Here is a 57,671-nt window from a genome sequence, read left to right as displayed (position 1 = left end):
GTCGGAAAACAGCTGTTCAAACTGCCTGTTCGGCATGAACAATCTGGTCACGATCTGTCTTCTTCCAAGCGACTCCAGCGCTTTCCTCAGCTCCGGCTGAAAGATGACCATCGCCGCCATGATCACAAGTCCCAGCCCCTGGTTAATGATATAGATCAGTGTCGTCATCTGAAAGATGTAGATCAGAGCGACAAAAACCCCGATCACGACAAGTCCCTTCATCAGCGACCAGGCATGGGATGTCTTGATCCATGCAAGAATCTTATAGATAATCCAGGCAAGAATCAGAATCTGAATGATGTCGATCGGTGTAATCGTGATCGACGGCAGACGCATCCAGTAAAAATGTGCAGATATCCATTGAAGCGCAGCCTTCATTCTGCTCCTCTTTTCCGGCAGTACCAAAATCCATTGTGTTAGAAACTGTTGTACCATACATTATACGTAGAAAATGGAAGGAATACCACCGACTTTCTTAAGAATTATTAATCTGTCTGTTTACTCCGCTCCTCTTCCTGTACAGAGCGTCAGGAAATAAATCTGTGTGACACCGGCTTTTCTCAGCGCGGCAGCCGCGTGATCCATCGTCATCCCCGTCGTATAGATATCATCCACCAGGAGAACAGACTGCGGCAGCGATTCATGCCTCGCGACAGTGAATGCCCCTCTGAGATTCGCAATCCTGTGTTCCCGTCCGAGTTTCCGGGAGGCTTTTGTGTAGCGCGTCCGGATCAGCACATCCTCCAGGACCGGGATTCTGCAGAGCTCTGACAGCGCTCTTGCCAGAAGAACAGCCTGGTCAAATCCCCGCTCCGCCCGTTTCTTCGGATGCATGGGCACCGGAATAATGCAGGCAGCATTCCACTTCTGAAGATGTTCTCTGTGCGCTGCATACATGCAAGCGGCGTAGAAGGGCAGATACTCCCGATGATTGTAGAATTTCATCCGATTAACAGACAGTCGTATGCCCTTCTCATACAGCAGAGCGGCACGTCCTTCCGTGAATGCATGGTCTGTCCTCTCGCAGTCCGCGCAGAGCGCCTTTTCCAGGCTGGCGATCGGTTTTCCACACTGGACGCAGACAGGCTCCTTCACCCAGGGCAGCTCCGCCCTGCAGCGCCTGCAGACCAGTGACTCCTTCTTTGCCAGGATTCTCCCGCAGACGGGACACCGTCCCGGGTAGAAAAAATCAAGGAACTGTCTGATATGGAAAACCGGCTTCTCTCTTTTCATCCGTTCATCCGGCACTCTCCAGAGGAAAATGTCCTCTGATGGAGCCTCTTCCCCGTGCTCCCACCCCTTATCTTCCTTTACAGCCCGTCATCAGCCTCCGGCTCATCCATCCATGCAAAGGGATTCTCATCCTCCTCCTGCTGATGCTTCTGTTCCTCACACTCCTGAAGCCTCAGGTCAAGCGTCGTATAACGCTTTTCCTGCATCGTATTATCAATCATGTCGTCCAGGACAGCCGGGTCTCCAATCAGAACCACACACTTTCTGGCCCTTGTGATCGCTGTATAGATCAGATTCCGGTTCATCAGCATCCTCGGCCCCCTCAGCATCGGGATGATGACAGCCGGGTACTCGCTTCCCTGTGCCTTGTGAATGGTAACTGCATAGGAAAGCTCGAGCTGGTCGAGCTCCGATTTTTCATAGTCGACACACCTGTGCTCATCAAATTCGACGGTCATCAGGTCCGTCAGCGGGTCGATTGACCGGATGACCCCCATGTCGCCATTGTAAATACCGGCTCCGGTGTCAATGACAGCTCCGTACCGTCCCCGGATGGTCCACTCCTTCTGGTAGTTGTTCCGGACCTGCATGACACGGTCTCCCTCGCGGAATACAACATCGCTCCTTGTCCACTCCCGTTTCCGCGGCATCGCCGGATTGAGCGCCTGCTGCATGACCGAATTGAGCCGGATGGTCCCGACAAGCCCCTTTTTCATCGGCGTCATCACCTGGATGTCTGCCGTATCTGCCTGCACATATTTCGGAAGGCTGTCGCGAACCAGATGGATCGCCTGTCCGATGATATCCTCCGCCCGCTGCCTTCTCAGGAAGAAGAAATCCCTGCTCTTATTATCAATGACCGGATGTTCACCCTTGTTGATCCGGTGGGCATTCATCACGATGTCACTTTCCTGCGCCTGCCTGAAAACCGTTGTGAGCGTCACCGTCGGCAGAATCTTCGAATGGATCATGTCCCGCAGCACACTTCCGGGACCCACAGAGGGAAGCTGACTGGCATCTCCCACCAGAACAAGATGTGTGCCGACCGGTACCGCCTTCAGCAGGCTTGCCATCAGATAGATGTCCACCATCGACATTTCATCGATGATCACAACATCCTGCTCCAGCGGCTCCTCATCATTTTTCCCGAATGCGACCGTCCCTTTTTCCGGATCTCCGGAGACTTCAAGCAGCCGGTGTACGGTGCTGGCATCGTGTCCGGTGGCTTCTGTCATCCGCTTCGCCGCTCTTCCGGTCGGTGCGGCAAGAGCGATTTTCAGCCCCTCCGCCTCAAACATCGCAATCATCGTGTTGATCGTCGTTGTCTTCCCGGTTCCGGGGCCGCCGGTCAAAATCAGGACGCCGCAGGAATCCGCCCGTATGACCGCTTCCAACTGTCTTTCATCCAGCTCCGTCTTCGTCTTCCTAGCCGCTGCGAGCGCTCTCCTTCTGGAGTCTGCCTCCGTCCCCTTGTAGGTAATGTTGAGGTCGTGCAGCATCTTCGCCGTCCTGAGCTCTGTGTAGTAGGCCCTCGGCTCAAAAATCCGCTCCTCGCCCTCTTCCTTCTTGATAATCACCTTTCTGTCGGCGGAGAGATTCCGGAGGCAATCCTCCAGGAGTTCCAGGTGCTCCTCCTCTTCCCTGATCTCGTCACTGCCCGGCACACTCTCCGGATACAGACCGGCGAAAAAGTCCTCATCAGACAGACTGTCCGGGATGCCGGCATCCTGTTCCCTTTCCCAGGCTGCCCCCGCACCGTTGGTAACAGCCTGGCAGGCTGCTCCCGCGCCGCTGGTGACCGGCGGGCAGGCTGCCCCCGGCTGTATGCCCTCCTCAAGGCACCCCTGCTGCATCGAAGCCTGCGATATTTCTGGCTGTAGGGGCGTCTCTGTGATCTGGCTTGGAATCGGCATGGATAACAGACGGGATGCCCGCTGAAGCAGCACAGCCTTCGGCAGGTAAAGACTTCCTTCTCCGGCAGCAAGCTGAAGCGTATAGAGGATGCCGCTTCCGACACGGAACCGGGAATCGACGGCCATCCCTGCCTTTCTGGCAATCTCATCTGCCATGTGAAACCCGACGCCCCGCAGCTCGTCCGCAAGGCGGTACGGATTCTCGCGGATAATCCGATACACCTCACTCCCGTATGCCTTCCAGATACGCAGCGCCAGGGTGTTGGAAATTCCGTACCGGGACAAAAACAGTACCCCGTCCCTCTGGTCCTTCTTCTCACATACCTGCAGATAGATCTCTCTGGCCTTCTTCTCTGAGATCCCGTTCACCTCCGCGAGACGGTCCGGTTCTTTTTCAATGATGTCAAATGTCTCAGTGCCGAACCGCTTAACAATCCGGTGCGCCAGCGCTTTCCCGATCCCCTTGATCAGCCCGGAGGACAGATAGCGCTCCATCGACGCCTCGTCCTCCGGCACAGACAAAGAAAACTCCCGGATCCGGAACTGCCTGCCGTAAGTGGCATGCACCTGGAAAGATCCCTCGCACTGGATGGTCTCCCCCTCTCCGATCTCCGGGAGCACGCCGACAGCGGTCACTTCCTCTCCATCCGCACAGAGCGTCAGAACCGTATAGCCTGTCTCCTCACTTCTGTATGTGATATGTTCTACGAAGCCTTTGATTGTTGTATCCGACATGAAATCCCCTGTCAAAAAAGCCGGGCACACCTTACAGGTCCAGCAGCTCCCCGGCGCGTCCGGTCCCGATCGCAACCGCACAGAGCGGGTCGTCACAGGTCACGACGTTCACCCCTGTCCGGGCTTCCAGAAGATCCTCCAGTCCGTCAATCAGGCTTCCGCCGCCTGTCAGAACGATTCCGCGCTGGGCAACATCCTCCGCAAGCTCCGGCGGGGTTTTCTCCAGCACGCTGTGTACAACCTCCACAATTCGGCCGGTCAGCTCACGGAACGCCATCCGGCAGTCCTGCGAGCTAATGCGGACCGTCTTCGGAAGCCCTGTCTCAATATCCCGGCCGATGAACTCCATCAGTCGTTCCTCGGGCCGCTCGTAAACCGTGCCGACCTGCATCTTAATCTCCTCCGCAGCCTGCTGCCCGACGGTCACGCCGAACTGCGAACGGATGTACCGCATGAGAGCCGCGTCAAAATCATTGCCTCCGACCTTGAGCCCCATCGACACGACAATCCCGTTGACAGACAGAATCGCCGCATTCGTCGTTCCGCCTCCGATATCGACGACCATGTTGCCGCTTGGCTTTGAAAAATCGATGCCGGCACCGATTGCGGCTGCGATCGGCTCCTCCACCATCGCCACATCCCGGGCTCCCGCCTGGTACCCGGCATCCTCGACAGCATGCCGCTCAACCTCCGTCAGGTCAGCCGGGATGCAGATGCAGATCTTCGGCTTGCGGAAGGACAGCCTTCCCACCGCTTTCTGGATAAAATAGCGGAGCATCTGCTCCGTCACCATATAATCGGCAATGATGCCGTTCTCAAGAGGGTGAATCTCCTTGAGCGTTCCCGGAGACCGGCTCAGGAGCATGCGGGCATCCTCTCCGATTGCCCGGATCCGGTCATCCGAGCGGTCAAGCGCTGCGACGCTCGGTTCCTTGAGGACAACACCCCTTCCGCGCACATAGACAAGCACACTCGTTGTGCCAAGATCGATTCCGATATCGGTTCCTGCCATAGCAATTCCTCACTGCCTGTTTTCTGTTCCAGCTTTTTTATCTTTGTTCTGCCTGTCCTTGCCGGATTCTCCGGTTGCCCGGCAGACATCCGTTTTTTCTCATCACGATTTTCTGCCCCGGCTGCTCTTTTCCCTCCTGGAGAGCACCATCAGGCTGACGCCTGAGACGATCACCAGGATGCAGGCCAAAAGCTGCGAAACAGCAATGGATGTGTGCGCAAACCGAAGCTGATCTGTCCGAAGTCCCTCGATCCATGCGCGTCCCGCGCTGTAAAGCAGCAGGTACAGCAGAAAAATTTCTCCATGAAACCGTTTCTTCCCGGAGAACGTAACCAGAAGAAGAACCGTGAGGACTCCGACATTCCAGAGCGATTCATATAGAAAGGTCGGATGAACCTGAATGTAAGCCACCCCATTGACCGTATACGCATGCTGCTTCATCAGCTCTGTAATCTCATCTGCCCGGACGGCATCCACGGGAAGACGCATTGCAAAAAGGCCGTCCGAATACTGGCCAAATGCTTCCCTGTTAAAAAAATTCCCCCATCTTCCGATGATCTGTCCCAGTACCATACCGGTACTTGCCGTATCCAGCATGAGCGGAAGACTGAACTTCCGCACTCTTGCATAGATGATAATCGTCAGCACACCCGCAATCACGGAGCCGTACAGCGCAAGTCCTCCGCCCCTGAAGTTCAAAATTTCCAGCGGGTGCCTGCTGTAATAATCCCAGGTAAAGATGACATAGTAAATCCGGGCTCCCAGGAGGGCTGTCACGATTCCGATCAGCGCAAAGTTCAGATATTCGTCAGGGTTTTGTCCCGTCTTCTTCGCCACCCGCATGGCAAGACAGAGCCCTGCCAGCATGCTGAGCGCCATCGTAATCCCGTACATCGCAACTGTAAAGCCGCCCGGAAGCGTGATCGTCTTGATCACATGATTCAGATAGATTCCAAGATGGGGAAATGCAATATCATCATGCATCATATCTTATACATTGAACCTGAACAGGATGACATCGCCGTCCTGAACGACATAGTCCTTCCCTTCCATACGGACAATCCCCTTCTCTCTGGCCGCTGTAAGAGAGCCGCAGTCCAGAAGGTCCTTGTAGTTCACAACCTCCGCCTTGATAAAGCCTCGCTCAAAGTCGGTGTGAATCTTTCCGGCTGCCTGCGGAGCCTTTGTTCCTTTTTTGATCGTCCAGGCACGGACTTCCTTTTCACCCGCTGTAAGGAAACTCATGAGCCCCAGCAGGCTGTAGCTGGCTGCAATCAGCTTGTCAAGACCGGACTCCTTCAGACCAAGATCCTCCAGAAAAGCCTGCTTCTCGTCATCTTCCAGCTCAGAGATCTCCTCCTCGATCTTCGCGCAGACGACAAAGACCTCAGAGCCGGACTTCTTCGCATACTCACGGACAGCGGCGACATACGGATTCTGTGCCCCGTCATCCGGCGCGTCATCCTCCGCGACATTCGCTGCAAAGATCACCGGTTTCGCCGTCAGAAGGTCATACTCGGAAATCCATTCCTGCTCCTTCTCGTCCGAGGTTGCAAAGGAGATCGCAGGTTTTCCGTCCTCCAGATGGGCCTTCAGACGCTTCAGCAGCTCAAACTCAGACGCCTGGTCCTTGTCATTTCTCGCTGCACGGCCAACCTTGTTCATCCGCTTCTCCAGAACTTCCAGATCTGCGAAAATGAGTTCCAGATTGATGGTCTCAATATCCCGGACCGGGTCTACGCTGCCGTCCACATGGATGACATTCGGGTCTTCAAAGCAGCGCACGACATGGACAATCGCATCGCACTCGCGGATGTTTGCAAGGAACTGGTTGCCGAGTCCCTCACCCTTCGACGCGCCCTTGACGAGTCCTGCAATGTCGACGAACTCAATGACCGCCGGTGTGATCTTCTGTGTATGATACAGATCGCCAAGCAGCTTCAGCCGCTTATCCGGCACCGCCACAACCCCGACGTTCGGGTCGATTGTGCAGAACGGATAGTTTGCAGCCTCTGCCCCGGCTTTCGTCAGGGAATTAAACAGGGTACTCTTTCCAACATTCGGAAGTCCGACGATTCCTAATTTCATGGCTTTTTGATCTCTCCTTCTGATAAAGGCCAGAGCCAGACTCCGGAAAGCCCTGAGGCACGGCCCTTTACTACTGCATTCGTCTTATAATGCGGTTTTTCATTATAGCAGACAGCCCCCATTTCCTCAACCAACCCGCTGAAGCGAAATCAATTGTAAAATAGGAGCATTGACTTTCCTGCAGGTTATTTTGCACCTCCATGTGATGGAGCAGCCATTGGATTCGCATTACCTGCCATGCTTCAGGTAAAAGATTGCCAGCTGTGTCCGGTCCCTCAGATTCAGCTTTTCCAGGATCTGCGACAGATAGTTCCGTACTGTTCCCTCCGACAGGAACAATCTGTCAGCAATTTCTCTGTTGGAATCACCCTCGGAAACAAGCTGAATCAGAGCATATTCCCTGTCCGTGATTCCTCTTGACCTGTAGTCAAACGGATTCCGTTCCTCCCTCATAAGCACCGGCAGTCTGTCCACCACGGCTCCTCCGAAAACAGACTGCCCATTCAATGCTGCCCTAAGAGACTGTGTCAGGGACCGGTAATCCTGCTTGAGCAGATAGCCTTTCACGCCAAGCTGCAGCGCTTTCACAATATACTCGTCATCTGAGAAGGTCGTGAGAAAAAGAATGACAGCTTTTGGATCACGTGACAGGATCTTTTCCGCCGCGTCCAGTCCTGACATGTCAGGCATACGGATATCAGATAACAGGATATCCGGAGAGTGTTCTTCATACATACAGACAGCGTCCGCACCGCAGCGTCCTTTTCCGACAACCTCAAATTCCGGGTCTGCTGAAAGAATCAGCTCAAGAGACATGGTAATCAGGTCATCGTCATCAATTATCAGGACCTTTTTCTTTTCTTCCATCATTCAAACATCCCCATCTTGTTCATCCTCCTGATGAATGCACCTATTCTGCTGCCATATTTGCTGCGTCTGCTTCCCCTCTTACCGGGAGCCTAGCGTACACTGTAAACCCATCATCCGTATAGAAGTAAGCATCCCCGCCGCAGCTCCTTGCCCGTTCCCGTATATTGGAGAGACCGATGCCGTCCGTCAGCCCGCCCCGGACTCTCTGTCTGGTCTCTTCAGATACTGAGCCGTTATCCGAAATGGAAAGGATGCAGAAATCACGGTTTTCATGCAAGATGACCTGCACCCGGGTTCCGCTGGAATGTCTGACGATATTGGTTACAGCCTCTTCTGTGATCCCCAGAATCGCCAGCTTGCATTCACGCGGAACGTCACGATCCAGATCCAGATCCCGTTCGACAGAAAAATTCCTGAGCTCCGACAGAATATGTTCCAGATTCCCTCCCAGATCGATGGACTCGTCGTGCAGATCATGGACGGACTGCCGCATCTTCTGCATCGCTTCATCGAGCGTATCCGACAGGATGGAAAGTTGCCTGTCCATCATCTCATCCTTGTTGACGGTTCTGACAGCGCCCAGGTAAAGAATCGCACGTGAAAGAAGATGCCCTACTTTATCATGAATCTCCCGGGCGATTCGGTTTCGTTCCGACATTGTCGCCAGACGGATCTGGGCATCCTGTTCATGAATCAGATACCGGTTCTGGGTTCTGAGGAGTCTTTCCAGCTCCTTTCCGTCATCACAGGTCTGATGCAGGCGTTCCTGCAGTGCCGACACCTTCCTGCTCAAAAAGATGAGAAAAACGGTCGAATACAGAACTGCAGCAAACATGACCAGGCCGATTCCCTGCAATCCTGCCACCAGGATGGCGGAAAACGTCACCGCAAACGGAACTGCCAGGAATAAATCAGACAGCCATCTTTTCTTCCGCTCCGCGAGGGCACTGAACTCTGCGAACAGAAAAACGCAAAGAGAGACCGCCACACTCCGTGCAGTGATCTCCTCTGCGTTGATCAGGATCATCAATTCCACAGCCGCAAAGCTTCTGATTGCAGCATCAGCCATTATACCGTTCCCTCATCTTTGAGATCATCAGTCCCCCGGCAAAGAAGACTGCCGAAAAAGCAAGCTGTATCACCAGTTGCATGATGAACGCTTCTCCCACCGTTCCGTCAGCAGAATGCTCCGCTATCGTTTCCACTCCTGTATTATACCAGTAGAGCGGCATGAAGTGGGCGGCTTTTACGACAGCCGGGGACAGAAAACGGATATCCACAAAGACCCCGCAGATGAAACACATGGAGAGGACCACCATATTGGCCAGCAGGTTGACGGCCCCGTCATTCTGGGCAATCGAGCTGATCAGGTATCCAAGACCCAGGCCGACACACATCAGAGCCAGTGTATTGAGGATGTAGAGCGGTAAACCTGGAACGTCATGCTGCCCGTGGAGGATGGCATCCAGAAGAACCACAGCGATCACCAGGAAGGCTGTCAGAATACCAATGGCTGTGATCGCTCCGAAAAACCCGCCGTTGCGCTTCCAGAAAGAAAGCCCGGAGACACGGATTCTTGACGCCAGATCCTTCTGTCTGAACTTCAGCGCCAGACAGCCGACGAAGATACACAACATCATGCTCAGCGAGTATCCGTTGAAACAGAAGAGAATGGAAGCCCTGGTCAGCCTGACTTCCTGCCGTTCCAGAACCACACGGCTTTCGTCCGCCAACGTAAGATCCTCCGCGGTATCCTTCAGGGCATCCTCCATCTTATATCCGCTTTGCAGATAGACAGCAAGATGATTCAGATACTGATCGATTCTGGTCGTCATCAGCTGTCCTGCTGCGCTGGTTCCTCCCTGCATGAAACGTGGCCGAATATCCGTATGTCCCTCCTCCGCCGCCTGTCCAAGACCGTCCGGAAGAATCAGAACATAATCCCTGATCCCGAAATTCACATCATCCTTCAGTCTGCGGATCTCGTTTTCAGATACATATCCCCGGATCCGGGTGACCTGCTGTGTCTTCCCCAGTTCATCAGCCAGGCTTCTGCTGAGCAGGGAATCATCCTGGTCAATGACTGTCACAGCCAGCTTCTCTTCCTGGAAAACCTTCTTATTGCGTTCTGCCAGACTCTCTGCCTGCATCGGTGCGAAGGACACAAACACCAGAGAATAGATCAGGAATGTCATCCAGTAGGCTTTCACCGATTTCAAAACAGCTTTAAATACTGGCATATTGTCTTCTCCTCAGAATCACTGCGCTGATCGACAGGGTCACGATCACCATTCCCGCCATAGACAGGACATCCAGCCAGTACTGCCGGTTTTTTCCGTAGCTTGCCAGTACGTAAAGACTGTCCGTGAAGACCGCCGCCGGATTGATCCGGTTCAGAACCGGAACTGCATTCTCGACCAGCTGCTTCATCTGTCCCATCATCAGGCCGGACAAGAAGGAACTGACCATGGAAAAGGCCAGCGGAATGGCGACCCTGAGTGCTTCTCTTTGAAACAGCGTCCCGAACAGAATCCCGAATCCGATTCCCACAGCGCTCCCCAGCCCCATGATCATCATGATTTCAGGAAAAGGTGCCTGGAAGCTGATACGGAGAACATACTCGATGTACAAGACCGTGATGGCATTGCTGACGGTCTGAAAGATTGTGCCCGCGAGCGCTCCGGCCAGAATGGAAGGGAACTTTCCCGCTCCCGAGCTCTCAAACCGTTTCCCGCACTCTGACAGATTCGCACACATCGACTCCATCATCGTGGTCGCAATCCAGGACGCATACATAGAGGACATCGCCAGGAGTGCAAAGAAAAACTGCAGATACGGCGAGATCTGCCTGCCGGGAGTATATTCTTCCAGATACTCCCGGTTTACGGAAAGGCCTGCGATCGTCTGCAGCAGCCTGGAGGGATGGTTCTCTGCAATCCGCTTCTCCATGGTACACGCGGAGCGGTATTGTTTCAGGATCTGCGACAGAATGGTGCTGTTCACTCCTTCCTCCCTGATGTGGAGGGAGAGTTCTCCGCCTTCATTCAGATAGTACCCCTCGATTTGGCCGTCAAGCAGCGCCTCCCGTGCTTCCTTCTCTGAGTCATACCGGGTCAGGCCGATCAAATTTTGTCCGCCTTCTGTCTGAAGCTGTCCCAGAACCTTCAGGAAGATCTCTGCATTCCCGCTGCCTGTCCCTTCTTCCGGAGTACCGGACACAGGCTGAACTTCGGCATACCCCGCTGTAATCGTCTGAAAGGAGTTCGGATCTTCGGTCACCATATGGCCGAAGCCAATGTAGAATGCCGTCGCCAGCACCAGTGGAAAGAGCAGATTCCAGCCAATGATGTACTTTTTCCGGGAGAAATTCTTCAGCTGATAGCAGAATACGTGAAAAAACATCATTCCCTCAGCTCCTTTCCAGTGATTTCCAGGAAGACATCGTTCAGGGTCGGAAGCTCTGTCGTGACTCTTCCGAAGACGGCCTTCTTCTCCTCCAGAACATTCAGGATATGAACAAGATTGTGCTCGCCGCCGTCACACCGGATCACGATATCTTCATCCTCAGCCTGCACATGGTAAACATGATTCACCTCACGGATCGCACGCAGCACTTCTTCCTGCCGCACCGGCATATGGATTCTGATCGTTTCCCTGTTTCGCAGTCCTGCCTTGAGCGATGCAGCAGTGCCCTCTGCCACTCCTTTCCCATGATCCATAATCACAATCCTTGTGCAGAGTTCCTCAACCTCCTCCATATAGTGTGAAGTATAGACGATGGTAGAGCCATTCTGATTCATCTTCCGGATTCCCTCCAGGATGGCATTCCGACTCTGCGGATCGACCGCGACCGTCGGCTCATCAAAAAAAATCAGTTCCGGCTTGTGTGCGATGCCGCATGCAATGTTCAGTCTCCGGAGAAGACCGCCTGACAGTTTCTTCGGTTTCTGTTTTCGGTAGTCGGTAAGCCCTGTGAATGCCAGCGCATCCCTGACACAGGCTCTGCGGCTACTGCGGTTCTTCACATAAAGTCCGCAGAAGAAATCAATGTTCTCCTCCACAGTCAGGCTGTCCATCACTGCCACATTCTGCGGAACAACCCCGATTCGCCGTTTAATGTCATATCGCTCAGGAGTCATATTTTCACCGAAGATGGTGATACTGCCTCTGTCATAACTCAGAAGGGCAAGAATACAGTTGATGGTCGTCGTCTTGCCGCTTCCGTTCGGCCCGAGAAGTCCCAGAATTTCCCCCTTCCCGACATTCAGTGAAAAATGATCCACCGCTACAAACTCACCATAGCGTTTCACCAGTGAATTGACTTGTACACAAGTCTCCCGCATCGCCTGTCCCACCTTTCCTGTCCGGCTTTCCCTGCAGCTGTTTCACATTCATGATAGATCCGTGTTCCCACCCGTTCTTCACGCTCTTTTCACAAGCCGGACTCTGACTTTAACCCTGCTTCGATCATAATCCGCTATCAAAGGGCTTTCCAGTGAAGTCTGTCACCAGGAATATGTGACATATGTAACAAAAAAGCCGCCGCCTTCATGAGATTCATCATGAAAGCGGCAGCTCCTTTTGCCAGCAGTCAGTACATTATAAGCGGCCTGCCGGCGTATCCCTGGACTCGATCACCAGCAGTTTCCCCTTTCTGAAGGAGATGGTGCCTTCGCACGCATCAATCTCGTTGGAAACCGCCCTGCTTCCAACGGAGGAAAGCCGGAAATTCTTCACATTATAATGAAAGCCGGTGAGCGTCAGCCCTTCAACATCCCCTCCAAAGGCGAACAGGGAGACATACTTCCCCCACTGTTCTTTCTTCCGGATCGAAAGCCGCCCGCCCCGCGCTCCTCCATGAAGCGTAATCCGGTTGCAGGGGTCAACGATCTCCCCCCGGACACCTGTCTCCAGCAGATAGGCCAGAACTTGCAGGTTGCCGAGGACATGGTCAAGACGGCTTCCGGTTGCCCCGATCATCACGACCCGGCCGCAGCCGGCATCCACTGCCGCCCGCACGCCAATCTCGGAATCCGTAAAATCCTTCTCCGGATTGTACGTGCGGATCTCTGCATTCGGGTGTCTGCTTCGATAATCGTCGATAAATCCTGAGGGAGAGGAGTCGAAGTCTCCGACTACAAGGTCAGGTTCCACGCCGTGGCCATCGAGCCACACCAGTCCTCTGTCTGCCGCGATGACATATGGTTTTCTCGCAGAATCCCCTTTCCCCCGGGAAATATGTTGCAAAACCAGCGGAAGGAGCACATCCGATATATCCCCTCCGCAGAAGACGTACCCGGTTCGGGACATCTTCTTTTCGATCCTGTCATTGCTTCCCGCCGTCTCCGGCTCTTCAGCAAACCGGCCTCTCTCCGTCTCCTCAGGCATATCGATCCTCTTCCCCGTTCTTTCAGGCTTCTTCGTCATCTCCGAGATTTCAGTTTCAGCTGCCGGCGCTCATCCAACACCTTCGCTTTCCTGTCTTTTCTCATAGTCCCTGAGCACCCCATTCAGCACCCTGACATTCTGCCCGATATCACCCCTGAATACGGCTGATCCGGCCACACAGACATTTGTTCCTGCCTCCAGAAGCGGGACGATGGTATCACGGTTCACACCCCCATCCACCTCAATGTCCGTCTCAAGGTGCAGCTCGTCCAGCCTCTGCCGCAGCGTGCGGATTTTTCCGAACATCTCAGGGATCAGCTTCTGGCCGCCAAACCCCGGGTTGACCGTCATGATCAGCACCATGTCTGTCTTCTGGTACACATAGTCCAGCACAGACAGCGGCGTCGCCGGATTCAGGGCGACACCCGCCCGGCACCCGGCTTCGTGAATCTGTGACAGCACCCTGTCGAGATGCCGGCAGGCTTCCGCATGGACAGTGATCCCGTCCGCGCCGGCCTTCGCGAAGTCCCCGATATACCGTTCCGGGTCCTGCACCATCAGATGCACATCAAAAAACTGCCGGCTGCCCTGCCGGATGGATGTGACAAGGGGCTGCCCGAAGGAAATGGACGGCACAAACCACCCGTCCATCACATCGATGTGCAGATATTCCGCTCCTGCCTCCTCAGTTTTACGAATCTCCTCTCCAAGTTTTGTAAAATCAGCCGCCAGAATCGACGGTGAAAGTCTGTACCTCATCTTTTTCGCCCTTCCTTCAGCTCCTCATACAGCTTCCTGTAGCTGTCATACCGCTCTCTGCTGATCTTCCCCGACCGGACGGCCTCCTTGACGCCGCAGTCCGGCTCCGCCAGGTGAAGACAGCCTGTGAACCGGCAGGACGGCTCATAAGTTTCAAATTCCGGAAAATACATCTTCAAATCCTGTGGTCTGATCTCGTCCAGATACAGGCTGGAGAAGCCCGGCGTATCAAAAAAGAACGAATCTTTTCCGCAGGGGAACAGCTCAGCGTGCCGGGTGGTCTGCTTCCCGCGCCGGTTCTGGCGGCTGACCTCCCCGACCTCCATCCCGGCGTCCGGGCAGAGCAGATTCGTCAGCGAAGATTTCCCGACCCCGCTCGGGCCGGCTAGCACCGTCGTCTTATTGTCAAACAGATGCCGGACCCTCTCCACGCCTTCTCCCGTCCGGATACTCATCGAAAACACCTGACAGCCACAGTCTCTGTAGACACGGGCAATGCCATCAAACGTATCCTTCTCATCCAGGTCATCCTTGTTGAACACGATGACAGCGGGAATGTTCTGTCGCTTCATCAGCACCAGAAAACGGTCCAGCAAAGACAGGTTCGGCTCCGGGTCTTTGAGTGCAAACACAATCAGCGCCTGGTCGACATTCGCAACCGGAGGCCGGATCAGGCTGTTCTTTCTTGGCAGAATCTCATCGACCGTCCCTTCCGTATCCTCGGTGTGTGTCAGGTCAAAGAGCACCTCATCTCCGACAAGAGGCTTGCTTCCATCTTTCCGGAAAATGCCCCTTGCCCTGCACTGGTGCGTCCGTCCATCCTCATAATCGAAGACATAGTAGTATCCCGCGACCGCGCGGATAATCTTTCCCTTCATCCTGTTACCTGCGTAAAATCGATCCCGTCATATTCCGTTGTCGAGGTCACATTGCCACTGTCATCCAGTGTATAGACATAAGCCGTCCCGGTCGACACGCCATCCTCTCCCTGGACATTCAGAATATACGGAAATGATCCAGCTCCTTCATATATGGTTTTCTCTGCGCCTGTCTGCTTCAGCGTGATCCGGACGTTCCCGCCGGAATAATTCGGAGGCGCGTTGAGCTGCGCGTTGCACATCCATTTTGTCCGGGAGGCCGAGGCGCTGTTCTGTCCAGGTCCCACGACGATATCACTCTGGCCGGAAGGCCCGCTTGAGACTGTGATCGTAATCGACGAGCCTGACTGTACGCTGGATCCGGCCTTCAGATCCTGACTGATCACAAGCCCTTCTCCGACGGTATCGGACGGCTGGCTGGTCACATAGACATACAAGCCGTAATTTGTAAGCATCGTGACAGCATCGTCCTTGTACTTTCCCGTCACATCCGGAACCGTAATACTCTGTGTATCCTTCCCCTGGCTGATATAGAGTGTCACCGTGTCCCCCGCATGAACCGCGGAGCCGGCACCCGGGTTTGTCGTGATGACCCGCCCCTCCGCAATCGAATCACTGTACCGTGTATTGTCCACCGAGACATTCAGCCCCATGGATGCCAGCGCACTCTCCGCCTCCTTCTGCGTCTTTTTTGCCAGATCCGGAACGGTCAGGGAATCCGCCGGCCCCGTTGACAGCTTATAGCCGATTGTCGAGTTGGCCTGCACCTTCGTCCCCGGCTCACTGCTCTGGCTCATGACCGTTCCGGATGCATAGTCGGACGACGACTCTTCTCCCAGATACCGGTATCCCAGCTTGAGCTTCTTGAGCCTTGCCTGTGCCTCACTCTCGGACAGCCCTCTGAGGTCAGGGACCGTGACCGGCTCGGACGTCAGATCCAGCACCAGCGGTGTCTCGCTCTGTCCGTCTTGGGTCTTATGCCCGCCCGAAATCAGGCCGTAGGTATGCAGGACGAGATACAGGATCGTCAGCCCCACCACAAGAGCTGCCAGCGCGGAGAGGGCTGCCACAAGCTTCTCATGACCATGCCTTTCTCCGGCGCTTCTCTGTTTCTTCCGGCTTCCGCGGAGCACCTCTTTCTCATCCGGGAAGTCCTCCTCCCCGGACCCGTAAAAGTCCCCGGTCTCCTCGTCCTCCGGCGGATAGTTCATCCGCTCGTCATAGTCCCCGTCAAACAGCCCCGGAAAAGGTGCCTTACCGGATTCACCATTTTCAAATGAGGCTCTCCTGTTGATCTCTTCCAGATCTTCCCTCGAGTACTTCTGCGTCAGGCCATCCGCCGGCAGACCGCCCGGTCTGACAAAATCTCCATTCGGACTGACCAGCGATTCCTTCAGGTCGTGGATCAGTTCCGTCATATTCTGGTACCGCCGGTCCGGGCTCTTCTCCGTGCACTTGAGTATGATCTGCTCCACCGTCACAGGCAGATCCGGTACATATTTTCTCGGGGACTCGATGTCCTCCTGCAGATGCTTCAGGGCAACCTCAACGGTCGAATCCCCGTCAAACGGTACCTTCCCCGTCAGCATCTCATACATCGTGATTCCAAGCGAATAGATGTCGCTTCTGGCATCGGAGTACCCGCCACGCGCCTGCTCCGGCGCGCTGTAGTGCACAGACCCCATCGCGCTTGGATGAATCGTATCGGAACTCGCCGCCCGCGCAATCCCGAAATCCGCAACCTTCGCCGTCCCGTCCGTGGATATAATGATATTCTGAGGTTTGATGTCCCGATGGATGATGCCGCTCTTGTGCGCGGCCTCCAGCCCGGCGGCGATCTGAAGTGAGATGCCGGTCATCTCCCGAACAGACAGACGCCCCTTGCTGCGAATGTAGTCCTTGAGCGTGATGCCCTCCACCAGCTCCATGACGATAAAGTAGACTGAGCCCTCAATCCCGACATCATAGACGTTCACGATGTTCGGGTGGGAAAGCCCGGCCGCTGCCTGTGCCTCCACACGGAACTTCGATACAAACTCCGCATCATTGCGAAACTCCGGCTTGAGCACCTTGATGGCAACATAACGATTCAGCCTGTGGTCCTTTGCCTTGTAGACATCGGCCATCCCGCCCGATCCTATGCAATTGATTATCTCATATCGATTCTGAAGAGAATCTCCTGCATTTAACATATGGATACCCTTATAAATCAGTCAGCCGCGCGAGCACAACGGAGATGTTGTCGCGGCCTCCTGCCGAATTTGCTGCCGAGATCAGCTTCTGCCCGGCATCTCTCAGCGTTTTTTCCCTTCTGACAATGCGGAAGATCTGCTCATCCTCCACCATATTCGTCAGCCCATCCGAGCAAAGCAGCACGACGTCGCCCTTATGCAGCCCAACATCGAAGAAGTCTGCCTCCACATTCTCCTCTCCGCCGACTGCCCGGGTAATGATATTCTTCTCCGGGTGGTTTCTCATCTGCTCCGGCGATATCCGGCCGGAGCGCACCATCTCCGCTACAAGCGAATGATCCAGCGTAATCTGGTCAATCCTGTCATCATCGATCAGGTAGAGTCTGCTGTCTCCGACATTCGCGACATACAGGGTATTTCCTTCGATCACCGCCGCCACGATTGTCGTCCCCATGCCTTCGTACTCCGGCTTTTCCGCCGCCTTCTTCAGAACAGCCTGGTTCGCCTTCTGAACCGCCTCCGCAAGGATCGGAATGGTCCCCGTCTTCCCGGAGCCCTCGATGCTGCTGACCACCGTCTCCACACAGACCCTGGACGCCAGATCACCGGCTGCGTGTCCGCCCATCCCATCCGCGACAATGAGCAGGGACGGTAGCCGTCCTACCTTCTGGTCGGAGGCATAGACAAAGTCCTGATTGCTATTTCGTTTTAATCCGACATCTGTCTGGCAATATGTCTCCATGATCCTTCAGGTAACTCCTCCTCAGCTGGCCGCACGAAGCCGAAATGTCACGGCCCAGTTCTCTTCTGATGGTAACATGAATCCCCTTTTTTTCAAGCATTCTCCGAAAAGCCTCAATCTCTCCTCTGTCAGGCTGTGTGAATTCCCTCTCCCTGACCGGGTTGACCGGGATCAGGTTGACATGACAGTTCAGTCCCTTCAGCAGGCCCGCCAGCCGATCCGCGTCAGCCGTGGATGTATTGGCCCCTCTCACACAGCTGTATTCAAACGTAATCCGCCGCTTTGTCTTCTCAAAATAAGCCTTCACAGCATCGATGACAGCATGGATCTCGTACTTCTTCGCAATTGGCATCAGTGTCTCCCGCTCCTTCTGCCCGGAGGCATGAAGAGAGAGCGCGAGTGTCACCGGCAGTCCTTCCTCCGCAAGGCGGTAGATGTTCGGCACAATCCCGCAGGTCGAGACGGTGATGTCCCTGAGGCTCAGACGCTCCCCGTCCGGGTCTCCGATGATTCTCAGAAAGCGGACGAGGTTGTCATAGTTGTCGAGTGGCTCCCCGCTGCCCATGATCACAACATGTGAGATCCGCTCTCCCTCCAGACGGCTGATCTGAAGCACCTGTCCCAGCATCTCCGATGCAGTCAGATTTCTAATCCGTCCTCCGATTGTGGAAGCGCAGAACCGGCACCCCATGCTGCAGCCCACCTGAGACGAAATGCAGACAGAAAGTCCGTAGCTGTACCTCATCAGAACAGACTCAATGACATTCCCATCCTTCATCCGGAACAGATATTTTTTCGTGCCATCCAACCTGCTGGTCAGTACCTCAACAGGCTCCGGCTCGTCGATACAGGCCAGTGACTCCAGCTTTTCCCGGAGCAGCTTTGACAGGTTTGTCATCTGGGAAATGGACGTCGCGTGCTGTACGTGCAGCCAGTCATAGATCTGTCTTGCCCGGAATTTTTTCTCCGAAATCTCCGTCAGAAAAGCTTCAAGCTCCGCCGGATACATCGAGAGCAGATCCCGCTTTCCATCTTCCTTTTTCTGTTCCTGATCTGTGCTGTATTCTTCCATCTGTCCCCTTCTCAGTTTCCCCGTCTGCCCTTTCGGCACACCGCGCAGGACGTCTCAGCCTTCCTTCCACACCACGGCAGGACGTCTCAGCCTTCCTTCCACACCGCAGCAGGGCGTCTCAGCCTTCCGGCAACCGCAGCAGGCCATCTCTGCCTTCCCGGCACACCGCAGCAGGGTGTCTCAGCCCTCCCGACGCAGGCGCGCCAGGAAAAAGCCGTCACAGTCATGAACCCCCGGCAGAAGCTGGAGATACCCGCCTGCGGTCGTCCTGCCCCGCAGCGCCTCCGGAATGTACGGATCGATCGATTCAAGCCGGAACGGAAATTGGTCCAGCACATACTGCAGGTTCATCTGGTTTTCCTCCGCCCCGATGGTGCAGGTCGAGAAAACCATCACGCCGCCCGGCTTCACGTAGTTCTGGGAGACGCTCAGGATCCGCTGCTGAATCCTCACCAGCTCCTCAAGCCGCGTCGGGTTCATTTTATACTTGATATCCTGCTTCTTTCCGATCACACCCAGTCCCGAGCAGGGCACGTCACAAAGCACGATATCCGCCTTCTGGAAAGACTTTTCATCGTACTTCATTGCATCCTTCAGCGCTGCCTGCATGTTGATCACCCCAAGCCGGTCGATGTTCTCCTGCATCAGATCGACCTTCTTCTCAGAGATGTCCCGTGCCTCCACGTATCCGCTTCCCTTGAGGCGGTCAGAAAGATGAAGGCTTTTACCGCCCGGAGCGGCACAGACATCGATGCAGTAATCGCCCCAGTTCGGGGCAGCAATCTCCGTCACCAGCATGGAACTGACATCCTGGACATAGATCCAGCCGTTCCGAAACGCCGTGAGTGCCTGCAGGTAATTGGCGCCGGTGAGCTTCAGCGCATAGTCCAGATAGGGATGCTGTAAAACGGTCACGCCCTCCGAGACAAGAGACTGAATGATCTCCTCCTTCGACACCTGCTGCGTCCGGACACGGACGGTGATCGGGCGCTCTGCCTGGAAGGAGGCGCACATCTTCTCGACATCCTCAAAAGAAAACTGGTACAGCCACTTTGTCAGAATCCACTGCGGCATGGAATAGCGCACCGACAGATACTCCAGCGGACTTGCCTCCGCCGACGGATAAGTCACACTGTCCAGGCCGCGGGCGCAGGCTCTCAGGACTCCGTTCACAAACCCCTTCAGATTGAAGAAACCGCGTTTCTGCGCAATTTTCACAGCCTCATTGACAACCGCCGAGTCCGGAACCGCGTCCATCCATTTCAGCTGATAGACTGACATCCGGAGCAGATTGCGGATCAGGGGCTTCATATTGTAGATCGGCACCTTTGAGAAGCACTCGATGATATAGTCGATCTGAATCAGATTCTCGAGCGTCCCCTCCGTGACCCGAGAGATGAATGCCCGGTCCCTCTTGTCAAGATATTCATATTTTTCAAGCGTATCCCTCAGTGCGATGTGACTGTAGGCTTCCCCCTCGGTCACCTCCATCAGCACATCCAGGATCAGTGCACGGATATTCACTCCCATGTCTTTGCTATGTCCCCTGTTGTTTGTCAACAGCATCTTCCGCCCCGGCCCGCCCGGCCTACCGGCTGATCAGCTCATCGTCTGTCTCTTCTGTCATTTGCCAGAATCAGAAGGCGCAGAAGCTGCAGGATCGACGCGGCAAGAGCTGCGACGTAGGTCATCGCTGCCGCTCTCAGAACCTGACGGCCGCCCTCAAGTTCATCCTCCGGAATAAGCTGACTGGATTTCATGATTTCAAGCGCCCTGTGAGAGGCATTGAACTCCACCGGAAGCGTGATCAGCTGAAACAGCACAGCCACCATGAACAGAACAATGCCTGCCGTGATCAGCGGCTGAAGCGAGAAAATCAGCCCGAAGATAAAAATCGGCCATGATAACGAAGACCCGAACTGTGCAGCCGGAACCAGTGTGCTTCTGAGCACAAGCGGTCCATAGTGAACCTTGTCCTGAACCGCATGACCGCTCTCATGTGCCGCCACGCAGATCGCCGCAACCGAGCTGTAGGAATAGGTTGAATCAGACAGGCGAAGCGTCTTCGATCTCGGGTCATAGTGATCCGTCAGACTGCCTGACACGTGCTCGATCGCAACGTTCTGCAGTCCCTGCGAATCAAGGATCATCCGGGCTGCCATCGCTCCCGTCAGACCTGACCGGCTCTTCACCTTCTGGTACCTGGCAAATGTGCTTCTGACCTGTCCGCTTGCGATCATCGTCAGCACAAGGCCGAGAATCGCCAGCAGATACGTCCAGTCAAAATAGATGGGATATCCGCCATAACCGTACATGCCAATTTCTCCTTTCAGCTGTCGTTTCAGCCTCCGAGCCTTTCGCCCTCGCTCTGCCTGTATCCTCTGAGAAATGCATCCACAGCCATCCTCTTCTTTCCTTCCGGCTGCAGCTCCAGAAGCGAGAGCAGACCGCATCCGGTCTGCACGACAAGCTCCGTCTTCATCACCCTGACGATCGTTCCGGCCTCCGGATTCATATTTCCCTGCTCCCTGCCCGGGACCGCTTCGCCGCCTGTCTCAGAGCGGACAACCTCCGCCTTCCAGATTTTCAACATCTTGCCGTGCTCGAAGGTATAGGCGCTCGGCCACGGGGACAGCCCGCGAATCAAGCGCTCGATTTCATCCGCGCGCCTCGTCCAGTCCACCAGCCCGCTCTTTTTGGTCAGCATCGACGCATACGGCGTTGTGCTTTTCTCCGGCTGCGGTCTTGGGACGGCTCTTCCGGCCTCGATCTCCCGCATTGTCCTGAGCAGAAGCTCCGCCCCGACGGGCATCAGGCGGTCAAACAGACTTCCGCCCGTCTCGTCCTTCCGGATCCGGATGGCCTTCTGGCTGATGATATCGCCGGTGTCCAGGCCGGCGTTCATCTTCATGATTGTAATGCCGGTCTCCGTATCTCCGCTGATGATCGACCACTGGATCGGAGCCGCTCCTCTCCACGCCGGCAGAAGAGACGCGTGGACATTCAGACAGCCATGCGCCGGGATATCCAGGATCGCCTGCGGTATGATCTGACCGAACGCCGCTACAACGATAAAGTCCGGATGAAGGCGCCGGAGCAGCTCCACGTTCTCTTCCTGTCTGATCTTCACAGGCTGAAACACCTCGATCCCGTGGCGCATCGCCGTCTCCTTAACCGGCGAGAACTGAACACCCTTCCCGCGCCCTTTGGGCCTGTCCGGCTGCGTAAAAACTGCCATGACATGGTATTCAGACTGAGTCAGTGCCTCCAGAATCCCGGATGCGAAATCCGGTGTTCCCATGAATACGACCTGACGCTGCGGGGCAGGCTCTCCGGCAGAATATTCTCCTGTTCCCATAACTTCCTCAGACGTCCTCATCTTCGTCTTCTTCATCCTCTTCCTGCGGCTGGGTGCTGTACAGTTCTCCCTCCACCTTGGATATGTACATCACACCATCGAGATGATCAATTTCATGGCAGAGCGCCCTTGCAAACAGGTCCCGCCCTTCAACTGTAATCTCCTTCATATCGAGATCAAGCGCCTTCACAATCACATGCTCCGGACGCGTGACCTGTCCGGCCTTTCCCGGAACCGACAGGCAGCCCTCTGATCCGGTCTGCTCTCCATCCTTCTCCACAACCACCGGGTTCACCAGCGTCACCGGTCCCTCCCCGACATCAATCACGACGATGCGTCTCAGGACGCCAACCTGCGGAGCCGCCAGCCCCACCCCCTCCGCGTGATACATCGTCTCCAGCATGTCAGCTGCAAGTGTGCGGAGCCGCGGCGTCATCTCCTTCACCTCGCGGCACTTCTTTGTCAATACCTCGTCCCCGAGGGTACGAATCTGTCTCAGAGCCATATCTCTCATCCTTTCCTTATTACCGGCACACTGTCGTCCGGTGTCCATTATCCATCCTGTTCCAAATGGGTTGCTTTCTAGTCTGCATCAAACTGAATGTCGACCGTCCGGAACCCTTCATTTGCCCCGATATAGCGCTCCATCCTGTCCTTTGACACACGCAGCACCCGCCTGTCCGGGCACTTCAGATAGATAGCCATGTGGTAGACATCGGCAATCTTCCCGACCGCCTCATCCGAGGGTCCCAGCACGACCGCTGTCGTCACGTTGCTGAGAATGCGGTCAAGCAGTCCCCGCAGGTGGGCAGCAGCAGCTTCAAGCTGTTCCTTGTCCGTGCAGGACAGATGCACCTGCAGCAGACCGCCTGCCGGCGGGTAGCCGGATAACATCCGATAGTGCATCTCCCTGCGGTAGAAGCTATCATAATCCTGCCGGGCAGCGCACTGGATCGCGTAATGATCAGGCTGATAGGTCTGGATCAGCACCCTTCCCGGCTTTTCCGCGCGCCCCGCCCTTCCCGCTGCCTGTGTCAGGAGCTGGAAGGTCCGCTCCGCAGCCCTGAAATCAGGTACGTTCAGCGAAAGATCCGCTGCGAGAATCCCCATCAGCGTCACATCCGGGAAATCATGTCCCTTGACGATCATCTGCGTCCCGATCAGGATGTCCGCCTCGTGAGATGCGAATTTTGACAGAATTTCCAGCTGTCCATCCTTTCCTGATGTCGTGTCCTTGTCCATCCGCAGAACCGCAGCGGAGGGGAACAACTGGCGCACCTCCCGCTCGATTTGTTCCGTCCCCGCCTTGAATGTCCTGAGAAATGGACTTCCGCAGGACGGGCAGGTGTCCGGGAGGCTTGTCTGATATCCGCAGTAGTGACAGACCAGCCGGTCTCTCCCGTGCAGCGTCAGCGCTACATCGCAGTGCGGACACTTCAGTACGTCTCCGCAGGTTCTGCAGGTGACAAATGAAGCCACCCCTCTTCTGTTCAGAAACAGCATCGCCTGCTCATGCCGGCTCAGTGTCTCCTGAATGGCCTCGCGAAGTCTCCGGCCGATCATGGTACGGTCGCTGACCCCCTTCTCCCGCCTCAGATCGACAACCTCGACCCCCGGCAGTACGGATCCGCCCGCTCTCTGTGTCAGCCGGAATTCCTTCAAAAGACCCCGCTCTGCCGCATAGGAAGCTTCGAGTGAGGGCGTCGCGGAGCCCAGGACAACCTTCGCCTTCTCCATTTCGCCCCGCCGGAACGCCACCTCGCGCGCCTGGTAGCGCGGCGCCTGACCGCTCCTGTAACTTTCCTCGTGCTCCTCATCGATCACAATCATACCGAGGTGCTCGAACGGGGTGAACAGCGCCGACCTGGGACCGATCATCACGTCAATCTCTCCGCGGCGCGCCCGTTCAAACTGGTCCGACCGCTCGCCCGCGCTCATTTTCGAGTGAATGATGGAAACCCGGTCACCGAAGCGGTGATAAAACCGCATCAGTGTCTGGTAAGTCAGCGCGATCTCGGGAATCAGCACAATTGCCTGCTGACCGTGTTCCACCGCAAAGGCGATCAGCTCAATATAGACCTCCGTCTTCCCGGACCCGGTTACGCCCCGGATCAGATACCGCCCCGCCGGCTCCTCTTCCCAGGAGCTGCAGATTGCACGGACGATCTTCTCCTGCTCTGCATTCAGCGTGATGCCCTTGTGAGAAAAGGCCTCCGGCAGTTTCGGGGTCCGGTATGCATCCTCGCTCTCGATCCGAACGAGCCCTTTCTGCGCAAGAGCCCGGACAACTGATGGCGTTACATTCAGCTTCTGCGTGACAACCTCCCATGGAAGGGTCTCTTCCTCCGAAAGTGCCCCCAGGAGCCGCTCGCGTGCCTTCTGCTTTTTCACCCGGCAGACGGCCGCTGCACGCCAGGCTTCATCTGCGGAAACCGCCAGCGTCACCCGCTTCTGCTGGCGGACCTTCATCTTTGTTTTTTTAGGAAGAACCGTGTGGAGCGCCTGCAGGAAGGTACTGCCATACCGGTCCCTGATCCAGACTGCCAGCCCGGTCAGCCGGCTCTCCTCGCTTGTCGCCTCATTGTCAACCCGCGCGAGCGGCCTGATTTTTCCCTCCTCAATCTTTGGTGTATCTGAGAATCCCACAATATAGCCGGTCACCGTCCGTTTTCCGAACGGAACCGAAACAAGCGTGCCGACATCACAGCTGCCGGTGAGTTCCTCCGGCACCCGATACTGAAAGCTCCGGTCCAGCGCATGGGCGGAAATATCCACAATCACATCTGCGAACCTCATAGCCCTCCTGACTCATCTGCACGGACAGTTACACGCGTTTGCTTTTTTCATCCTCCGCGAGAATGTCACGGATCAGCACCCGCTCATCCATCGGGTATTTCTTCCCGTTGATCTCCTGGTAGTCCTCATGTCCCTTGCCAGCCAACACGATGATGTCGCCCGGCTTTCCGTGATGGATGGCATAGGCGATCGCTTCCTTCCGGTCCGCGATCCGAATGTATTTCCCGGTCGTCTTCTTCATGCCGACCTCGATGTCATCCATGATCGCCTCCGGGTTCTCATATCTGGGATTATCGGACGTGATGATCGTAAAATCGGCCATCCTGCCGGATACCTCTCCCATCTCGTACCGCCTTGATCTGGCACGGTTTCCGCCGCAGCCAAACACGCAGACAAGTCTGCCCGGATGATATTCTCTCAAGGTCGTCAGAATACTGGAGAGAGCCATTGCGTTGTGCGCATAGTCGATCAGCAGGATAAAATCATCACTGACCTTGACCATCTCCACGCGTCCCTTGACGCGGACATCCTTCAGCGCCTTCAGGTAATCTTCCTCCTTCACGTCAAAGTGTCTGCAGATTGCGATGGCACAGAGCGCATTGTAGACACTGAACCGACCCGGAATATCTGTCACAACATGAAAGTTCAGTTCCCCCTTCACATCAAAGGAAGTTCCGAGATATCCCGGATGATAGATCAGCTTTCCATTCTCTGCATAAAGATTGTCCGTCTCCTTGAAGCCGAACGTTTCAACGCTGCAGGTATGTCCCTCCAGAATCCTGCCAAGGTGAATATCATCTCCATTGAAGATTCCGGTTCTGCACATCCGAAACAGCCTGCTTTTGCATTCCATGTAATCATCGAAGGACGAGTGCTCCCCCGGCCCGATATGATCTGCGGAGATATTCGTGAAGACACCGATATCAAACTCGATTCCCTCGACTCTGTGAAGCATCAGCGCCTGTGAGGAAACCTCCATCACGACAACCTGACAGCCTGCCTTCACCATCCGCGCCAGATACCCCTGAAGGGTCAGAGACTCCGGTGTCGTATTGGCGCTTGGGATCTGCTCCGATCCGATCAGTGTCTCAATCGTTCCGATCAGCCCGACCTTGTAGCCGGCCTGCTCGAGGATGGCCTTGACCATATAGGTCGTCGTGGTCTTCCCCTTCGTCCCTGTCACACCGATCATCTTCAGCTTCGAGGACGGATTGCCATAGTAGACAGCCGCCATACGCGCCATCGCAATCCGGGTATCATCTGTCTTGATAAATGTCACACCGTCAGCATCGGTTCCGTACGCCTTCAGGTCGACCTCGTCTTCCACAATGATCGCGGATACATTCTTCTTCAGAACATCCGGGATGTATTTATGGCCGTCCGCAACTGCTCCTTTGATGCAGACGAAGACAACGCCCTCTCTGGCCTTTCTGGAATCATTCACGATCTCCGTGACCGTTGTCCCATCCTCTCCGCAGAGCACCTGATACGGGACGTCTTTCAGAAGTTCCTTCAGTTTATAGTCTGCCATTCGACTTTCTCCTCTTATCAATCCGGACTGCCCTGACGCAGACCGTCAGCGCAGCTCTGCATCAGTTCCATGTAATTTGCAGAACTTTCTCTTCATTATAGCATCCCGCCTGCTGCCGCTCAACTGCCGGAATGTGACCCGCACAGGACGGCACAGGACAAAAAGGAGCCTGAAGGAGCGGCACCCTTCGCCTCTCCCCGGCTCCTTTGATCTTTTGCAGAGATGAATTCTCAGCTGGATCTGATCTCTCCGGCTCTCACCAGACTCATCTTCGTCAAGGCAGGTCCTGCCAGCTCATAGACCAGCGTCCCGGCAAGCACAACCGCACGGATCTGTGCCGCATACTTCGGAACAACATTTCCCGCCACCAGTGTCAGTCCGATCGCCACACCTGCCTGCGGCAGAAGGCAAGGTCCCAGATAATGGCTGACATTTCTGCCTGCATGCCCGATCCGACCGCCAAGCCAGGAGCCGAACCACTTGCCCAGGAAACGGAAGACGATGTAAATGATCCCGATCACGCCGATCTTCCCGATCATTTTCACCTGAAGACCGGCACCAGATGCGACAAAAAACAGGATATAGATGGGTGCCGTGATGGATTCCGCCACATCCAGAATGCTGTTTGCTTCCCTGGACAGATTCGCTACGGCCGCTCCCATACCCATGCACAGCATCAGGGAGCTGAGTCCGAACCGGTCTGCCAGTCCGATGCCCAGAAAGACAAAGCCGCACACAAGCGCAAGCCTGTTGCCATGCTTATGGAACCGGCGCATTGGAATCAGCATCAGTATGCCAAGCAGAATGCCGAGCGCCAGCGCCCCGAAGATCTCCAGAACAGGCCGGAAAATGGCCCATGCCAGATTGGCTGCCCCACCCTTGATCGACTGCGCAGCTGCCATGCAGACAGAAAACAAAACCAGCGCAATCGCGTCATCGAGCGCGACAACGGAGAGCAGTGTCTTCGTCACCGGTCCCCTTGCCCTGTACTGGTTGATGACCATGATGGTAGATGCCGGGGCAGTCGCTGCCGCGATTGACCCCAGAACAAGGGAAAACGGAACGGAATACCCCGTCAGAATCATCATTCCCGCAACAAACACAACAGCAAACAAGGATTCGAGGCAGGCAATGATGACAGGCGCTGTCCCGACCTGCCGGAAATATGACCGCTTGAATTCATTGCCAATCGAGAACGCAATGAAGCCAAGCGCAACCTCCGGAATGACCGTCATATTGTTGATGAATGACTCGGACAGCACCGAGAACGGAATCCCCAGTGCCGGCAGAAAATACGGTCCAAGCAGAAGCCCGGCGATCAGGTACCCTGTCACATTCGGAAGCCTGAGATGCTTCATCAGCCTTCCCATAAAGATGCCAGACAGAACCATAATGCCAAGATTGGCAAGGACATTCAAATCCGGTGTCATGATTTCTTTACCTTGAACCCTTCCAGATGCTCGATCGGCAGTGTGAAGAGGATGCCGGTATCTCCATGCTCCAGCCCTCCCGTCACCTTGTTGACCGCCTCGATGATGCTCGGAACCTTGTCGTCCGTCGCAGCCATGAAAATCGTCCTGTTCTCCTTGTGTGCCGGATTCAGGACATTCCGGAGAGACAGGACAAAGCGAAGCTCATCTTCCTCGTTGAGCTCCTGCATCATCCCGTGGGAGCTCAGGATTGTCGCTCCCTGCAGATGCCTGGCAGAAAACTCCGACAGAAGATCCTCCATGCACTCAAGCTTGTTCAATACAATCACAACCAGTTTCATGACTGCGCTCCTTGTTCATAGTGAATATCTGTATTTTGGATCTGTCCTGCTCTCTTCCGCGCCGGAAGCGTCGGCAGCTGTGCCAGCACGATGGCGGTGAACATCAGCGCACAGCCCAGGATCTCCCTGCCGCTCAGCCGCTGACCTAGAATCAGCCATCCTCCGATCGCCCCGAAGACACTCTCCAGGCACATTGCAATCGAAGCAATTGTCGGATTCAGCCCTTTCTGTCCGGTGATCTGGAGTGTGTAGGCCACTCCGCTTGAGAGAACCCCCGCGAAGACGATCGAGACGGCCGCATGCAGCAGCCCATAGGCCGTCGGGTGCTCCAACACCAGCATCATCACGGTTGCAATGACTCCCTGGAACAGCACCTGACGCTGACTGAGCCGGACCGGGTCAAGTCCCGGGGAAAAGTGATCGATCACCAGGATTTGAATGGCAAAACCGGCCGCTGCGCAGAGCATCAGCGCATCCCCTCCCCCGAAGCCTTCAAGGGAGCCAGCCTTGAAGCAGAGAAAATACAGTCCCACAATCGAGACAGCTACACAGAACCAGATCTTCCGTTCAGTCTTCTTTCCAAGAAACATGGAAAAAATCGGGACAAGAATGACATACATCGCCGTGATGAAGCTCGCCTTCGCGGTCGTTGTGGTCGCAATCCCCGTCTGCTGAAAAGAACTTGCCATGCACAGCACAGCGCCGCTCGCAGCGCCCGCGATCCACAGAGCCCTCTTCTGCTGCATCGTTACCGGTGCAAGACTGCTCCCTGTCTGCTTCAGACGAATCCTGTCAGAAACACGGATCACCGGAATCAGGAACAGGACCGCGATCCAGCTTCTGCAGGCCAGATACGTATAGGTCCCGACATACTTTGTCGCAATGCTCTGGAAGGAGAAGGTAAACCCCCAGATAAATGCGGTCAGAACAAGGAGAAGCGTCTTTGTGACTGTCGCTGATTTTCTCATATTCATTGATTTCATTGGTTCCCTGTATGATATTCCTTTGCCGTACAGCAAACAGCGAAGGAAACCCTGTCTGGATTCCCTCCGCCTTTACCGTCCGCTGCATGCAATGCTTCATGTTTGTCTGCCATCTCCTGCATGTACAGTCCGAAAGACTCTTTGGCTGCCGCACATGCGCACTGCCATGAAGATCAATATGCCTTGCCCCAGTACACCATCTTCTTTGCCGGGCGTCCGCACCAGACGCAGGTATCGGAAAGATGTTCCTGCCGGAACGGAATGCAGCGGCTTGTAACGCCTCCGAGCTCGTCCTTGATCGCATTCTCACAGGCGACATCTCCGCACCACATAGCCTTGATGAAGCCCGGCTTCGTGTTCGCGATCTCGGTGAATTCTTCTTTTGTGGTCGCGGTGTAGGTCATCGCGTCGCGACGCGCCCTCGCATTCTCGTACATATCATGCTGGATCTGATCCAGGACTTCCTTCACCTTATCCGCAATCCCCTCAAGCGGTGCAACGATCTTTTCACGTGTATCCCTGCGGACGATGACGCACTGTCCTTTCTCAATATCCTTTGGTCCGATCTCGACACGAACCGGAATGCCGCGCATCTCCTGGTCGGAGAACTTCCAGCCCGGGCTCTTGTCCGCATCATCCAGACGAGCACGGATGCCGGCTGACGTCAGAACCCTCTTCAGCTCCTCGGCCTTATCAAGCACCCCTTCCTTCTTCTGCTGGACCGGGATCACCATGACCTGAACAGGCGCAACCAACGGCGGAAGCTTCAGTCCAGAGTTATCACCATGCACCATGATAATGGCACCGATCAGTCTTGTCGTCATCCCCCATGAGGTCTGATAGACGTACTTCTGAGTGTTGTCCTTATCCACAAACTGAATGCCGTATGCTCTGGCGAATCCGTCTCCGAAGTTGTGGGACGTTCCGCACTGCAGCGCCTTCCCGTCGTGCATCAGCGCCTCGACCGTATAGGTTGCAACCGCGCCGGCAAACTTTTCCTTCTCTGTCTTCTGTCCACGGACAACTGGAATGGCAAGAAACTGCTCCAAAAAATCCGCATACAGATTCAGCATCTGGGTCGTCCTATCCTCCGCTTCCTTCGCGGTCGCGTGGATGGTGTGGCCTTCCTGCCACAAAAACTCTCTTGACCTCAAAAACGGCCGGGTTGTCTTCTCCCAGCGCACAACCGAGCACCACTGGTTGTAAAGTCTCGGAAGATCCCTGTAGGAGTGGACATCCTTCGCATAGAAGTCGGAAAACAGTGTCTCGCTCGTCGGACGAACACACATACGCTCCTCGAGCTGCTGGGTACCCCCATATGTCACCCATGCGACTTCCGGTGCAAACCCTTCCACGTGCTCCTTTTCCTTATTCAGCAGGCTCTCCGGGATCAGGCAGGGAAGATAGACATTCTCAACCCCCGTCTCCTTGAACCTCCGATCAAGCTCATGCTGGATATTTTCCCAGATCGCATACCCGGCAGGCTTGATGACCATGAATCCCTTAACCTGAGTATAGCCGGTCAGCTCTGCCTTCTTGACAACATCCGTGTACCACTGTGCGAAATCATCCTCCATTGAGGTGATCTCTTCGACAAACTTCTTTTCTGCCATGTCCCTCTCCCGCTGCTGCCGGAAAGCTCAGCGCCTTCCTCCTGCATCTTCTGCCGCGCACGTCAGGAAAAATCCCGTCCGGCGTTCATCTTCTATGTTCTGCCTGCCAGGATTTTTATGCCAGGCTGCAGAGTTTCATGTTACCGTTTTCTGCCCGGTCCGTCAAGCAAGCAGTCCTGCATTGACCGATTCCGCAAACCGGAGAAATGCAGCCTGCCCCTCAGCCGTCCGCTTGAACACACCGGCATCCTCAAGCACTTCTGCAAAGACAATCCCGATCTCCTTTTTCAGGATCTCATCAATGTTCTGCTCCCTGATGTCCGCATACTTCTTCAGAATGCCGTCCATCCAGTCCGCGTGCTTTCCAAGCTCCTCATCCCCATGGATATCGCGGCCGGCAAGAACAACCTGCTTCAGATCTGCCATCTCTTTTTTGAGTCTTGCCGGAAGGATCGCACAGCCCATCACCTCGATCAGTCCGATGTTCTCCTTCTTGATGTGGTGCTTCTCCGCATGCGGATGAAAGACGCCCAGCGGGTTCTCCTTTGTCGTGATATTGTTCCGAAGCACCAGATCCAGCTCATAGCGGCTGCCCCTTCTGCGCGCGATCGGCGTGATGGTACTGTGCTTCTCGCCCTCTGTCTCCGCAAAAATGAACGCCGACTCATCTGTGTAGGCTCTCCAGGCCTTCAGGATTCTGTCCGCCAGGTCGACAATTCTGTCCGGCTCCTCCCCGTTCAGCCGGATCACCGACATCGGCCACTTCACGATGCCGGCCCTGACATCCTCATATCCTCTGAAGGACAGCTCACGCTCAATCCCTGCCTTTGCCATCGCGAATTCATAATGTCCGCCCTGGAAATGTTCATGCGCCAGAATCGATCCGCCGACAATCGGGAGATCCGCATTCGATCCGACAAAGTAATGCGGGAACTGCCTGACAAAGTCAAACAGCTTTTCAAACGCGCTGCGGTCAATCTTCATCGGCACATGCTTCGAGTTGAACACAATACAGTGTTCATTATAGTAGACATACGGAGAGTACTGAAGGCACCAGTCCCCGCCCGCGATCCGGATCGGAATCACGCGGTGATTTTCCCGTGCCGGATGATTCGTTCTGCCGGCATATCCGACATTCTCATAGCAGAGCTGACACTTCGGATAGGCCGTCTGGGCCGCATTGCGCGCCGCGGCGATTGCCCGCGGGTCCTTCTCCGGCTTGGACAGGTTGATCGTGATGTCGAGATCCCCGTACTCCGTGGGCGCCAGCCACCGCATATCCTTTGCGATCCGGTTCCTTCTGATATAATTGGTGTCCTGACTGAACGTATAATACCAGTCCGTCGCCTCACGCGGGCTTTTCTCATACAGGTCGTAAAACTTCCGATTCACCTCCGACGGTCTCGGCGTCAGATATCCCATCAGCTTTGTGTCAAACAAATCGCGGTACGTCACCGTGTTGTCCGCGATCATCCCCTTCTCTGCCGCATAATCGCAGAGCAGATCAAGGATCGCCGGAAGCCTCTTTCTCGCTTCCTCGACTGTCATATTCTCTTCAAAAATCCTGGCTTCCGCTTTCTCTGTGAGGTCGTCCAGTCCAAGCTCCCGGATCAGCGCGTTCGCTGCCCAGATCCGGTCCTCGGCCTCAAGAAGCCCTGTCACATAACCATATTTCACCAGTTCCGCAACCGCATTCTGAATCATCCCATGCCTCCGTTTCTGGATTCTGTTCTTCCGTTAACCGATGTACATCCACATAGAAAGACGCTATGTTTTTAATTTTATCATCAGAGATCTATCAGAACAACTGGCGGAAGTATTACAGCACTTATTGATTGCTATATGAGCCCTCTCGGGAAGCAAAAGTAGATATGTCTTTTACACTGTCCTTCTCTATAATCTCCCCAGGTACGATCTGGATGCGGTCGCACTCATCGGCTATTTTATCCAATTTCTGAAACACGCGATTTGCCGCACTTTCTGCCATCAGACGGATATTTACCGCATATGTGGTAACCCCGATTGGATAATATTGGTTTTTTGCGTAATTATCAAACCCGACAATTGATATATCATCAGGCACACGGTATCCCTTTCCAGTCAATTTTCTCATCAATTCATATGCAGTCAGGTCACAATTGCACGCAAATGCAGTCGGCATTTCATCCGGTAAGTCTTGAATGACAATGTCACCGGTATCAAGGTTTCTGTCATTCAAAATCCAATCTTCACGATAAGGAATCTCATGTACTGTCAAAGCTCTGCAATAACCAAAAAAACGATCAGTTATGCTGGAACTGCCATGGATTGATCCGACAAATGCGATTTTGGAATGTCCCCTCTGAATCAGGTATTCTGTCATCTGATACATTCCCAGATATCCAGTGGAAACCACACAATCCAGCTTGGAATCATTGTTATAATTGTCAAGCAAAACGATCGGGATATGAAAACTTTTCTCCATCAGCTCCAGATACGAGGTATCTAATTTTCCGATTACAATGAGAGCATCACACTTTCCGCTTGTAAGACTTACCGGCAAGATCATCTGTTCTTCATCATCCGGCTTTATCATCTCGAAAACGGTTGCAGAACCCCGCATCTTCAGAAAAGACACCAGCTCCCAATACATTTCCCAATAGAAGGACTCGCCCTTCGCAACAAAGCGGCTGGAGACAATGACGCCAATCGAATAGCAGGCCATGCTTTCTACATGCCGATAGTGATATCCCATAGCAACTGCAGTTTTCTCGATTTTATGTCTGAGCTCCTGGCTGACACCATATCTGCCAGCCAGAGCATTTGAGACAGATACTTTGCTGATCCCCAAAGCATCCGCAATATCCTGCATTTTCACGTTATTCTTCATCTTGCTTTTCTATTTTCTCTATCCCTTTGCGTCATTGAAAAGCTGCCTGCTGCTCTCAGATTTTATATCAATTATGGAAACTGCGATCCGGTCATCACATGGATTCATTACAAGATATCATAAACACTCCTGATTTTCAGGCCCTTCGGAATCCCTTCGATGATTCTAACTGTTTTCTCTTCCCCCGGCTCCAGATCAAAATAGTTGTCTTCCAAAACCATGTCTTCATTTTCGTTTAAAATTTCAATATCTCTGGCATATGCAGAAGACTGAATTGTTATTTTATTTCCATCGACATGCAGCTGAAGCTTTGGATCCTGGAACTGGAAGTTCTTGGGTTCACAAAAAATCAGGGTCTCCTTCGATATCCTTTTCTGGTTTTCGGTTAATTCATAGACGACATAATCTGTTCCCAGCTCCGCCTCCGGAAGCTCGACTCTATCCATCCAGACAGCTGAAAGAGGTGAAATATCCAACTCCTTTTCAAATTGAGCTTTGACATCCCCCTTAACGTTTTTCAACTGCCACCTCACTGTCACCTTATGTTTATTAAGGCTTTCATTGCAAACATTGAAACGCACCGACTTTTTCACGTCATATGGCTGTGCATTCGGATTGCTGTCCTGCGTAAGAATCCCTTCTTCCTCACACGACAGAAGCAGTGGGGCGAAAAATCTTTTTGCATGGTAATGTAACGCCTTCCACCTCCCATAGTAATCAATCGAGGACCAGCTTGCAACCGGCCAGCAGTCATTCAGTTGCCAGATAACCGTTCCCATGCACCGTCCTCTGTTTCTTCTGAGGTGTTCTACCCCATATCGGATTGCCTGAGCCTGCAGCAGCTGCGATGCATATACGATTTTCTGGAAATTTTCCGGATAGAGATACATCTGCTCCATATATCCTATGATTTTTCCATTTGCTGCCTGGTTTCTCTGATGTTTTTCCATGACATACGAAAAAATATTTCGATCCTTTGGGAGCGTAAAGCTTTCACACGTCTTTTCAAGCGGAAAAGACTGGAACCCAAATTCTGAAAGATAGCGAAAAAAGTGATGCCTGTACTCTGTAAACGGCTTGTTTGCGTGCCAGACTTCCCAATAATGTGTATCTCCCCTGGATTCATCATTCGGATTGTCAAAGGCGCCCCCTGAGGATGGGCTTGCAGGCCAGTAAAATGTATTCGGATCATATTTTTTTAATACCTTTGGGATGATATACTCATACATTTTTACGTAGTCACTTTTTTGCTTTGGCTTTGTCACCCACACGCCGTCAGCAACAAACTGTTCCATTTCATTGTTCCCACCCCACAGTCCAAGAGAAGCATGGTGCCTGATCCTTTTAACATTGTCGATAAATTCGTGGACAATGTTATCTTCAAACTCATCTGTCAGATCATAGACCGCACATGCGAACATAAAATCCTGCCAGACAACCAGTCCCAGCTCATCACAGGCATCCCAGAATGAATCGTCCGGATAATGCCCGCCTCCCCATACCCGGATACAATTAAAGTTGGCTTGTTTTGCCTGCATGAGAAGGTGGTATGTCCTTTCCCTGGATATTCTAGACAGAAGCGCATCTTCCGGAATATAGTCTGCTCCCATTGCGAAAAATTTTATTCCATTTACCTGATGCGCAAATGATGTCCCGAACTCATCTTTTTCAATGGACACCTTCAAAGTTCGAAGACCAATTCTCTTCTCCCATACATCGAGAACAACTCCCTGGCGTATCAGCTCAACCTTGATTGTATAAAGCGCCTGTTCCCCGTACCCATTCGGCCACCATAATCTCGGAGCATCCACATGGATCCGACCATCCTTCACTTTATCGGCGACCACCTTTCCATCCGGATCTCTCAATGTGGTCTGGAACCAGAGACCTGAATCGTTTTCTTCTGGAGCAACAGTGCTCTTTTCTCCGGAAGATAATTCTGCTTCAACCTGAATGCCCAGATCCACCTCGTTTTTCCCATGCTTTTGAGTAATATATACGTTATCGATCCGGGCTGCAGAATATCCGACCAGGTACGCATCCCTCCAGATTCCTGAATCAGGAAGCCTGATTCCCCAATCCCAGCCAAACATGCAATGGGCTTTTCGAATACTGGGAAATCCACGCATGGCATCACTTGTTCCTTCAATGGGATTGATACGATATTCCTCCTCAATATATTTTACCGGAGAATGAAAAAAAATTCTCAGGTCGTTATCTCCTGCCTGCAAGATTTCCTTTACCGAAAATTCCCATTCCCGGTGCATATTGTACGCATTGCCAACGAAAACATTGTTCAAATAAATGTCCGCTATTGTATCCAGGCCATCGAAATGCAGAAGAACCTTTTCACTCTTTCTGATTTCATCTGACACCTGAAACACGGTACGATATTCAAAATCATTGTACAGCAGCTTCAGCGTTTTTGTTTCATTATCCCTGTAGTACGGATCTTCGATTGCTCCGGCTGCCAAAAGATCCGAACAGACCGTTCCCGGAACCCTGGCATCATAGAATTTGTCGCTTCCACTCAGATGCATCTTCCAATTATCGCATATTATTTGTTTTATCACGTTCTGTTTCCTCCATCTACACTGTAGTCAAATCCCAATTCCCATATATTTTAGGGACATCGCTGATCAGCCGTTTTGTATATTCCGCCTGCGGGTGAAGGATCACATTCTCTGCATTGCCTCGTTCGACAAACTTTCCATGCTCCATGATATAGACCTGATCCGACACATAATAAGCCAGCCCGATATCATGTGTGATGAATATAATCGTCATATTCACTTCACTTCTCAGCTTTAAGAGCATATCCAGAATCGTCGCCCTGGAGCAGGCGTCCACCATCGACGTTGGTTCATCTGCCAGAAGAATCTTCGGCTTTAACAAAAAGATCCTCGCGATCATAAGTCGCTGCATCTGCCCACCCGATAATTCAAACGGATACTTGTTCGTCAGCTCCTCATATTTTAGATTCACGAAGCTGCAGGCTTCCGTCATCATTTCTTCTTTTTTCTTTTGCGGGAGTGCTTTTCCGTCCCGCATATTGATACAGTCCAGTAGTACAGAATCCACTTTTCTGAATGAATTATAAGAAGCAAACGGATCCTGAAAAATAGCTTGGATATCCTTCCAGTACTTTCTTTTCTGCGCACACGTCTTTAAAACACGCGGTTTACCCTGGAAGGATATTTCTCCTTCCGTCATGCTGATCAGGCCCAGCAGCATTTTTGAAAATGTGGTCTTCCCGCTTCCAGACTCTCCCACAATCGAGATGATCTGCCCTTCCCGAAAATCAAAATCCACATGGTCTACTGCAACCGTAACAGTTTTCCCTATACCAAAGACCTTTGTTACACCCCTTCCACTCAGGCAGGAAGCCCCTAGTTCACTCATTCTTATACCTCCCGAATCTTTCTTTCCGACATCAGGCAGCGGTAATGTCTTCCATTTGGCAGTTCAATATCCGGCACTTCCATGGAAGAGCAAACCGGGGCGGCATAAGGACATCGAGGTGCAAACCGACACCCCTTCGGGGGGTTCTTCAAGCTGGGCGGAGTCCCCGGGATTGCTGTCAGTTGGTGGTCTCTGACACCTTCCTCCGGAACGATAATAGATCCCATCAACCCTTTTGAATATGGATGAAGTGGATCGAACACCATCTGTTTTGCAGTTCCAGACTCCACAATCTGACCCGCATACATAACCAAGATATCGTCTGTCACGTTGTATAACAGGGGAAGCTCATGCGTAATAAAAATCATCACCTTGATATACTCTTTTTCCATAAGCTCGCGGAGCATCTTGATTACCATCTTCTGGCTGGTTACATCGAGCGCAGACGATGGCTCATCAGCGATCAGCACCTTTGGGGACAGAATCGTAGAGATCGCAATAACCGTACGTTGCTTCATGCCACCGGACAATTCAACTGCATGTTTCTCCAGCACGCTTCTGGGCAGTCCAAGGATTTCAAACCGTTCACAGGCAATGTCATAGATGTCCTTCTTCGTTGCGTCCGGATGATGCGCGTGGATGACATCCTCGATAAACCGTATGATTTTCTGCGTAGGGTTCAGTGCGTTCATTGCTGCCTGGGGAATATATGCAATCTCCTTTCCCAAGATTCTCTTTCGAATTGTATCTGGTTTAAGCTTAGAAATATTCTTTCCGTCGATGATGATATCCCCGCTGATATAATGAAGCGGTGGGAAATAATACCCCATCAGGCTCAGAGCCAGCGTTGATTTTCCGCATCCGGACTCCCCAGCAATTCCAATTGACTTTCCTTCCTTGATCTTGAGTGAAACTCCATCAACAGCATAAACATTCTCCCGGAAGCGGGTTACATATTTTGTACGAAGGTCTTGAACCTCCAGCATGTACGTTTCCATTCGTCCCCTCCTTTTAATCCCTCAGCTGGGGATTAAAAACCTGATCTAGACCTGTATTCATCAAATTCAGTGAAAATGAAATCATCGCAATCATGAAAAGAACCGGAAAGTATGCCCACCATGAGCCATTCAGATGTGCAGAATACAGCATTGCCCAGTTCATCATCAGCCCAAGCGTTGCTGTACTGGTTGTCGCAGGTCCAAGCCCCAGCATGGAAAGCTGAGCCTCCGAAAGAATTCCAGAGGAAACCTGCAGGATAAATGCCATCACGACATAAGACGCAATGTAGGGCAGAATATCTGTCATGATAATTTTGAACGAACTATGCCCAGATAGCTTGGAAAGATTCACATGATCTCTGTTTCTTAGTGAGATAACCTGTGAGCGTACCGCCCTGGTTGTCCATGTCCAGGATGTGATTCCGATGATCAGGGCGACCAATCCAACTCCCCTTTGTTTTTGTCCGACACTGTAGGATATGAGAATCAACAGTACGAAGGAAGGAATAACCGTAAAAAGGTTCGTGATAAAGAGAATCAAATCATCAATAAACCCTCCCAGGTAGCCGGCAAGCAATCCCAGTGTCAGACCGATCGCCGTGGCAACGACACCCGCAATGAGACCAATTCTGAGTGAAGTCGTTGTCGCGGAAACAAGCTCCCTTAGGACGTCTCTCCCAAAATTATCCGTTCCTAAAACCAGCGTCCGCTTATTGCTTATTTCTTTCAAATTTACAAAATCACTTGACTTGACTTTTGATTTTTCTTTCAGTTCGTTATTTTCATCCTGTTCAGCAATAATAATATCTTTATCCGTTAATAATTCTGTGAGCTTTTGGTTCAACCTCTTATAATATTTCTGTTCTGACGCGAGCATCCCCCTGAATCTCTTTGAGGGATTATACTTGTCTGTCCACATGACAATTAAAGATTCCGCATCTGCGTCCTGAACTTCACTTTTCCCCATACCACCGTATTGCGTCAGCCATTCTTTTATTTTATCCAATTCGTCTGTTTTCAACGAATCTCCGACATTCGACTGTTTCAAAGCAATGCGCAACTCATAGGGATTTGCCTTAATGGTATCTTTTTGGGATATATAAGTTCCAGGCGGGTAAAAATTTCCGTTTCCCACAACGTCTAATGGATCATAAGTAATGAACAAGGGAAACAGAATCGTCAAAAGTATAATTGCTATGAAAATTACGAACCCGGTTACGAACTTAGCTGACCGAAATACTTGTCTGATCGTATTCATCATTTTTCTCCTAGTCCATCTGCGATGCTTTGATACGGGGATCAATCAGCCCGTACAGGATTTCTACCACCAGGTTTGCCACCAGAACCATCAGCGTAATAATCAGTGTACATGCTGATAGAAGCGGATAATCCTGGCCCTTGATCGCAGCCATCATCGTCGTTCCGATTCCCGGATAGCTGAATACTATTTCCGAAACCAAGGCACCACCCATCATGGTTCCGAGCGACATTGCCAACCCTGTAATTTGAGGAAGCATGGCATTCCTGAATACATATCTGACGATCTTTCTGTCGTGAATGCCCAGGAAACGGCTGTACTTCACATAGTCTGCATTCAGTTCATAAATTGCCATCGAACGCATGCCAATCGCCTGTGCCCCGATCGTCGTAAGGACAATCGACCAGAATGGAAGCTGATAATGCGCTACAACTGAGCGAATGAATGTCCAGCTGAAATTCGGTATCAAATCATATCCGTACCCTCCACTTGAGGGGAACCAGCCAAGTCTGAGAGAAAAGATGAACAGCAGAATAACGGCCATTCCGAATGCCGGAATATTACTGATAAACAGGAACACCGGAAGAATGATCTTATCAAATCCCTTCTTTACATAGGCAGCGATTGCTCCGAGCATGTTTCCAAGAAGCCAGCCGATCAGAATAGCCGGTAGCTGCAAGCAAAGTGTCCACCCCATTGAGCTTTTCAATATATCTGCTACTGGACGGGGATACTGGCTGAACGACACGCCGAGATCCCCCCGTAACGCATTCCCTGCCCATTTTAGAAACTGCACATAAACTGGCTTGTCGACACCGAATTTTTCAGCATATTCCTTGTATATTTTTTCAGCTGCCGCTGTATTTGTAACACCTTGCGTCGTCTGCGCCGCGATCCCAGCAACCGGGTCTCCTGGCATCATACGGGGAAGTGCAAAGTTCAGCACAACTGCAAAGAGGAAAGTGACCAGATACCACCCAATTTTCTTTCCAAAATACTTTCCGTACCCATTCATGGCAACCTCCTATCTAAAAGGAAGTCCGATCAGTCTACCCTGATCGGACTTCCCCAATCATTACTTCACAAGCTGCAGCTGATAGAGTCCGGCAATTCCATAACCATCTGTGCACACTGTAGGTGGAATATTGTTTCCGTCGTCATTCATCGGGTAGTTTGTCCATACAGATTCGTTAACGTTGTAAAAAGCCTGCGGCCTGTACATGAGAGCGAAGGAAGGTACTTCTGTCAAGTAAATTTCACTAAGCCGCGTATAGTAATCTTTCAGTTTTGCCTGATCCTGTTCATACGGAATCTTAGCCAATATTTCATCTGCTTCCTTATTTTTAAACCCGCTCCAGTTTCCAAGCGTATTTGTTTTCAGATCCGCATAACCAGAATACATGAGCACCATGCAACGCTGCCATGGACAAGAAACGGAGGATCCGGTTGCATTATTGATACAGATCTCGAAATTCCCTGTTGAATAGTTTTCTGTAAATGTATTGGTATCCGGGTAATTCGTTTGAATGTCGATTCCGATATTCTGGCCTGCCTTGGCTACATCCTCGAGAGCTGCCATCCAATCTGTCCATCCGTCCGGACATTCAGCAGTGAATGAAAGATTCTTGCCGTCATACTCACGGATTCCGTCTCCATCATGATCTGTAATCCCGGCATCATCAAGAATCTTTTTGGCAGCCTCGACATCATTGCCAAACTGAAGATCCTTCAGACGATCCTGATCTACCAGAGCCTGTTCTGCATCCGTCGTATTCATGACGCTTCTCGGAACTTGCTCGAAAGTCGCCGACTGGTTCGACATCGCCGTCGCAATAATATGGTCGTAGTCAACCGCCATGGCGATTGCCTTTCTTACCGCAACCTGGTCCAGTCCGGAAATACGTGTATTGTAGAAGCAGGTTGGGATCATGGTGCCAACGCCATAAGGTGGTTCATCGAGATATGTAGTAATCGGAAGATTGTCCTCTTCCCAAAACTTTTGAATGTCTGTAATAAACATCTGGGCAATATCGATCTCGCCTTTGGAAAAGGCAATCTGTCCAGCCGAATTGTCCTTGTAGATTGGATGAGCGATGTATTTTGGTGCCGGTAGAGCGCCCCACATAGAGTCTGCTTGGCCCCAGTAATTGTCATCCCTGACAAGAACCACCTTCTGATCGTCATCATAGTAGGCAGTATAGGGACCAGACGACACAAAATCCTCCATCTTATCCGTTTTGACACCGTCTTCCTGATTATTATTCCGTTTCTCAACATTCTGAATGTACGCCTTCTGGAGCACATACACCTTTGGAATATAGTCAAGGACCTTCAACGGGTTCACCGCTTTTCCGTCCTTGCCAAGCTTTGCCTTAATGACGACAGTATTACTGTCCTTCGGCACGATTGTGTCAATATATGCAGCGTAATCGATTCCGAATCCTGTGTTATATTTCTTATGAACCTCGAACGTATAAGCAACATCCTCTGACGTAACCGGCGTTCCATCGCTCCACTTAGCATCCGGGTTGAGCTTGATTGTCATCTCCGTCTGATCATCATTCCATGACCATTCTTTTCCAAGCAGCGGATATAACTTCCCATCTAGGTTGTTATATAAAAACATCGGTTCGTAAACCAGCGCACGAGCCATATCCTGCTGGGCAACACCCATTGAATTATTCGAATTCGATGACAGTGGATTCCAGTCATTAATCGTCCCCCACTGCTGTCCTGCAAAGTACAGCGTCTCATTCCTTGGGGTTGAACCAGGCAATACTTCTTCGCCCTCTGTTTCAGCTGATATTACAGACTCAGAAGAAGCGAGAACTGAACTTGCATCGCTGGCGCTGCATTCTACAAGTATAGACATTCCCACAGCAGCAGCGAGAAATAACGATGCCATTTTCTGAATTTTCTTTTTCATTCTGTAATCTCCTTGTTATTAGCGTGATGATGTGATTAGTAAATCTTTTTATTAATTAATTAATACTGAACTTCCCCTTTCTATTAATTTTTATTGCTTGTTATGGTTATGAATCATATCACATATTTTCGTATATTTAAACATTATTTGTGCTATATGCACAATTTCGTTGATATTCTACAAATTATTAGTTTATTTATTATTCATTAATTCTTTACTGGTTAAGTATTTTAATAAACTATTGTTCAGGAATTTCAGCTGTCCATTTCAGTCTGTTTTTCAAGCCAATTCAAGCCACTTCTATAAATGTATAAAGCTGTATTTACAATTCAAATTCCTAAGGATAGAATGAAGCAAAGTTCAAATTGCAACGCCCGAGCGTGGAAAGGGAACGATCATGGAAGGTCTGAGGCTATACAGAAGGCGCATCATCCCGTCCGAGTGTATTTTGTTAAAGGACGACATTCTGCTGCACCGCGACAATGAGACCATCATCACGAAGTGGAAAACACTCCACCCGAAGAAGACACTGTCCCATGGATATTCGTGCTATTTTCCGGAACGAGGCATCAAGGTCAGCAAGTTCTATGACCACGAAGACCAGCTGATTTCCTGGTACTGCGACATCATTGAGACCAGCTTCTCACAGGAAGAAGAGATCGACACATACATTTTCACCGATCTTCTTGCGGATGTTATCGTCTACCCGGACGGTCAGGTGCGGGTTGTGGATCTTGATGAACTGGCAGACGCCCAGCGGGACAGCCTGATCACGCCGGATCAGCTCCAGGCAGCACTGAGGCATCTCGACCGTCTGCTTCAAATTATATATAAAGGAAATTTCGGAACGCTTCAGGCATATGTCAATGATGCAGAACAGGCAGACAAGGACCATCTGCTGGACGCCTGATATTGTTTCCGGACAATGTTCAGTCCAGTTGTGGAGGTGTCTTTTGAAAAACCAGATTTTCGTCGCAGCCTTATCCGCGACGCTCCTTCTTTGCTCTGTCTACTCGCTTCCTGCTCTTGCGGACGATCAGGCTTTCGAGGATTATTCAAAGAGAGTGAGTGAAGAGATCGCAAAACGGGGTGACAGTGCAGAAGATTACTACGAAAACCAGGAAAAAGAAGCCGGAAAACTGGCTGCTCAGGAAAGCACCGAGGAGGAGACAGAGACAGCCGAATCCCGCGTGGATGCAGAAGATACTAGTCCGGATGGGAAGCTTTCGATTACTTCCTTTCACGGATTTCCATGGGGAACCTCTGAAGAAGACATCCGCAAAGAGGTCATCCTGCCTGACATGGAGAATACCATTGATTATTCACTGAAAGGGATTGATGCCTCCGGCCGGTCTCTCACCGGTAAGGCCGCTCTTGAAAAGAGTGGCATCACCACTCTCGGCATCAAGGGATACTCGATCGGCGGGTACGATGCCACTTCTTTTTACGTGTTTGAAAAGAAAAAACTGACCGGCGGCGTCTATGAATTTTTCATGGACCAGGATGCCTTTCTGGATCTGACCAGCCAGTGTACGCTTGCCTACGGTGACCCGACGGTGTCAGGCGGGGACAAGGACGATGACACCCATCAGCCCTATGCGCTCTGGGTCGATTCAGACAGCAACTTCATCTTCGCGGCGCTCAGCCTCGGTATTATGTATGGTCAGAAGACCAGTGCGCTCCTCAGCGTGTTCTCTGACGGCATCCAGGACACCTGCGGCATCGACATCGAACAGGCAATCGCTGAATCTGGTCATTCCTGAGGTGCTCTTCCTCATCTGTTTCCGGTCTGTCCGGGCCGGATGAGCAGATCAGATTTCAGCGTGTCTTCTGACTTGTATGGCGTCCGCCCCTCTCACGGCGATCCACCCGGCCAGTATCCCGATCAGCGCCCCGGCCAGCACATCAGTCGGATAGTGTACATACAGATACAGCCGTGAGAAAGCAATCAGAGCTGCCAGAATCCCTGCCGGTATCCACAGTCTCTCTTTCCTGAAAAACAAGGCAGAGACAACGGCAAAAGAAGCGCTGGTATGCCCGGACGGGAACGAGAAATCAGTCGGCTTCGCAATCAGCAGCTCTACAGCCGGATTGACCGCGAACGGACGAGCTCTTGCGACCAGCGGTTTCAGAATGAGGTTACAGGGAATCGCCTCCAGGACAAGCGCCGCCGTCACGACAAGCCCCAGCTTTCTTGTTCTCGGGAGAATCAGTAAAACTACCGCCAGCACCAGCCAGACCAGTCCTGCATTCCCGAGCGCGGTGATGGCCGGAAACAGATGATCCCCGACTGTACTTCTCAGATGGTTCTGTATAAAATTCAAAATCGCCATATCCATATGGAAACCCTCTCCAAATAAACAATCGGCCTGTCAGAAAACGATCATACTCTGAAATCGTGTCTATTTTGTATCCAAAATAAAGAAGACACATCCTCAAATCTGAGGATATGCCTTCTTTCGACAATGTTGTTGGTTCTCTGTCAGATGATCCTGTCAGACCTTCAGTACCAGCGTCTCATATGGGGCCAGCAGTCTTTCTCCTTCCAGCTCCTCCCCTGTATACAGATCGACCGACTTTCTTTTAATCTGGATCAGCTGCGGTGTCTTCTCATAGTTCAGGACGAACAGATACCCCGGACGGTTCTTCCCGGTTCGAAGTGCAATCTCACAGCCCGACGGAGCTTCCACAAGATCCTTATAAGATTCGATCACATCCAGCTTTTCAAAGAATACAGCCGCCGTCTGTTCTGAGAAGCAGCCTCCGAAATAGTAAACCTTTCCCTTTCCGACGCTGTTTTCAATCAGTGCAGGCGTCCCTGTATAGTAAGAATTCTTGTAAGTTCCTACTGCCTTTGCTCCTTCCAGCGGCTGAAGCTCATCATTGAATACCGGCACCTCCACAGATGTCCCATCCCAGTCTGCATGAATCATGCCTTCATCCGCAGCAGTCAGGGTGAACTCCGTGACATCTGCGCCAGTCAGCTTTGCAGCGAGTCCCGGGAGATTCTGCTGTACGCATTTCCCGGTCGGATCCTTCAGCCCTGCGCGGCAGCCGAACACCAGCGTTCCCCCCTGTTCGACGTAGGCTGTCAGAATCCGGACCTGGCGCTCTGTCAGGATCACCGCATGCGGATAGAAGACAACCCGATGCTGGCTCAGCTTCTCCACAACTTCGCGATCATCCGCCTCGGACGTATCTGACTCTTCCGACGGCAGATAGATCAGATCGACAGGAGTATGCGTATGCTGGGAGGCCGCATACAGCCCATTCATGCTCATTCGGTCGAGGGCCCCGTGCCACTCGTCGAGTTCCGCATCGAACTTATTGTCGTAGGTTTCAATGATGCCGACCTTTGCCTCATACTGCGTCCCGGCCAATTCAGACATTCTGACGAACTTGTCATGAATCTCCCGAACCTCGCGGATTCTGCGATTCTCCCTTCCGGAATAATCCAGGATGCCATGCCAGTAGATCTCTGTCCCCATCGTGCTTGTCCGCCAGCGGAAATAACTAATATAGTCCGCCCCATGTGCAATGCTCTGCATCGTCCACAGCGTGATCTGACCGGGTCTAGGAGTCGGCGCTTCCATCCCCGTGTTCCAGCCATTTGCGCCGGACTGCTGCTCCATGATGCCAAACGTCCCCTTCAGCGCACGCACCTCATCCAAGTTCAGCCCCCAGATCCGATCCTTAAGTGTTGTCAAAGCAGTGAAGTGTGAATGGATGCCATATGCCATATTCGGGTAGGAATCATACGTCATAAAATCCAGACTGTCGCGCGTCATCCGGTGGTTGTCCAGATCCGCGAATAATCCGTTTGTCGTGATGAAATCACCTGGCTTCACATATTTCCGGAGAATGTCACTCTGAAGCTTTGCCCAGCGGCATGCAGAGTCCGATACGAAGCGTTTGTAGTCCAGCACCTCATGGGGATTCGTGTTATTGCTCAACGTCGTCCTCGGCACATACACTTCCCCCCAGGCCGTGTAGGTCTGATTCCAGAACGCCGTTCCCCAGGCTTTGTTCAGATTCCGAATGCTTCCATACTTCGCTTTCAAAAACTCACGGAAGGCCAGCGTATCACTTTCCGAGTAAAATTCATTTTTCTCACAGTTGATTTCATTGTCAAGCTGCCAGCCGATGATGCATGCCCGCTTTGCATAGTGAGCGCCAAGCCGCTCTACGATGTTCCGTGTGAATCGCTGATAGATAACAGAATTATAGTTATAATGTCTTCTCGCACCGTGCCGGTAAAGCACACCATCCTGGCGCGCATTCAGAACTTCCGGATACTTATCCGTCATCCACGCCGGCGGTGTCGCCGTCGGCGTGCAGAAAATCACCTTCATGTTCTTCTCTTCGCACAGATCCAGGAATCTGTCAAAGAAGTCATAAGAGTATTCTCCCTCCGCTGGTTCGAATACATTCCAGGAAAATTCTGCCACCCGGATGACTTCGATGCCCGTCTCGTGCATCCTGTCCAGATCCTGTCCCCACAGTCGCTCATCCCAGTGCTCCGGGTAGTAATCCGTTCCCATGATGATGCGATCACCATTCAGCAGATAACTCATGTTGGTTTTCCTCCTGTTCTCACTCATAAACTGTTATTCTTTCACTGCCCCTGCGGTTAGACCAGACATAAAGTACTTTGACGCACAAAGAAATGCAATTAGGATTGGCAAGACCGCACACGTACTTGCCAGCATCATTGCACCGTAGTCCGTCCCTCGATCTCCGACCATCCCCCTGAGCAAAAGCGGGAGTGTCTGCATTTTGGGAGATTTCAGCACCATCATGGGCTGCATAAAGTCATTCCATACATTTACAAAATTCATAATTCCAAGTGCCGCATAGGCCGGTTTCAGAATCGGTGCAATCACACGGAAGAAAATAAAGACTTCCGGACATCCATCTATCCTGGCTGCTTCTACCAAAGCGACTGGGATGTTATTTTTGCAATACTGCCTCATCCAGTAGATTCCAAATGCATTCGCACAATTCGGAACAATCAGCGCCCAGAATGTATCAATCCAATGGAATCTGCTCATCATAATGTACCATGGAATCACACCGGCCGTTGCCGGGATCATCATCGTTCCCAGAAGAATTGCAAAGAGCGTATTTCTTCCGGGAAAATCATAGACGGCAAATGCGTATCCAGCGATGGAGCAGAAAAACAATACCAAAGCCACATAAGAAACCGTTACAATGCAGCTGTTCATAAATGACCTCATGAAATTGACCTGCTCATTCATGCTCTTGAAGTTCGCAATCAGGCTTTTTCCAAATGTCATATACGGCGGGAAATGGAATATTTCCGATGTTGTATGAGTTGACATGACGAACATCATATAAAAAGGAAGAAGCATGATCAATGCCACAATGATCAGTACTGCATATAACGCAATCTTTTTCCCACGAGGAACAAATTTTCGTATCAGAATAAGTATTACGGCAATCGCCGCGAACAATAATAGCATTCTCATACGCCAGCTGCTCCTTTCTGCCTTGCAGCCCTGCGGCGCTCTCTTCTCATGCGCTTCATATCCTGATGTGCAATATAATCAGGATCGCTCTTATCGGTTGTCCCTTTATTAACAAGAATCGAAATCAGCACGATCATCATTGTTATGATATATGCAACAGCAGAAGCATATCCATACAGTGTTCCACCCTGCGGCGCCTTGTTGAGCAAGTACATCATCAGTGTCAATCCGCCGTTATTGGTTCCGCCATTCCAGTTCTGATTGGTCAGGATAAACGGTTCCGTAAAGAGATTAAACATTCCGATCGTCGACTGTATCACCGTAAAGATAATGATCGGCTTCAGCAGTGGAATACAAATCTTGAATAAAACCTGTGTCTGACTAGCTCCGTCTATGGATGCCGCCTCATATATGTCACTGCTGATTCCCTGCATTCCTGCCAGGTATATGACCATATTCCATCCAACCCATTTCCAGGCAAACATCACAATAACCGCAACCTTGATCAGGCTTCCATCTCCGCCCAGCCAGTTAATCTTGTTTCCACCAAGCAGGACATTAAAATAGTTGATAACGCCATAATTGTTGCCGAACATCTGCTGAAAAACGATTGATATGGCAACTGCAGATGTCACCATTGGCATAAAATAGATGGTTTTGAAAATATTCTCGCCCTTGATGAGTTTTGAATTCAGAATAAAGGCAAGTGCAAGTCCCCCGAGCAGGATCGGGATGTGCGCAATGATTCCGATCACAAGTGTATTTTTAAGCGCTCTCCAGAACAGAACGTCCTTGAATATACTGATATAATTTTCAATCCCGATGAAATGCATCTGAGTCATTCCATCCCAGCGGAAGAAGCTCAGATATAGTCCATACACAATTGGAAATAGTCCGAAAATACCAAACAAGATAAAAAACGGCGCAATATAGAGATAAGCAACTCGATATTTCTTTAATTCCTTCATGCCCTTTTTCCCTCCTTCCTTTATCCTGGTCAGACGGATACTCATCACAGGAACATATCGATTATTCGAGAGTCAAATTCTGATCAATTATCAGCAATCAACAAGCTGATCGTAAGCAAAAAACGGGCTGGACTGAACGCAGCCCAGCCCGTTTCATCTGATATTGTCACTCTCCAGCTTTTTTGCAGAAGAATCAGTCGCCATCCCAGACGCCTGCGTCCTTCAGTGTCTGAATCTGCTGCTTTTTGAGCTCTGCAGTTGCATCCTCAATATTCTTTCCAAGCAGATCACGGATTCCCTCCGCATCAAGTCCTTCCTGAAGTCCCTGGTTGACCGTCGTAAGAATCTGTCCTTCTGCTGTTACATCCATCTGTGTTGTGTAAACCGGGACTAGCTGCTTGGCAAGTTCTACCCAAAGTGCTTTCGTCTTTTCTCCACCAAAATACGGATCCTCCTCATCATAAATCGGATCCCCGTATGCAGGAGTATATGCCGGGAAGTAGTCTACTGCCTGGAACATCGTGTTCTGACCTTCCGCTGTGCAAAGCATATACTGAATGAAATCCCAGGCAGCTTCCTTATTCTTGCTCTGACTCGGGATTGCAAGGAAGGAACCGCCCCAGTTCTTGACACCAATCCCCGCGGGCAGATTGCACACAGCCCAATGCCCTGCCCCATTCGGGTCAATATCTGTTTTCAGGAATCCGCCAAACCACGCTCCGGAAGCAACACAGGCGATAGTTCCGTCCGCATATGCTGCATAGGCTTCCGTCGACCACATGTCGACATTCATGTCCAGCCCCTCTTCACGCATCTTGATCATGGCATTCAAACAGTCAATATCTCCATCCCGTTCAAGCTTCAGATTCAGCTTTTTGTCGTAATAATCCCTGTTCTGGAAAAGCAGCTGATAGAAGTATGCAACATCCGGGACAAACCATGCGTCTGTCTTATCCTTGACAGTCTCCGCCGCTTTTATCACACCATCCCATGTAGAAAGAAGCTGATCGACTTCTTCCGGGTCAGTCGGAAGGCCTGCTTTTTCAAATATATCTGTCCGATAGAACAGTGTCGCCGGTCCGATATCCCATGGAATCAGTTCCATCTTCTTCCCGTCATCCGATACACACTGATCCCACTTAAAGGACACAAAGTCATCCTTGTAATCCGCCGCTCCCAGTTCGTTCAGGTCTTCAAGTGCAGAAGAATTCCTGTACTGGGCAACATACGCACCTTCAACCATTGCTACATCCGGCGCTCCGGAACCCGCTGCCAGAGAAGTTGCCAGATTCTGATGATAGGATGTTGTATCCGTAAACTGAAACTCTACGTTAATATTCGGATAAAGCTTATTGAACCCTGGCAGAGCTGCCTTAAAGGCATCATCTCCGGAAGGCCATCCCCCTACAACTATATCTGCAGAGATATCCGGATCTCCTTTCAGCTGTTCAGATGCAGCCTCAGTCGATGCTTCTGTAGAATCTCCTGCAAACGCAACTGCCGCATTTGCCATGCCTGCGACCATGAGAACTGACATTCCCAGCGCAAAGTACCTGTTTGAATTCTTCATGTTATTTTCTCCTCACTTTCATTGATACAATATGTCCGGCATTGCACCAGCTGTATGCAATGCCGATTCTGGTGACTGGCCAAGCCACCTGAATATCCTGATTACACAAGTGCATTTCTATTTTTTACACTATCCCCCGGAAATACCTTGATTGGAAGTTTAGAAATATATGCGATCTTTTTGCGTTCTATTTTATCGATTAATAAATTAGCCAGCCGTTCGCCCTGATATCTCGGGTTCACACCGATATCTGTAAGTGTCGGGTAATGGGCATCTCTTTGGTTGGTACAGTCAAAGCTGACAACCGATATGTCGTCCGGCACCCGTACACCCATTCTCTGCAGTTGTGCGATCATACCAAATGCCATTTCATCATTGAAGCAGATGACTGCTGTCGCATCTGTATTTCTCTGAACAATGAGGTTTGCAGCGATTTTCCCCTTTTCAAAATAAGTCTCCTCAACTGAAAAAGGGTTCATATAATCTGCTCGGAATTTTTTCAGCTCCTCCATTGGTCCAAGCTCGCTGTAATGGATTCCATAGAAATAATCGTACAGGCGGTCCTTAAACACATTCCGCATTGTATTCTGCCATGCGATGCTTCTCGCATTATTGTCTGTTCGTGGATACGGTCCAGCGTAAGCGATATTCCGATGTCCGTTTTTTCTTAAATACTCAATGGCACGGATACAGGCTTCATACATATCGAATTCAACAATCGGAATGCTGACTGCATTTTTCTCCTGATTACCGAAGCTGGCCGCTACCACCGGAAGAAAATAATTTTTCCCATACTGCTCCGCGTAAATCGAAGCAAGCCTGTCATTTTGTAATATAATTCCATCAACCATGATGTCCCTGATTCGGTCAAAATTGATAGCGGCATTGAACAATACCAGATATCCACGTAACTGAGCGGCCTCAATCATTCCATAGTACAAATCAACATTGAATGGGTTTTGCATATCCTTGCAAAAAAACAGAATCTGCCGGCTTCTCACTTGCTGGAGTGTCATTGCAACTGGATGCGGTGTATACCCATACTGTTTCGCAAGGCTTAGAATCTTCTGCTTTTTCCCCTGTTCAACATACCCACTATTATTCAACGCTCGTGATACTACAGAGACAGAAACTCCTGCCATCTCAGCGATATCTTTTCTTGTAATCTTCTTATCATCTGTCGATGGCAACTTCATCTTCTATCCTCTCTCGTCTTACTTGTTTCACCAACATAATAGTAATTTGAGAGGTTTATTGTCAATTTAGCAATATATGGTCATGTGTCCACACTAATTCATTGGTGCTTTTCACGAAACCATCTCAATAATGCAAATATCTTTACCTATCATCAGATTCCGCACCTGCTAGCAACCAGCAGATTATGTAGCTGAATGTAGCTGAAATTTTGAATTGTAGTTGAATGTAGCTGAATGTAGTTTTGATCATTCAAAAAGAGACCCGGCAAGGCCATAAGGTCTTCCGAGTCTCTTCTCACCTATATTCAGTTCCCTCTTGTTCTCAGCCACATCCAGACAAGAACAATGCCCCAGAACACTAGGGCGCCTGCAATGATCAGGTTCTGCGCCATACCGGTCACGCTTTCACATGCGCTGCCGCAGCATCCTGCGCTTTTTCGCGCAGATCTCTCAGATGAACAAGCAGTGCGTAGAACCCAGGAAGGACAACAATAAACAGCAGAAAAAGTGCAATAAAAGTAAACATAGAAATCCTCACTTTCTACAATTTGCAATGTATATATTTGCATCAGTAAAAAGTGAGCCTTCCTGGTCCTTTCCCGTCCTGCCTCTGGATATAGCTGAGTACCCTTCTGAAGGGCAAATTGGGTGATTCAAATCTTCTGCGGATCGAAACGGTCAGAATTGTGAAGAGAAAACGGCACAGGATGAAGACAAACGGCACTGTAAAAAGAACCCTTGCCTCTTTCCTGCTCCAGTGTTCCCAGCCAGTACTGGCATCGACCCGGATCGATATCTTTTCCGGAAGTCTGATGGGCAAGATCTCATCTTCTGCGACGCCCCTCAGCACGGCACGAGCCGCGGCATCCGGAAACTCGAGATTCGAGGCTTGGTTTGCAGCCGAATGAAATTCATAGGAAATGAGTACAAAAAGAAGAGCGAATGAAAGATATCCCAGATATCTTTTTCTGTTTCCTCTCTTCATATCTCTGATCTCCGAGCAATTGCTCTATTTAACAGTTCAGCCGAAGTACCATACATTCCATTGATTGAAAAAAGACCGGCGCACCAATTGCACCAGCCTTCATTTCCCTGCATGAAATAAAAAAGCTGCTGACCAGAATCGAACTGGTGACCTCCACATTACCAAGGAACTCCGAGGCCATTTCCGGCACCTCTCCTAGCGCCAGATTTGGCTTAAAATCAAGGTTTCTCGCGCCAGCATCACGTCACAACCTTGCCCAACACAGCACCATTTTTATCAGGTTGTTGGGCAAATGTTAGGCACGTTTTCTGCACCGTGTGCCTCCTTATTCGTCATCAAAGATTGCACAGCCGTCTTTGCACAATGGGTATGGTCCACCGCACGACCTGCAGCATCTCGGCTTTGACCCACTCCAATTTTTTCTCTTTCTTCGCTCACTATTCCTGTACAATATTCCTACTTTTATATGATCGAATAGATGCCAAAGATAATGCTCGCTACTATGGTAATTGCAAGTGACGCACCAAGTACAATTGCCTTTTCCTTGTTTTGGGTTTTGCTCAGTGCTAAAGTAATATAGTTGACGTCGGATGTCTTTATTGAATAAATGATCCCTGCAATAATTCCCCACCAAAGGACTGTTTCAAGAAACTTTGGAATCCATCTTCTTACGTTCACTCTTCGGTCATGAGATGATTGACTGGAAAGTGTAAAGAGCCACCGTATATCTATTCCTTTATATGGCTTCCAACATAGTGTCTGCAATTTGTACATAATATCTGCAACAACAGCCATTGCTTTAGGATAGTCAACGAACCCTCCCATGTAGTAAAGTCGGGTTTCAACCGCCATATGACCGATGAAGGAAATCGGAAAAATAACAACAGATATCAAGATATAAATACATAACACGTTGATATAAGGAGAGGCAGAAAATGCCAACTTAAACAACTCGCCTATCTTCATTTTATATCCAATAAGAAAAGTCAATAGTACAAACACCCCTTCTAATGAATATCCTGCTATAAAATAGCAAAAACTTGCAAGGTTGCCTAATGACCTCCTATGTTTCATAACATCCATACCGCCCATCTCCTTCTCGGTATTTCTTAGTCGTATGCCTGTTTTTATTCATCTATCATATATTTGACCAGTTTTACCAGACCATATACACTAGCTCCAATCACTCCAGCAACAGCAAGGTATCCCAGTTTATTATCTGAAGTATCAGTCTTGGGTATAGACGCCCTATTCATACTGCTCTTGTTTTTCTGCTCCATGAACTTACGAAAGTTCTCTTCTGCAGAAAGTTCAGCTTCCATTCGCTTTTGCCGTCTCTGCTCGGACAAATCATTTTTTACTTTTTCTACAAGTTCCGGTGTAATATTCAGTTCCTCTAAAATATTATCAGGCCATTCTAAATAGTTATAACCGCGTCTGGCGTATCCCCCATACCCGTTATCCCATCCCTTTTCTATTACAATTTTTCTCCCTTTCTCAGTTACATTATAGTTGCCCATTTCTCCAGAAAGATACCCGCGTTCTTTTAATATTCCGTTCATCACCTGAGAAGAAACATCCACCATTTCTCCTAACCTTCTAGCTGATAATCCCATTATGATTCTCCTATCCTATTTGCGCAACTGTTAGCCTTACTCTCATATTCACAATATTGTTCTTTCTCACCCGTTGAAGGGCCGATTAGGTGATCTGTGCATTTCTTGCTATGCTATGACCTGCTTCAGTGCATCCAGGTTAATCATGTCTGCAATACAAAGATTACTGAAAGTAGCCTCTGTTTCATCTCTGATCTGCGATAAACTCTGAAGATACTCTTCTTTATCCCTTGTTGCCATATACAAGTTCGCTGTATTTCTAGCATCATACAAGGCGTCATGTTTCCTTCCTGAAAAGGAGATTCCTGAAATGGACAGTGCATGGTCAAGTCCTTGCGGTTCTTCTGCCCTAATCAGTTCGTCATACTCATGCTGAAAATCCACCCAGTGTTCAAGAAGGTAGCTGATGTTAGCGGATGGTATGATCTGCTTCAGGCTGATTTCTGATGTGATCTGAATAAGATCGCTGTCGCTCCAAGCATAAACTTCTACATCGGTCCCGTACTTCAGACACCACGATGCAAATTCTTCAATCACTTCCTGAAACTTACGTGCACCAGACAATTTTCCATCTGTAATTCCTGTCAAATCACGAATTGTGTTGGATAAACGATTTGAATAGGATGGTCTCACATACTGTCGGAAACAGCTAATCTCTTTGCCGCCATCATCCAGCATCACAGCTCCGATTTCTATAACCTCCGAGCGGTATATCCTGCGTATTTCCTTATCTTGGATTGGCTGCATTTCCAAGTCCATAAAAATTCTTCGCATACTCTTCTGTTCTCCCATTCTTGGTCGCGGTGCTGCAGATTTTCATATGCCCACTGACCCCAATCTTTCTGGCTGTTTCAGGCTGCTTTGTGATCAGATCCAGTATCCGGATCATCTGAATCCTTTCCTGCACTGTCATTGTCATTACCTCCAAACTTTCGGAGGCCCCCGGGTTATCGTCCAAACCCGGGGCCATCTCCGTCTGGCTTATCAGTTCTCCCGGGCTGACAATCTCTTGTTTGCTGCGTAACCCATCAGCATTACGAGGATGTCATCGAGCGGACCAGGTACTGCATCTACCGGTGAAATCACATACAGTGCGATAAGAATGAAGATGATAGCTTTAACAGATTTATCCATAACGTTCCCTCCAATGTTTGATTACTTCCCTTGAAAGATCTTTCTTGTTTCCTTTGATGGTTAAACTATATCTCCATTGAACTTGTTCTAACATATTTGGATATGCGGAATAAACATGGCTATTTCCGCTATAAACGCAAAAAAGCACCCCGGTTTCCCGGAGTGCGTTGTACCTTCATGGTTCTTGATTTCTGTAGTTATCTATCTTTTCTTTTTGCCTTTGCCTGATTGTAGGCAGCTATGTCGATTTTCCCCTCGGCAAGCATCTTTTCAGACCAGAGCCTGAGCGATTCCACCGTCAGGGACATCTTCTCAAGTCCATCCTGAATATCTATGAAATCCTCAATTTCATCCTCTTCAATCTGCCCATCTGCCGTAATCTCGATCAGGCGCTCTTGCTTCTTTTTCGCTGAATTCAAAAAGGAAAGCATTTCAAGGACAATCTGTGTAAGTTCTTTCATCTTGACTTCAGGAACATACTGCTTCCCGATTTCACATTCGTTAGCGCAATAATAATTACAGAGCTGGGGAGCCTTGTACTTTTCTGCCATGATGACCACTTCATCTGGATGGGCAATAGACTTTCCGCTTTCGATTCTCTCAATACGGTCAGCCTGGATACCCTCCATTTCCTCACTGGCCTTCTCCCTGGACCATTTCTGGGCTTCTCTGAGCTGCTGATATATATTCTTGTTCTCTTTTGTTGACACGCGAGCCACGGTATTGTCCTCCAATCAGGCAAATCTACTCTTCCCAACTGCCTGTCAATATTCTACCATATGTCAACAGATACTGCATTCTGCAGTATCGATATGAAATCTACCTATGCAGATTTCAATATCACATTTCATATTGGCAAGAGCCCATCAGCGATAATACCGGCCGGGCATCTCTTTTTCTGTCTGGGATGCGAAATAGCCTGCGTTATTTCGCAGTTTCACATATGTTGCCAATCTGCGACATCACTTATCATATACTTGTCCATAAAGACATATGCCCACCAGATTCGGAGGTGATGATATGGGCATCCTGTTGATGATTCTTTTGTTGTTTCTGTTTTTCAGATTTACCGGATTTCTATTCAGAATCAGTGGGAGGATTCTCGGCGCAATATTCAGTCTGATTGGCTACGCGGTGATTGGGATGATCGTGGTATCCCTGTTGGGGATGGCATTTTTTCTTCCACTGATCCTGCTAATTGGTATCGCTGCAACTATCATTGCAGCTGTAACGCAGTAAGCCACAGCCTGGTCAATATTTGTTATTGGCCAGGCTGTTTTTCTGTCACAGACTTTTATTCAGAATCGAATCCAGTACTTCTGCTGCATGTTCGTCCACCTTCTCGAGTTGGTGAGCGTATATGTCCTCCGTAGTGGATGTCTTTGAATGCCCAAGGCGGTGGCTGACCTCGACGACGTCCAGACCTTCTGAGATCAGCAGGGTCGCGGATGTATGACGGGTCCCATGAAAATTGATGTCCGGGATGTTTCCATGATATTCCTCGTTATATGCCTGGATGATCTCATGGAACTTATGGCTGACGGAATCCGGATGAAGAGGACGTCCCGTTAAGTCCGGTCTGGTAAAAACGAAATTCTGGTCAAACATCTCCCCACGCTGACCCTCCCAGTAGTTCCCCATCTGCATACACGTCTGCATCTGTTCCCGGCGCCATGACTTAAGTGATTCAATGACGTCTTTTGATACAGCGATGGTTCTGACAGAAGACTTCGTCTTAGGTTCCTTCACAGTCAGCCCTTCGCCGTTTCCGAGCCTTGAGATCACCTGCCTTACAGAAACCGTCTTCTTCTCAAAGTCGACATCACACCAGCGAAGTCCGCATAATTCTCCTCGTCTCATTCCGGTATGCAGCTCCAGGTTGAAAAACTCTCTCCAGACTCTGCGGATTGTATAAGACCGGGTATAGTCATCCACCGTATATGTTTTCCCTGACGATCCAAGAATTCTTTCTTTTCCCTTTACTGAGTGATGGTAGGTCAGAGTCAATGCTTTCAGAAATTCCTGTGCCTGCTCTGCAGTCCAGAACCGTATTTCTTTTTGAACCGCCTTCGGAAGCTCGCATCGTTTTGCAACATTTTCCTGTATAAGCCCCCACTTATATGCCTTCTGCAGAATTCCGCTCACAACATAAAATGCCCGGTGCACCGTTCCCGGGGCAGCTCCGTTCCGTACCATAACGTTTACGACGTTCTGAATGTTCACCGCCGTGATCTTGGAGAGCTTCATGTTTCCAATAACAGGATAATAATAGTCCCGGAGAGCTTCCTCATAAGTCGTCAGCGTATAGGGAGCCAGATTCTTGACT

At 51.0% G+C, this 57,671-nt stretch carries 53 protein-coding genes (1 of these 53 running past the window's edge); 3 read left to right on the top strand and 50 right to left on the bottom strand.

Annotated features, from left to right (window positions below; translation table 11 throughout):
* The 35 genes from cdaA to FYJ35_RS05870 form a co-directional block, all read right to left on the bottom strand.
* Nucleotides 1-378 carry the 5' end (the start) of a diadenylate cyclase CdaA gene (gene cdaA, locus FYJ35_RS06040; RefSeq protein WP_154524565.1) on the bottom strand. It extends 492 nt beyond the left edge of the window, so the window shows 378 of its 870 coding nt (coding positions 1-378); its start codon is at nt 376-378; its stop codon lies off the left edge, out of view.
* Nucleotides 379-498: 120 nt separating this feature from the next.
* On the bottom strand, nt 499-1,233 hold the full coding sequence (locus FYJ35_RS06035) for a ComF family protein (RefSeq protein WP_154524563.1): 735 nt from the start codon (nt 1,231-1,233) through the stop codon (nt 499-501).
* A gap of 77 nt (nt 1,234-1,310) precedes the next feature.
* Nucleotides 1,311-3,881: an SF1B family DNA helicase RecD2 gene (gene recD2, locus FYJ35_RS06030; RefSeq protein ID WP_154524561.1), complete on the bottom strand. Its 2,571-nt coding sequence runs from the start codon at nt 3,879-3,881 to the stop codon at nt 1,311-1,313.
* A gap of 31 nt (nt 3,882-3,912) precedes the next feature.
* Nucleotides 3,913-4,893: a rod shape-determining protein gene (gene mreB, locus FYJ35_RS06025; protein ID WP_154524559.1), complete on the bottom strand. Its 981-nt coding sequence runs from the start codon at nt 4,891-4,893 to the stop codon at nt 3,913-3,915.
* A 102-nt stretch (nt 4,894-4,995) separates the two neighbouring features.
* Nucleotides 4,996-5,880 (bottom strand): prolipoprotein diacylglyceryl transferase, encoded by an 885-nt coding sequence (gene lgt / locus FYJ35_RS06020; protein WP_328597052.1) that lies wholly within the window; start codon nt 5,878-5,880, stop codon nt 4,996-4,998.
* Nucleotides 5,881-5,883: 3 nt separating this feature from the next.
* Nucleotides 5,884-6,981, bottom strand: coding sequence for a redox-regulated ATPase YchF (gene ychF, locus FYJ35_RS06015; protein ID WP_154524557.1), 1,098 nt, complete (start codon nt 6,979-6,981; stop codon nt 5,884-5,886).
* Nucleotides 6,982-7,209: 228 nt separating this feature from the next.
* Complete coding sequence (locus FYJ35_RS06010; protein WP_235906417.1) at nt 7,210-7,851, bottom strand: response regulator; 642 nt, start codon at nt 7,849-7,851, stop codon at nt 7,210-7,212.
* Between the two features lie 40 nt (nt 7,852-7,891).
* Entirely contained in the window at nt 7,892-8,920 is a 1,029-nt protein-coding gene (locus tag FYJ35_RS06005; RefSeq protein WP_154524555.1) for a sensor histidine kinase, read from the bottom strand.
* Nucleotides 8,913-10,091, bottom strand: a complete 1,179-nt coding sequence (locus FYJ35_RS06000) for an ABC transporter permease (protein ID WP_154524553.1) — start codon at nt 10,089-10,091, stop codon at nt 8,913-8,915. Before FYJ35_RS06000 ends, FYJ35_RS06005 begins: the two co-directional genes overlap by 8 nt.
* Nucleotides 10,078-11,256, bottom strand: coding sequence for an ABC transporter permease (locus FYJ35_RS05995; protein WP_154524551.1), 1,179 nt, complete (start codon nt 11,254-11,256; stop codon nt 10,078-10,080). The genes FYJ35_RS06000 and FYJ35_RS05995 overlap by 14 nt, the downstream gene beginning before the upstream one ends.
* Nucleotides 11,253-12,194: an ABC transporter ATP-binding protein gene (locus tag FYJ35_RS05990; protein ID WP_154524549.1), complete on the bottom strand. Its 942-nt coding sequence runs from the start codon at nt 12,192-12,194 to the stop codon at nt 11,253-11,255. The genes FYJ35_RS05995 and FYJ35_RS05990 overlap by 4 nt, the downstream gene beginning before the upstream one ends.
* Nucleotides 12,195-12,450: 256 nt before the next feature.
* Nucleotides 12,451-13,239, bottom strand: coding sequence for a thiamine diphosphokinase (locus tag FYJ35_RS05985; protein ID WP_205839736.1), 789 nt, complete (start codon nt 13,237-13,239; stop codon nt 12,451-12,453).
* Between the two features lie 69 nt (nt 13,240-13,308).
* Nucleotides 13,309-13,998, bottom strand: coding sequence for a ribulose-phosphate 3-epimerase (rpe, locus tag FYJ35_RS05980; RefSeq protein WP_154524545.1), 690 nt, complete (start codon nt 13,996-13,998; stop codon nt 13,309-13,311).
* Nucleotides 13,995-14,876 carry a ribosome small subunit-dependent GTPase A gene (gene rsgA, locus FYJ35_RS05975; protein WP_154524543.1) on the bottom strand — a complete coding sequence of 294 codons (882 nt, stop codon included), beginning with the start codon at nt 14,874-14,876 and terminating at the stop codon, nt 13,995-13,997. Before rsgA ends, rpe begins: the two co-directional genes overlap by 4 nt.
* Nucleotides 14,873-17,068: a Stk1 family PASTA domain-containing Ser/Thr kinase gene (pknB, locus tag FYJ35_RS05970; RefSeq protein WP_154524541.1), complete on the bottom strand. Its 2,196-nt coding sequence runs from the start codon at nt 17,066-17,068 to the stop codon at nt 14,873-14,875. Before pknB ends, rsgA begins: the two co-directional genes overlap by 4 nt.
* A gap of 10 nt (nt 17,069-17,078) precedes the next feature.
* Nucleotides 17,079-17,810: a Stp1/IreP family PP2C-type Ser/Thr phosphatase gene (locus FYJ35_RS05965; protein WP_154524539.1), complete on the bottom strand. Its 732-nt coding sequence runs from the start codon at nt 17,808-17,810 to the stop codon at nt 17,079-17,081.
* Nucleotides 17,767-18,882 carry a 23S rRNA (adenine(2503)-C(2))-methyltransferase RlmN gene (gene rlmN, locus FYJ35_RS05960; protein ID WP_154524537.1) on the bottom strand — a complete coding sequence of 372 codons (1,116 nt, stop codon included), beginning with the start codon at nt 18,880-18,882 and terminating at the stop codon, nt 17,767-17,769. Before rlmN ends, FYJ35_RS05965 begins: the two co-directional genes overlap by 44 nt.
* Nucleotides 18,883-19,062: 180 nt before the next feature.
* The gene (gene rsmB / locus FYJ35_RS05955) at nt 19,063-20,412 is read right to left on the bottom strand and encodes a 16S rRNA (cytosine(967)-C(5))-methyltransferase RsmB (protein WP_154524535.1); all 1,350 of its coding nucleotides are present in this window, start codon (nt 20,410-20,412) and stop codon (nt 19,063-19,065) included.
* A 74-nt stretch (nt 20,413-20,486) separates the two neighbouring features.
* Nucleotides 20,487-21,197 carry a zinc metallopeptidase gene (locus FYJ35_RS05950; protein WP_154524533.1) on the bottom strand — a complete coding sequence of 237 codons (711 nt, stop codon included), beginning with the start codon at nt 21,195-21,197 and terminating at the stop codon, nt 20,487-20,489.
* A gap of 26 nt (nt 21,198-21,223) precedes the next feature.
* Nucleotides 21,224-22,240, bottom strand: coding sequence for a methionyl-tRNA formyltransferase (gene fmt / locus FYJ35_RS05945; RefSeq protein ID WP_154524812.1), 1,017 nt, complete (start codon nt 22,238-22,240; stop codon nt 21,224-21,226).
* A gap of 7 nt (nt 22,241-22,247) precedes the next feature.
* Nucleotides 22,248-22,745 (bottom strand): peptide deformylase, encoded by a 498-nt coding sequence (gene def / locus FYJ35_RS05940; RefSeq protein WP_154524531.1) that lies wholly within the window; start codon nt 22,743-22,745, stop codon nt 22,248-22,250.
* 77 nt (nt 22,746-22,822) lie between these two features.
* Nucleotides 22,823-25,036: a replication restart helicase PriA gene (gene priA, locus FYJ35_RS05935; RefSeq protein ID WP_154524529.1), complete on the bottom strand. Its 2,214-nt coding sequence runs from the start codon at nt 25,034-25,036 to the stop codon at nt 22,823-22,825.
* A gap of 28 nt (nt 25,037-25,064) precedes the next feature.
* Nucleotides 25,065-26,567, bottom strand: coding sequence for a UDP-N-acetylmuramoyl-L-alanyl-D-glutamate--2,6-diaminopimelate ligase (locus FYJ35_RS05930; protein WP_154524527.1), 1,503 nt, complete (start codon nt 26,565-26,567; stop codon nt 25,065-25,067).
* A gap of 230 nt (nt 26,568-26,797) precedes the next feature.
* Complete coding sequence (locus tag FYJ35_RS05925; RefSeq protein ID WP_154524525.1) at nt 26,798-27,997, bottom strand: cation:proton antiporter; 1,200 nt, start codon at nt 27,995-27,997, stop codon at nt 26,798-26,800.
* Nucleotides 27,994-28,338 carry a hypothetical protein gene (locus FYJ35_RS05920; RefSeq protein WP_154524523.1) on the bottom strand — a complete coding sequence of 115 codons (345 nt, stop codon included), beginning with the start codon at nt 28,336-28,338 and terminating at the stop codon, nt 27,994-27,996. Before FYJ35_RS05920 ends, FYJ35_RS05925 begins: the two co-directional genes overlap by 4 nt.
* The gene (locus tag FYJ35_RS05915; RefSeq protein WP_154524521.1) at nt 28,335-29,306 is read right to left on the bottom strand and encodes a DMT family transporter; all 972 of its coding nucleotides are present in this window, start codon (nt 29,304-29,306) and stop codon (nt 28,335-28,337) included. Before FYJ35_RS05915 ends, FYJ35_RS05920 begins: the two co-directional genes overlap by 4 nt.
* A gap of 188 nt (nt 29,307-29,494) precedes the next feature.
* Entirely contained in the window at nt 29,495-30,934 is a 1,440-nt protein-coding gene (gene proS, locus FYJ35_RS05910) for a proline--tRNA ligase (protein ID WP_154524519.1), read from the bottom strand.
* A 162-nt stretch (nt 30,935-31,096) separates the two neighbouring features.
* Nucleotides 31,097-32,638 carry a UDP-glucose--hexose-1-phosphate uridylyltransferase gene (gene galT / locus FYJ35_RS05905; RefSeq protein ID WP_154524517.1) on the bottom strand — a complete coding sequence of 514 codons (1,542 nt, stop codon included), beginning with the start codon at nt 32,636-32,638 and terminating at the stop codon, nt 31,097-31,099.
* Between the two features lie 124 nt (nt 32,639-32,762).
* Nucleotides 32,763-33,803 (bottom strand): LacI family DNA-binding transcriptional regulator, encoded by a 1,041-nt coding sequence (locus FYJ35_RS05900; protein WP_154524515.1) that lies wholly within the window; start codon nt 33,801-33,803, stop codon nt 32,763-32,765.
* A gap of 107 nt (nt 33,804-33,910) precedes the next feature.
* Nucleotides 33,911-36,376 (bottom strand): beta-mannosidase, encoded by a 2,466-nt coding sequence (locus FYJ35_RS05895; protein WP_328597051.1) that lies wholly within the window; start codon nt 36,374-36,376, stop codon nt 33,911-33,913.
* Between the two features lie 16 nt (nt 36,377-36,392).
* Nucleotides 36,393-37,205: an ABC transporter ATP-binding protein gene (locus FYJ35_RS05890; RefSeq protein ID WP_154524513.1), complete on the bottom strand. Its 813-nt coding sequence runs from the start codon at nt 37,203-37,205 to the stop codon at nt 36,393-36,395.
* A 2-nt stretch (nt 37,206-37,207) separates the two neighbouring features.
* Nucleotides 37,208-38,203 carry an ABC transporter ATP-binding protein gene (locus tag FYJ35_RS05885; RefSeq protein WP_205839735.1) on the bottom strand — a complete coding sequence of 332 codons (996 nt, stop codon included), beginning with the start codon at nt 38,201-38,203 and terminating at the stop codon, nt 37,208-37,210.
* Between the two features lie 13 nt (nt 38,204-38,216).
* On the bottom strand, nt 38,217-39,464 hold the full coding sequence (locus FYJ35_RS05880; RefSeq protein WP_154524511.1) for an ABC transporter permease: 1,248 nt from the start codon (nt 39,462-39,464) through the stop codon (nt 38,217-38,219).
* Between the two features lie 7 nt (nt 39,465-39,471).
* Entirely contained in the window at nt 39,472-40,476 is a 1,005-nt protein-coding gene (locus FYJ35_RS05875; RefSeq protein ID WP_154524509.1) for an ABC transporter permease, read from the bottom strand.
* A 60-nt stretch (nt 40,477-40,536) separates the two neighbouring features.
* A complete protein-coding gene (locus FYJ35_RS05870; protein WP_154524507.1) occupies nt 40,537-42,387 on the bottom strand; it encodes an ABC transporter substrate-binding protein in 1,851 nt (616 codons plus the stop codon).
* A 397-nt stretch (nt 42,388-42,784) separates the two neighbouring features.
* Between FYJ35_RS05870 and FYJ35_RS05865 the strand changes: the two genes are divergently transcribed.
* Both FYJ35_RS05865 and FYJ35_RS05860 read left to right on the top strand, forming a co-directional pair.
* Nucleotides 42,785-43,297, top strand: a complete 513-nt coding sequence (locus FYJ35_RS05865; RefSeq protein WP_154524505.1) for a DUF402 domain-containing protein — start codon at nt 42,785-42,787, stop codon at nt 43,295-43,297.
* Nucleotides 43,298-43,340: 43 nt separating this feature from the next.
* On the top strand, nt 43,341-44,150 hold the full coding sequence (locus tag FYJ35_RS05860; protein ID WP_154524503.1) for a hypothetical protein: 810 nt from the start codon (nt 43,341-43,343) through the stop codon (nt 44,148-44,150).
* 48 nt (nt 44,151-44,198) lie between these two features.
* Here the strand turns inward: FYJ35_RS05860 and FYJ35_RS05855 are convergent, their stop codons facing one another.
* The 14 genes from FYJ35_RS05855 to FYJ35_RS05800 form a co-directional block, all read right to left on the bottom strand.
* On the bottom strand, nt 44,199-44,726 hold the full coding sequence (locus tag FYJ35_RS05855; protein ID WP_154524501.1) for a phosphatase PAP2 family protein: 528 nt from the start codon (nt 44,724-44,726) through the stop codon (nt 44,199-44,201).
* Between the two features lie 156 nt (nt 44,727-44,882).
* Nucleotides 44,883-46,961: a beta-galactosidase gene (locus FYJ35_RS05850; protein ID WP_154524499.1), complete on the bottom strand. Its 2,079-nt coding sequence runs from the start codon at nt 46,959-46,961 to the stop codon at nt 44,883-44,885.
* A gap of 33 nt (nt 46,962-46,994) precedes the next feature.
* Complete coding sequence (locus FYJ35_RS05845; protein WP_235906416.1) at nt 46,995-47,612, bottom strand: carbohydrate ABC transporter permease; 618 nt, start codon at nt 47,610-47,612, stop codon at nt 46,995-46,997.
* A 260-nt stretch (nt 47,613-47,872) separates the two neighbouring features.
* Nucleotides 47,873-48,844, bottom strand: a complete 972-nt coding sequence (locus FYJ35_RS05840) for a carbohydrate ABC transporter permease (RefSeq protein ID WP_235906414.1) — start codon at nt 48,842-48,844, stop codon at nt 47,873-47,875.
* A 193-nt stretch (nt 48,845-49,037) separates the two neighbouring features.
* On the bottom strand, nt 49,038-50,414 hold the full coding sequence (locus tag FYJ35_RS05835) for an extracellular solute-binding protein (protein ID WP_154524495.1): 1,377 nt from the start codon (nt 50,412-50,414) through the stop codon (nt 49,038-49,040).
* A 101-nt stretch (nt 50,415-50,515) separates the two neighbouring features.
* Entirely contained in the window at nt 50,516-51,610 is a 1,095-nt protein-coding gene (locus FYJ35_RS05830) for a LacI family DNA-binding transcriptional regulator (protein ID WP_154524493.1), read from the bottom strand.
* Nucleotides 51,611-52,007: 397 nt separating this feature from the next.
* Nucleotides 52,008-52,136: a hypothetical protein gene (locus tag FYJ35_RS14825; RefSeq protein WP_268892531.1), complete on the bottom strand. Its 129-nt coding sequence runs from the start codon at nt 52,134-52,136 to the stop codon at nt 52,008-52,010.
* 42 nt (nt 52,137-52,178) lie between these two features.
* Nucleotides 52,179-52,595, bottom strand: coding sequence for a hypothetical protein (locus tag FYJ35_RS05825; RefSeq protein WP_154524491.1), 417 nt, complete (start codon nt 52,593-52,595; stop codon nt 52,179-52,181).
* Nucleotides 52,596-53,057: 462 nt separating this feature from the next.
* Nucleotides 53,058-53,678, bottom strand: a complete 621-nt coding sequence (locus FYJ35_RS05820; protein ID WP_154524489.1) for a hypothetical protein — start codon at nt 53,676-53,678, stop codon at nt 53,058-53,060.
* Nucleotides 53,679-53,722: 44 nt separating this feature from the next.
* Nucleotides 53,723-54,211, bottom strand: a complete 489-nt coding sequence (locus tag FYJ35_RS05815) for a hypothetical protein (RefSeq protein WP_154524487.1) — start codon at nt 54,209-54,211, stop codon at nt 53,723-53,725.
* Nucleotides 54,212-54,319: 108 nt separating this feature from the next.
* Nucleotides 54,320-54,970: a 3'-5' exonuclease gene (locus FYJ35_RS05810; protein WP_205839734.1), complete on the bottom strand. Its 651-nt coding sequence runs from the start codon at nt 54,968-54,970 to the stop codon at nt 54,320-54,322.
* On the bottom strand, nt 54,939-55,124 hold the full coding sequence (locus FYJ35_RS05805; RefSeq protein ID WP_154524483.1) for a hypothetical protein: 186 nt from the start codon (nt 55,122-55,124) through the stop codon (nt 54,939-54,941). Before FYJ35_RS05805 ends, FYJ35_RS05810 begins: the two co-directional genes overlap by 32 nt.
* A gap of 71 nt (nt 55,125-55,195) precedes the next feature.
* On the bottom strand, nt 55,196-55,345 hold the full coding sequence (locus tag FYJ35_RS14395) for a hypothetical protein (protein WP_205839733.1): 150 nt from the start codon (nt 55,343-55,345) through the stop codon (nt 55,196-55,198).
* A 197-nt stretch (nt 55,346-55,542) separates the two neighbouring features.
* The gene (locus tag FYJ35_RS05800; RefSeq protein ID WP_328597050.1) at nt 55,543-56,064 is read right to left on the bottom strand and encodes a helix-turn-helix domain-containing protein; all 522 of its coding nucleotides are present in this window, start codon (nt 56,062-56,064) and stop codon (nt 55,543-55,545) included.
* Between the two features lie 301 nt (nt 56,065-56,365).
* On the opposite strand from FYJ35_RS05800, the gene FYJ35_RS05795 reads away from it, so the two are divergent.
* Entirely contained in the window at nt 56,366-56,584 is a 219-nt protein-coding gene (locus tag FYJ35_RS05795; RefSeq protein ID WP_154524479.1) for a hypothetical protein, read from the top strand.
* A gap of 45 nt (nt 56,585-56,629) precedes the next feature.
* Here the strand turns inward: FYJ35_RS05795 and FYJ35_RS05790 are convergent.
* Nucleotides 56,630-57,671, bottom strand: a 1,042-nt coding sequence (locus FYJ35_RS05790; protein ID WP_154524477.1) for a tyrosine-type recombinase/integrase, incomplete at its 5' end; no start/stop codon positions are given.

The sequence above is a fragment of the Porcincola intestinalis genome, assembly GCF_009696445.1.
Classification (GTDB): domain Bacteria; phylum Bacillota; class Clostridia; order Lachnospirales; family Lachnospiraceae; genus Porcincola; species Porcincola intestinalis.
This window is presented reverse-complemented; position numbering and strand designations above follow the sequence as displayed.

Coding starts and splice junctions, on each gene's coding strand:
- FYJ35_RS06035 (WP_154524563.1), bottom strand. CDS start 1,233: ATGAAAAGAGAGAAGCCGGTTTTCCATATCAGACAGTTCCTTGATTTT.
- recD2 (WP_154524561.1), bottom strand. CDS start 3,881: ATGTCGGATACAACAATCAAAGGCTTCGTAGAACATATCACATACAGA.
- mreB (WP_154524559.1), bottom strand. CDS start 4,893: ATGGCAGGAACCGATATCGGAATCGATCTTGGCACAACGAGTGTGCTT.
- lgt (WP_328597052.1), bottom strand. CDS start 5,880: ATGATGCATGATGATATTGCATTTCCCCATCTTGGAATCTATCTGAAT.
- ychF (WP_154524557.1), bottom strand. CDS start 6,981: ATGAAATTAGGAATCGTCGGACTTCCGAATGTTGGAAAGAGTACCCTG.
- FYJ35_RS06010 (WP_235906417.1), bottom strand. CDS start 7,851: ATGATGGAAGAAAAGAAAAAGGTCCTGATAATTGATGACGATGACCTG.
- FYJ35_RS06005 (WP_154524555.1), bottom strand. CDS start 8,920: ATGGCTGATGCTGCAATCAGAAGCTTTGCGGCTGTGGAATTGATGATC.
- FYJ35_RS06000 (WP_154524553.1), bottom strand. CDS start 10,091: ATGCCAGTATTTAAAGCTGTTTTGAAATCGGTGAAAGCCTACTGGATG.
- FYJ35_RS05995 (WP_154524551.1), bottom strand. CDS start 11,256: ATGATGTTTTTTCACGTATTCTGCTATCAGCTGAAGAATTTCTCCCGG.
- FYJ35_RS05990 (WP_154524549.1), bottom strand. CDS start 12,194: ATGCGGGAGACTTGTGTACAAGTCAATTCACTGGTGAAACGCTATGGT.
- FYJ35_RS05985 (WP_205839736.1), bottom strand. CDS start 13,239: ATGCCTGAGGAGACGGAGAGAGGCCGGTTTGCTGAAGAGCCGGAGACG.
- rpe (WP_154524545.1), bottom strand. CDS start 13,998: ATGAGGTACAGACTTTCACCGTCGATTCTGGCGGCTGATTTTACAAAA.
- rsgA (WP_154524543.1), bottom strand. CDS start 14,876: ATGAAGGGAAAGATTATCCGCGCGGTCGCGGGATACTACTATGTCTTC.
- pknB (WP_154524541.1), bottom strand. CDS start 17,068: ATGTTAAATGCAGGAGATTCTCTTCAGAATCGATATGAGATAATCAAT.
- FYJ35_RS05965 (WP_154524539.1), bottom strand. CDS start 17,810: ATGGAGACATATTGCCAGACAGATGTCGGATTAAAACGAAATAGCAAT.
- rlmN (WP_154524537.1), bottom strand. CDS start 18,882: ATGGAAGAATACAGCACAGATCAGGAACAGAAAAAGGAAGATGGAAAG.
- rsmB (WP_154524535.1), bottom strand. CDS start 20,412: ATGGGAGTGAATATCCGTGCACTGATCCTGGATGTGCTGATGGAGGTG.
- FYJ35_RS05950 (WP_154524533.1), bottom strand. CDS start 21,197: ATGTACGGTTATGGCGGATATCCCATCTATTTTGACTGGACGTATCTG.
- fmt (WP_154524812.1), bottom strand. CDS start 22,240: ATGGGAACAGGAGAATATTCTGCCGGAGAGCCTGCCCCGCAGCGTCAG.
- def (WP_154524531.1), bottom strand. CDS start 22,745: ATGGCTCTGAGACAGATTCGTACCCTCGGGGACGAGGTATTGACAAAG.
- priA (WP_154524529.1), bottom strand. CDS start 25,036: ATGAGGTTCGCAGATGTGATTGTGGATATTTCCGCCCATGCGCTGGAC.
- FYJ35_RS05930 (WP_154524527.1), bottom strand. CDS start 26,567: ATGGCAGACTATAAACTGAAGGAACTTCTGAAAGACGTCCCGTATCAG.
- FYJ35_RS05925 (WP_154524525.1), bottom strand. CDS start 27,997: ATGACACCGGATTTGAATGTCCTTGCCAATCTTGGCATTATGGTTCTG.
- FYJ35_RS05920 (WP_154524523.1), bottom strand. CDS start 28,338: ATGAAACTGGTTGTGATTGTATTGAACAAGCTTGAGTGCATGGAGGAT.
- FYJ35_RS05915 (WP_154524521.1), bottom strand. CDS start 29,306: ATGAGAAAATCAGCGACAGTCACAAAGACGCTTCTCCTTGTTCTGACC.
- proS (WP_154524519.1), bottom strand. CDS start 30,934: ATGGCAGAAAAGAAGTTTGTCGAAGAGATCACCTCAATGGAGGATGAT.
- galT (WP_154524517.1), bottom strand. CDS start 32,638: ATGATTCAGAATGCGGTTGCGGAACTGGTGAAATATGGTTATGTGACA.
- FYJ35_RS05900 (WP_154524515.1), bottom strand. CDS start 33,803: ATGAAGAATAACGTGAAAATGCAGGATATTGCGGATGCTTTGGGGATC.
- FYJ35_RS05890 (WP_154524513.1), bottom strand. CDS start 37,205: ATGAGTGAACTAGGGGCTTCCTGCCTGAGTGGAAGGGGTGTAACAAAG.
- FYJ35_RS05885 (WP_205839735.1), bottom strand. CDS start 38,203: ATGGAAACGTACATGCTGGAGGTTCAAGACCTTCGTACAAAATATGTA.
- FYJ35_RS05880 (WP_154524511.1), bottom strand. CDS start 39,464: ATGATGAATACGATCAGACAAGTATTTCGGTCAGCTAAGTTCGTAACC.
- FYJ35_RS05875 (WP_154524509.1), bottom strand. CDS start 40,476: ATGAATGGGTACGGAAAGTATTTTGGAAAGAAAATTGGGTGGTATCTG.
- FYJ35_RS05870 (WP_154524507.1), bottom strand. CDS start 42,387: ATGAAAAAGAAAATTCAGAAAATGGCATCGTTATTTCTCGCTGCTGCT.
- FYJ35_RS05865 (WP_154524505.1), top strand. CDS start 42,785: ATGGAAGGTCTGAGGCTATACAGAAGGCGCATCATCCCGTCCGAGTGT.
- FYJ35_RS05855 (WP_154524501.1), bottom strand. CDS start 44,726: ATGGATATGGCGATTTTGAATTTTATACAGAACCATCTGAGAAGTACA.
- FYJ35_RS05850 (WP_154524499.1), bottom strand. CDS start 46,961: ATGAGTTATCTGCTGAATGGTGATCGCATCATCATGGGAACGGATTAC.
- FYJ35_RS05845 (WP_235906416.1), bottom strand. CDS start 47,612: ATGAACAGCTGCATTGTAACGGTTTCTTATGTGGCTTTGGTATTGTTT.
- FYJ35_RS05840 (WP_235906414.1), bottom strand. CDS start 48,844: ATGAAGGAATTAAAGAAATATCGAGTTGCTTATCTCTATATTGCGCCG.
- FYJ35_RS05835 (WP_154524495.1), bottom strand. CDS start 50,414: ATGAAGAATTCAAACAGGTACTTTGCGCTGGGAATGTCAGTTCTCATG.
- FYJ35_RS05830 (WP_154524493.1), bottom strand. CDS start 51,610: ATGAAGTTGCCATCGACAGATGATAAGAAGATTACAAGAAAAGATATC.
- FYJ35_RS14825 (WP_268892531.1), bottom strand. CDS start 52,136: ATGTTTACTTTTATTGCACTTTTTCTGCTGTTTATTGTTGTCCTTCCT.
- FYJ35_RS05825 (WP_154524491.1), bottom strand. CDS start 52,595: ATGAAGAGAGGAAACAGAAAAAGATATCTGGGATATCTTTCATTCGCT.
- FYJ35_RS05820 (WP_154524489.1), bottom strand. CDS start 53,678: ATGGATGTTATGAAACATAGGAGGTCATTAGGCAACCTTGCAAGTTTT.
- FYJ35_RS05815 (WP_154524487.1), bottom strand. CDS start 54,211: ATGGGATTATCAGCTAGAAGGTTAGGAGAAATGGTGGATGTTTCTTCT.
- FYJ35_RS05810 (WP_205839734.1), bottom strand. CDS start 54,970: ATGGACTTGGAAATGCAGCCAATCCAAGATAAGGAAATACGCAGGATA.
- FYJ35_RS05805 (WP_154524483.1), bottom strand. CDS start 55,124: ATGACAGTGCAGGAAAGGATTCAGATGATCCGGATACTGGATCTGATC.
- FYJ35_RS14395 (WP_205839733.1), bottom strand. CDS start 55,345: ATGGATAAATCTGTTAAAGCTATCATCTTCATTCTTATCGCACTGTAT.
- FYJ35_RS05795 (WP_154524479.1), top strand. CDS start 56,366: ATGGGCATCCTGTTGATGATTCTTTTGTTGTTTCTGTTTTTCAGATTT.